The sequence below is a fragment of the Burkholderia semiarida genome, from assembly GCF_029268935.1.
Lineage (GTDB): Bacteria > Pseudomonadota > Gammaproteobacteria > Burkholderiales > Burkholderiaceae > Burkholderia > Burkholderia semiarida.
Genome location: NZ_JAHLCL010000005.1, coordinates 628716 through 669421, shown reverse-complemented (window position 1 = coordinate 669421; position 40706 = coordinate 628716). Strand labels below are relative to the sequence as shown.

General features: G+C 66.1%; 35 protein-coding genes and 2 riboswitches (1 of these 37 only partly in view). Of the genes, 17 read left to right on the top strand and 18 right to left on the bottom strand.

The genetic code is table 11. The features are described from left to right. Positions 1-206 precede the first annotated feature (206 nt). On the top strand, positions 207-6116 hold the full coding sequence (uvrA, locus tag KPB06_RS09785; RefSeq protein ID WP_275905504.1) for an excinuclease ABC subunit UvrA: 5910 nt from the start codon (positions 207-209) through the stop codon (positions 6114-6116). Between the two features lie 89 nt (positions 6117-6205). On the opposite strand, the gene KPB06_RS09780 is transcribed toward uvrA, so the two are convergent. The 11 genes from KPB06_RS09780 to KPB06_RS09730 all read right to left on the bottom strand — a co-directional run bounded on the left by KPB06_RS09780 (position 6206) and on the right by KPB06_RS09730 (position 12699). Then, positions 6206-7147: an amino acid ABC transporter substrate-binding protein gene (locus KPB06_RS09780; protein WP_059577419.1), complete on the bottom strand. Its 942-nt coding sequence runs from the start codon at positions 7145-7147 to the stop codon at positions 6206-6208. Between the two features lie 13 nt (positions 7148-7160). Next, the gene (locus tag KPB06_RS09775; protein WP_099318572.1) at positions 7161-8468 is read right to left on the bottom strand and encodes a dicarboxylate/amino acid:cation symporter; all 1308 of its coding nucleotides are present in this window, start codon (positions 8466-8468) and stop codon (positions 7161-7163) included. A 413-nt stretch (positions 8469-8881) separates the two neighbouring features. Further along, complete coding sequence (locus KPB06_RS09770) at positions 8882-9616, bottom strand: ABC transporter substrate-binding protein (protein WP_060967484.1); 735 nt, start codon at positions 9614-9616, stop codon at positions 8882-8884. A 267-nt stretch (positions 9617-9883) separates the two neighbouring features. Then, complete coding sequence (locus KPB06_RS09765) at positions 9884-10225, bottom strand: hypothetical protein (protein ID WP_104012688.1); 342 nt, start codon at positions 10223-10225, stop codon at positions 9884-9886. A gap of 46 nt (positions 10226-10271) precedes the next feature. Further along, positions 10272-10478, bottom strand: coding sequence for a hypothetical protein (locus KPB06_RS09760; protein WP_104012687.1), 207 nt, complete (start codon positions 10476-10478; stop codon positions 10272-10274). A 9-nt stretch (positions 10479-10487) separates the two neighbouring features. Further along, entirely contained in the window at positions 10488-10700 is a 213-nt protein-coding gene (rpsU, locus tag KPB06_RS09755; RefSeq protein WP_059577430.1) for a 30S ribosomal protein S21, read from the bottom strand. 33 nt (positions 10701-10733) lie between these two features. Beyond that, a complete protein-coding gene (locus tag KPB06_RS09750) occupies positions 10734-10943 on the bottom strand; it encodes a hypothetical protein (RefSeq protein WP_059577999.1) in 210 nt (69 codons plus the stop codon). Positions 10944-10991: 48 nt separating this feature from the next. Further along, on the bottom strand, positions 10992-11276 hold the full coding sequence (locus tag KPB06_RS09745; RefSeq protein ID WP_059578002.1) for a hypothetical protein: 285 nt from the start codon (positions 11274-11276) through the stop codon (positions 10992-10994). A gap of 269 nt (positions 11277-11545) precedes the next feature. Continuing rightward, on the bottom strand, positions 11546-11701 hold the full coding sequence (locus KPB06_RS09740; protein WP_167351634.1) for a hypothetical protein: 156 nt from the start codon (positions 11699-11701) through the stop codon (positions 11546-11548). A gap of 242 nt (positions 11702-11943) precedes the next feature. Next, positions 11944-12147: a cold-shock protein gene (locus KPB06_RS09735; RefSeq protein WP_059637809.1), complete on the bottom strand. Its 204-nt coding sequence runs from the start codon at positions 12145-12147 to the stop codon at positions 11944-11946. A gap of 267 nt (positions 12148-12414) precedes the next feature. Then, positions 12415-12699 (bottom strand): hypothetical protein, encoded by a 285-nt coding sequence (locus tag KPB06_RS09730; RefSeq protein ID WP_059637806.1) that lies wholly within the window; start codon positions 12697-12699, stop codon positions 12415-12417. Positions 12700-13040: 341 nt separating this feature from the next. On the opposite strand from KPB06_RS09730, the gene KPB06_RS09725 reads away from it, so the two are divergent. Genes KPB06_RS09725 through KPB06_RS09710 form a run of 4 tightly spaced genes read left to right on the top strand, consistent with a single transcriptional unit; the run spans position 13041 to position 16014 of the window. Then, the gene (locus KPB06_RS09725) at positions 13041-14003 is read left to right on the top strand and encodes a chromate resistance protein ChrB domain-containing protein (RefSeq protein ID WP_099318569.1); all 963 of its coding nucleotides are present in this window, start codon (positions 13041-13043) and stop codon (positions 14001-14003) included. 19 nt (positions 14004-14022) lie between these two features. Further along, entirely contained in the window at positions 14023-15195 is a 1173-nt protein-coding gene (locus tag KPB06_RS09720; RefSeq protein ID WP_275905506.1) for a chromate transporter, read from the top strand. A gap of 14 nt (positions 15196-15209) precedes the next feature. After that, positions 15210-15671 (top strand): chromate resistance protein ChrB domain-containing protein, encoded by a 462-nt coding sequence (locus tag KPB06_RS09715; protein ID WP_124657546.1) that lies wholly within the window; start codon positions 15210-15212, stop codon positions 15669-15671. Between the two features lie 55 nt (positions 15672-15726). Continuing rightward, positions 15727-16014, top strand: a complete 288-nt coding sequence (locus tag KPB06_RS09710) for a hypothetical protein (RefSeq protein WP_275905533.1) — start codon at positions 15727-15729, stop codon at positions 16012-16014. Here the strand turns inward: KPB06_RS09710 and KPB06_RS09705 are convergent. From KPB06_RS09705 to KPB06_RS09695, 3 genes are all read right to left on the bottom strand, one after another. Beyond that, positions 15987-17144 carry a DUF4382 domain-containing protein gene (locus tag KPB06_RS09705; protein ID WP_275905507.1) on the bottom strand — a complete coding sequence of 386 codons (1158 nt, stop codon included), beginning with the start codon at positions 17142-17144 and terminating at the stop codon, positions 15987-15989. The two genes, KPB06_RS09710 and KPB06_RS09705, sit on opposite strands and share 28 nt — an antisense overlap. 248 nt (positions 17145-17392) lie before the next feature. Beyond that, positions 17393-18289, bottom strand: coding sequence for an oxidoreductase (locus KPB06_RS09700; RefSeq protein ID WP_275905508.1), 897 nt, complete (start codon positions 18287-18289; stop codon positions 17393-17395). A gap of 5 nt (positions 18290-18294) precedes the next feature. After that, complete coding sequence (locus KPB06_RS09695; RefSeq protein ID WP_275905531.1) at positions 18295-19506, bottom strand: MFS transporter; 1212 nt, start codon at positions 19504-19506, stop codon at positions 18295-18297. A 138-nt stretch (positions 19507-19644) separates the two neighbouring features. On the opposite strand from KPB06_RS09695, the gene gcvA reads away from it, so the two are divergent. Further along, positions 19645-20577 carry a transcriptional regulator GcvA gene (gcvA, locus tag KPB06_RS09690; protein ID WP_059637796.1) on the top strand — a complete coding sequence of 311 codons (933 nt, stop codon included), beginning with the start codon at positions 19645-19647 and terminating at the stop codon, positions 20575-20577. A gap of 71 nt (positions 20578-20648) precedes the next feature. On the opposite strand, the gene KPB06_RS09685 is transcribed toward gcvA, so the two are convergent. Continuing rightward, positions 20649-21815 (bottom strand): porin, encoded by a 1167-nt coding sequence (locus KPB06_RS09685; RefSeq protein WP_059578008.1) that lies wholly within the window; start codon positions 21813-21815, stop codon positions 20649-20651. A 701-nt stretch (positions 21816-22516) separates the two neighbouring features. Further along, complete coding sequence (locus tag KPB06_RS09680; protein ID WP_099318565.1) at positions 22517-22981, bottom strand: GNAT family N-acetyltransferase; 465 nt, start codon at positions 22979-22981, stop codon at positions 22517-22519. Between the two features lie 149 nt (positions 22982-23130). Between KPB06_RS09680 and KPB06_RS09675 the strand changes: the two genes are divergently transcribed. The 6 genes from KPB06_RS09675 to KPB06_RS09650 all read left to right on the top strand — a co-directional run bounded on the left by KPB06_RS09675 (position 23131) and on the right by KPB06_RS09650 (position 29868). Next, positions 23131-23793: a GntR family transcriptional regulator gene (locus KPB06_RS09675; protein ID WP_059577463.1), complete on the top strand. Its 663-nt coding sequence runs from the start codon at positions 23131-23133 to the stop codon at positions 23791-23793. Further along, complete coding sequence (locus KPB06_RS09670) at positions 23777-25015, top strand: dicarboxylate/amino acid:cation symporter (RefSeq protein ID WP_059577466.1); 1239 nt, start codon at positions 23777-23779, stop codon at positions 25013-25015. Before KPB06_RS09675 ends, KPB06_RS09670 begins: the two co-directional genes overlap by 17 nt. A 174-nt stretch (positions 25016-25189) precedes the next feature. Further along, positions 25190-25591 carry a hypothetical protein gene (locus KPB06_RS09665; protein WP_060010662.1) on the top strand — a complete coding sequence of 134 codons (402 nt, stop codon included), beginning with the start codon at positions 25190-25192 and terminating at the stop codon, positions 25589-25591. A gap of 449 nt (positions 25592-26040) precedes the next feature. Further along, positions 26041-26535, top strand: a complete 495-nt coding sequence (locus KPB06_RS09660) for a GNAT family N-acetyltransferase (protein WP_275905509.1) — start codon at positions 26041-26043, stop codon at positions 26533-26535. Between the two features lie 76 nt (positions 26536-26611). Then, positions 26612-28015: a response regulator c-di-GMP phosphodiesterase, NosR family gene (gene nosR, locus KPB06_RS09655; RefSeq protein ID WP_275905510.1), complete on the top strand. Its 1404-nt coding sequence runs from the start codon at positions 26612-26614 to the stop codon at positions 28013-28015. 83 nt (positions 28016-28098) lie between these two features. Next, entirely contained in the window at positions 28099-29868 is a 1770-nt protein-coding gene (locus tag KPB06_RS09650) for a histidine kinase (protein ID WP_275905511.1), read from the top strand. 33 nt (positions 29869-29901) lie between these two features. Here the strand turns inward: KPB06_RS09650 and KPB06_RS09645 are convergent, their stop codons facing one another. Further along, on the bottom strand, positions 29902-31017 hold the full coding sequence (locus tag KPB06_RS09645) for an extracellular catalytic domain type 1 short-chain-length polyhydroxyalkanoate depolymerase (protein ID WP_060010650.1): 1116 nt from the start codon (positions 31015-31017) through the stop codon (positions 29902-29904). Between the two features lie 305 nt (positions 31018-31322). On the opposite strand from KPB06_RS09645, the gene KPB06_RS09640 reads away from it, so the two are divergent. Both KPB06_RS09640 and KPB06_RS09635 read left to right on the top strand, forming a co-directional pair. After that, the gene (locus KPB06_RS09640) at positions 31323-32444 is read left to right on the top strand and encodes a sensor histidine kinase (RefSeq protein WP_060010647.1); all 1122 of its coding nucleotides are present in this window, start codon (positions 31323-31325) and stop codon (positions 32442-32444) included. A 405-nt stretch (positions 32445-32849) separates the two neighbouring features. Beyond that, on the top strand, positions 32850-33590 hold the full coding sequence (locus KPB06_RS09635) for a TRADD-N-associated membrane domain-containing protein (RefSeq protein WP_060010644.1): 741 nt from the start codon (positions 32850-32852) through the stop codon (positions 33588-33590). A 270-nt stretch (positions 33591-33860) separates the two neighbouring features. Here KPB06_RS09635 and KPB06_RS09630 read toward each other — a convergent pair whose 3' ends face one another. Then, positions 33861-34883, bottom strand: coding sequence for an ABC transporter substrate-binding protein (locus KPB06_RS09630; RefSeq protein ID WP_060967145.1), 1023 nt, complete (start codon positions 34881-34883; stop codon positions 33861-33863). Positions 34884-35023: 140 nt separating this feature from the next. Next, a riboswitch (guanidine-I (ykkC/yxkD leader) is annotated at positions 35024-35145 on the bottom strand. Positions 35146-35577: 432 nt separating this feature from the next. Continuing rightward, positions 35578-35709, top strand: a riboswitch (guanidine-I (ykkC/yxkD leader). A gap of 58 nt (positions 35710-35767) precedes the next feature. On the opposite strand from KPB06_RS09630, the gene KPB06_RS09625 reads away from it, so the two are divergent. The 3 genes from KPB06_RS09625 to uca form a co-directional block, all read left to right on the top strand. Next, positions 35768-36523, top strand: a complete 756-nt coding sequence (locus KPB06_RS09625; RefSeq protein WP_089466215.1) for an urea amidolyase associated protein UAAP1 — start codon at positions 35768-35770, stop codon at positions 36521-36523. 11 nt (positions 36524-36534) lie between these two features. Next, positions 36535-37191: an urea amidolyase associated protein UAAP2 gene (locus KPB06_RS09620; RefSeq protein ID WP_089466214.1), complete on the top strand. Its 657-nt coding sequence runs from the start codon at positions 36535-36537 to the stop codon at positions 37189-37191. A gap of 79 nt (positions 37192-37270) precedes the next feature. Further along, positions 37271-40706 carry the 5' portion of an urea carboxylase gene (uca, locus tag KPB06_RS09615; protein WP_275905512.1) on the top strand. The gene runs 185 nt beyond the window's last position, so 3436 of the gene's 3621 nt are visible here — the first part of the coding sequence; it begins with the start codon at positions 37271-37273; its stop codon lies off the right edge, out of view.

Genomic DNA, 40706 nt, shown 5'->3' with positions numbered 1-40706 from the left:
CGAGTGGGCTACTGCTGGCAGAACAGCAGGTCTTGTCCGGTTGCTATTGGCAAGACAGTTGTGATAGCGACTTTCAGGTCGCACCTGTATGAATGTACAGTATAGTATCCGTCGAACTCGACCGGCGCGGGCATCGCCCGTGCGACATCCGCCGCGGCGCGGCGGCACAGTGAATTCCGGCTAACTCATCCAGACGGGCAGGCAAATTGTCATCCAGCAATCTGATCCGCATTCGCGGAGCACGTCAGCACAACCTCAAGAATCTCGATCTCGACCTGCGCACCGGCGAAATGACGGTCGTCACCGGCCCGTCCGGCTCCGGCAAGTCGAGTCTCGTGTTCGACACGCTGTACGCGGAAGGCCAGCGGCGCTACGTCGAGACCTTCAGTGCCTACGCGCGGCAGTTCCTCGACCGGATGGATCGCCCGCAGGTCGAGCGCGTCGACGGCGTGCCGCCCGCGATCGCGATCGACCAGACCAACCCGGTCCGCAGTTCGCGCTCGACCGTCGGCACGATGACCGAGCTGAACGACCACCTGAAGCTGCTGTACGCGCGCGCGGCCGAGCTGTTCGACCGCAAGACCGCGCGGCAGGTACGGCACGACACGCCGGAGACGATCTACGCGGAGCTCGTCGCGCGCACGCAGGCCGACGATCCGCGCGTGGTCGTCACGTTCCCGGTCGAATTGCCGGAAGCGGTGTCCGACGAGGAAATCGCGCAGTGGCTGTCGGCGAGCGGCTACACGCGCGTGCAGGCGCAGCGCGAAGTCGCGTCGCCCACCGGGCCGCGCAAGATGCTCGACGTGGTGGCCGACCGCTTCCGCGTGCAGCAGGCCGACAAGGTGCGGGTGGTCGAGGCGATCGAGGCATCGCTGAAGCGCGGCGGCGGCCGCGTGAACGTGTACGTGCTGGCGGCGGACGCGGAAAACGCGACGGCCGAGCCGCAGGTGTGGCGCTTCTCCACCGGGCTCCACGATCCCGATAGCGACCTGCGTTACGCGGAGCCGCAAGCGGCGCTGTTCTCGTTCAACTCGGCATACGGCGCGTGCGAAACCTGCCGCGGCTTCGGTCGCGTGATCGGCGTCGATCTCGGGCTCGTGATTCCCGATGCGCGCAAGACGCTGCGCGGCGGCGCGATCAAGCCGATGCAGACGCCCGCGTGGAAAGAGTGCCAGGACGACCTCATGCGCTACGCGGCGAAGGCCGGCATCCGGCGCGACGTGCCGTGGTCCGAGCTGACGGACGCCGAGCGCGACTGGGTCGTCAACGGTTCGCCGGACTGGAACGGCAAGTGGCAGAGCCAGTGGTACGGCGTGAAGCGCTTCTTCGGCTACCTCGAATCGAAAGCGTACAAGATGCACATCCGCGTGCTGCTGTCGAAATACCGCAGCTATACGCCGTGCGACGTGTGCGGTGGCGCGCGCCTGAAGACGGAATCGCTGCAATGGCGGCTCGGCTCGAAGGAGAATGCCGACGCCGTGCTCGCGCCGGCCGACCGCTTCATGCCGCGCGGCGTCGAATGGAGCCGCGCGCAGCTCGAAGCGCTGCCCGGCCTGACGGTGCACGATCTGATGCTGCTGCCGATCGAGCGCATCCGGCGCTTCTTCGACGAAATCGTGCTGCCGAGCGCGCTGCTCGACGACGCATTGAAGCTGCTGCTCGCCGAAGTGCGCACGCGCCTGAAATACCTGTGCGACGTCGGACTCGGCTACCTGACGCTCGACCGGCAGAGCCGCACGCTGTCGGGCGGCGAGGTGCAGCGGATCAATCTGACCACCGCGCTCGGCACGTCGCTCACGAAAACCCTGTTCGTGCTCGACGAGCCGAGCATCGGGCTGCATCCGCGCGATCTCACGCGGATCGTCGAGGCGATGCAGCGGTTGCGCGACGCGGGCAACACGCTGGTCGTCGTCGAGCACGATCCGTCGGTGATGCTCGCGGCCGATCGATTGATCGACATGGGGCCGGGCCCGGGCGAGCGCGGCGGCACGATCGTGTACGACGGCACGCCGTCCGACATCCGTTCCGCGCACACGCTGACGGGCGAGTATCTCGGTGGCCGCAAGCAGGTCGCGCATGCGTCGAACTGGGCGCGCCGCGCGGTCGACGCGAACACGCCGCGCATCGTGCTCGAAGGCGCGACCGAGCACAACCTGCGCGACGTCACGGTCGAAATTCCGCTGCAGCGGCTCGTGTGCGTGACGGGTGTGTCCGGCTCCGGCAAATCCACGCTGCTGCAGGACGTGCTGTATCCGGCGATGGCGCGGCACCACGGCAAGGCGACCGAATCGCCGGGTGCGTACCGCAGCCTGACGGGCGCCGACCAGGTCGGCGACGTCGTGTTCGTCGACCAGTCGCCGATCGGCAAGACCACGCGCTCGAACCCGGCGAGCTACGTCGGCGCGTTCGACGAAATCCGCAAGCTGTTCGCGAAGGCGCCGCTCGCGTTGCAGCGCGGCTACGGCGCGGGCACGTTCAGCTTCAACTCGGGCGACGGCCGTTGCCCGACCTGCGGCGGCTCGGGTTTCGAGCACATCGAGATGCAGTTCCTGAGCGACGTCTACCTGCGCTGCCCGGATTGCGACGGCAGCCGCTACCGTGCCGAAATCCTCGAAGTGCGAATCGAGCGCGACGGCCGCGCGCTGAACATCGCCGACGTGCTCGACCTGACCGTCAGCGAAGCGGCCGCGTTCTTCGCGACCGATGCCGAGGTGCTGCGCGTGCTGCAGCCGATCGTCGACGTCGGCCTGGAATACGTGAAGCTCGGCCAGCCGGTGCCGACGCTGTCGGGCGGCGAGGCGCAGCGCCTGAAGCTCGCCGGCTTCCTCGCCGAGTCGGCGGCGGCGGCGGGCGGGCGGCGGGTCGCGACGGAAGAGGCGCGCATCGCACGCGCGAAACTGTTCATGTTCGACGAGCCGACCACCGGGCTGCACTTCGACGACATCGCAAAACTGATGCAGGCATTCGGCAAGCTGCTCGCGGCCGGCCATTCGCTGATCGTGATCGAGCACAACCTCGACGTGATCCGCGCGGCCGACTGGCTGATCGATCTCGGCCCGGAAGGCGGCGACGGCGGCGGCCTCGTGCTGTGCGCGGGCACGCCGGACGACGTGAAGGCCTGCGCCGAATCGCATACCGGCGTGGCGCTGCTGCAGTACGACCGCGCGATGGATGTCGGCGCGGTGCATACCGGCGCGGTGCATGCCGACGAAGGCAAGCCGTTGCAGGCCGTGCTGAACGCGGCGCGCGCGCGCCGGGCGATCGAAGGCGAGGACGTCGTGCGCATCGTCAATGCGCGCGAGCACAACCTGAAGGCGCTCGACGTCGACATCCCGCACGGCAAGTTCAACGTGATCACCGGCGTGTCGGGTTCCGGCAAGTCGACGCTCGCGTTCGACATCCTGTTCCACGAGGGCCAGCGTCGCTACCTCGAATCGCTGAACGCGTATGCGCGCTCGATCGTGCAGCCGGCCGGCCGCCCCGAGGTCGATGCCGTGTACGGCATTCCGCCGACCGTCGCGATCGAGCAGCGGCTGTCGCGCGGCGGGCGCAAGAGCACGGTCGCGACCACGTCCGAGGTGTGGCATTTCCTGCGGCTGCTGTACGTGAAGCTCGGGCTGCAACACTGCATCCATGACGGCACGCCGGTCACGTCGCAATCCGTCGAATCGATCGCCGCGCAACTGCTGCGCGACCATCGCGGCGAACACGTCGGGTTGCTCGCGCCGCTCGTCGTCAATCGCAAGGGCGTGTATACGGATCTCGCGAAGTGGGCGAAGGCGCGCGGCAGCACGCATCTGCGCGTCGACGGCGAGTTCGTCACGGTCGACCCGTGGCCGAAGCTCGACCGCTTCCGCGAGCACACGATCGAATTGCCGGTGGCCGATATCGTCGTGTCGCCGGACAACGAAGCCGAGTTGCGGCGCAGGCTCGACGAGACGCTCGAGCTCGGCAAGGGCGTGATGCACCTGCTCGCGCCGCTCGACGGGCTGCACGATGCGATGCGCAACGATCGTTCGACCGCCCGGGTCGGCGCGGTCAAGGTGCTGTCGGTCAAGCGTGCGTGCCCGGTATGCGGCACGAGCTATCCGGAGCTCGACCCGCGGATGTTCTCGTACAACAGCAAGCACGGCTGGTGCACGACCTGCGTCGGCACCGGCGTCACGCTCACGCGCGAACAGCGCGCCGCATACGACGACACGGTGCTCGCCGGCGACGATCGCGGCCGCGAGCAAACCTTGCCGTCGGACGAGCAGGAACCGGAAGGCGTCGGCAACGAACCGTGCCCCGATTGCCACGGCACGCGGCTGAACCCGTCCGCGCGCGCGGTCACGTTCGACGCGCATCCGATCGTCGAGGTCGCGCAATGGACGGTATCGGACACGCGCCGCTGGATCGACGCGCTGGAACTCACCGGGCGCGATGCGCAGATCGCGCGCGACATCGTCAGCGAGATCGGCAGCCGCCTCGCGTTTCTCGAGGAAGTCGGGCTCGGCTACTTGAGCCTCGATCGTGCGGCGCCGAGCCTGTCGGGCGGCGAAGCGCAGCGCATCCGGCTCGCCGCGCAGCTCGGCAGCAACCTGCAGGGCGTCTGCTACGTGCTCGACGAGCCGACGATCGGCCTGCATCCGCGCGACAACCAGATCCTGCTCGACGCATTGCGCAAGCTCGGCGACAAGGGCAATACGCTGGTCGTCGTCGAGCATGACGAGGACACGATCCGCCGCGCGGATCACATCATCGACATCGGCCCGGGCGCGGGCAAGCGCGGCGGCACGCTGGTCGCCGAGGGCGCGGTCGCCGATCTGGCCGCGCAGCCGGATTCGGTCACGGGCCGATTGCTCGCGCAGCCGATGACGCACCCGCTGCAGCCGCGCCGCGGCGTGAGCCTGCCGGGCAAGAAGGGCGGCGAGGCCGTGCCGGAAGCCTGGCTGACCGTGCATGGCGCGACGCTGCACAACCTGCGCGACGTCACGGTCGGCATTCCGCTCGCGCGGCTCGTCGCAGTGACGGGCGTCAGCGGCTCGGGCAAGTCGACGCTCGCGCGCGACGTGCTGATGACGAACCTGCTGGACGCGGTCGGCCGCTCGGTGCTGTCGTCGCCGGCCACGCGGCGTGCGCGCAAGGCGGCGCAACAGGACGCACCGGCCACGAACCGCCGTTCGAGCGTGCTCGCGCGCAGCGCACCGCGGCCGTCGCTGAACGTCACGCATGCATGGCAGGGCTGCGAGTTGCTGAGCGGCTGGGAGCAGATCGATCGCGTGCTCGAGGTCGACCAGACGCCGATCGGCAAGACGCCGCGCTCGTGCCCGGCCACTTATATCGGCGTGTGGGACACGATCCGCAAGCTGTTCGCCGATACGCTCGAAGCGCGCGCACGCGGCTATACGGCGTCGCGTTTCTCGTTCAACACCGGCGACGGGCGCTGCCCGGCCTGCGAAGGGCAAGGCGTGCGCACGATCGGCATGAGCTTCCTGCCCGACGTGAAGGTGCCGTGCGACGTGTGCCACGGGCAGCGCTTCAATCCGGAAACGCTCGCCGTCACGTGGCGCGGCCGGAACATCGGCGACGTGTTGACGATGGAGATCGACGAGGCGGTCGAATTCTTCGCGCCGATCTCGAACATCGCGCATCCGCTGCAGTTGATGAAGGACGTCGGGCTCGGCTACCTGACGCTCGGCCAGCCGTCGCCGACGCTGTCCGGCGGCGAGGCGCAGCGCATCAAGCTCGTCACCGAGCTGACGAAGGTGCGCGACGACATCACGCGGCGCGGCCAGAAGGCGCCGCACACGCTGTACGTGCTCGACGAGCCGACGGTCGGCCTGCACATGGCCGACGTCGCGAAGCTGATTCGCGTGCTGCACCGGCTCGTCGATGCGGGGCATAGCGTCGTCGTGATCGAGCACGATCTCGACGTGATCGCGGAAGCCGACTGGATCATCGATCTCGGGCCGGAAGGCGGCGTGGGCGGCGGCACGATCGTCGCGGCGGCACCGCCGGAAGCGCTCGCGAAGGTGAGTGCGAGCCATACGGGGCGGGCATTGAAGCCCGTACTGGCGCGAACGGCATCGCCCGACGGCGAAACCGAGCGGCAAGGCGAAGCGCGCGTCGGTTAGACGCGGTGCTTGTCGCAAGCGGCCCCGGTGTCAGGCGAGATACCGGGGCCGCTTGCCCATGCGCCCATGCGATCGGCCTGCCGCCGCGCTCATTCGCCCTTGATGCCGATCGTCTCGATGATGGTTTCCAGTTGCGGGCTCATCGGCAGGTTGAGACTCAGGCCCGACGGAAGCGGGCGCAGGAACCAGCGCTTGTACTGGCGTGCGATCTCGCCGTCGGCGGCCAGTTCCACGAAGGTGTTCTTCACGACCTGCGCGAGCTGCGGATCGTCCTTGCGGAACATGATGCCGTACGGGTCGTACGACAGGTAATCGCCCACCACGTCGTACTGGCCGCCCTTGCCCGCATTCTCGGCAATCAGGCCGTACAGCAGCACGTCGTCCGTCGCGAACGCGTCGGCGCCGCCGTTCGCGACGAGCGCGAAGCCTTGCGCATGGTCCGGTACCACCTGCAGCTGGATCCCGAGCCTGAACCGCTGGTCCAGGTCGCGCAACGCTTTCTCGTTGGTCGTGCCGGCCGTCACCGCGACTTTCTTGCCCGCGAGATCGCGGAACGAGCGGATCGGCGCGCCGCGCTTCACCATCACCTTCGTGCCGGCCACGAAGATGATCGGCGAGAACGCCACGCGCTTCTGGCGCTCGAGGTTGCTCGTCGTGGAGCCGCATTCGAGATCGACCTGGCCGTTGACCACCGCGTCGATGCGGTTGTCCGACGTGACGGGCACCCAGCGGATCGTCAGGCTCTTGTTGACCGCATCCTCGATCGACGACACGAGCGCCTTGCACAGCTCGATCGAATAGCCGATCGGCTGGCGGCGCGCATTCAGGTACGAGAACGGTATCGACGCGTCGCGATAGCCGAGCGCGATCGTGCCGGTGCCGCGCACCTTCGCGAGCGTACCGGTCAGTTGCGCCGGCGCGAACGGCTCGACGCGCGGCGGCGGGGAGGGCAGATCGTCCGCGCGCGCGGACGCGCTGGCGGCGAGCAGGCTCGCGAGCGCGAGCGCAAGCCGGAATCGCTGCATCTTCATCGGCGGGCCTCCGTCAGACTTCCGTCGGATGTGCGATCGTCGCTTCCTGTTCCGCTTCGATGCGCGCCGCGTTGGCCTCGGCTTCCGCCTCCGACATCAGTTGTCCTTCCCATTTCGCGACTACCGCGCTCGCGATCGAGTTGCCGACCGCGTTCGTGGCCGAGCGGCCCATGTCGAGGAACGTGTCGACGCCGAGGATCAGCAGTAGCCCGGCTTCCGGCAGCCCGAACTGGTGCAGCGTCGCGGCGATCACGACGAGCGACGCGCGCGGCACGCCGGCCATTCCCTTCGACGTGAGCATCAGCACGAGCAGCATCGTGATCTGCGTGCCGAGCGACAGATGGACGTTGTACGCCTGCGCGATGAACAGCGACGCGAACGTGCAGTACATCATCGAGCCGTCGAGGTTGAACGAATAACCCATCGGCATCACGAAGCTCGAGATCTTGCGCTTCACGCCGAAGCGGTCGAGCGCATCGAGGATCTTCGGATACGCGGCTTCGGAGCTCGCCGTCGCGAACGACAGCATGAACGCTTCCTTGATCAGCACCAGCAGCTTGAACACGCGCGGGCCGAGAAACAGCAACCCGGCGCAGACGAGCAATGCCCAGAGCAGGAACAGGCTCAGATAGAAATCGCCCATGAACACCGCGAACTTCAGCAGCACCGACAGCCCGTTCACCGCGACGGTCGCGGCCATCGCGGCCAATACGGCGAGCGGCGCGAGCTTCATCACGTAGCCGGTGATTTTCAGCATCACGTGCGACAGTTGATCGATCGCGGCCACGAGGATCTTGCCGCGTTCGCCGAGCGCGGCGAGCGCCACGCCGAAGAACATCGAGAACACGACGATCTGCAGGATTTCGTTGTTCGCCATCGCCTCGGCGATCGACTTCGGCACCATGTGGCCGACGAAATCCTTCAACGTGAACTTGGAGGTCGCGAGGTTCGCCGATGCGCCGATGTCCGGCAGCGGCAGGCCGAGGTTGTCGCCGGGCCGCAGCAGGTTCGCCATCAGCAGCCCGAGCAGCAGCGAGACCAGCGACGCGGTGATGAACCAGCCGAACGCTTTCGCGAACACGCGCCCGACCGAGGCCGCGTCGCCCATGTGCGCGATGCCGACGACCAGCGTCGAGAACACCAGCGGCCCGATCACCATCTTGATCAGCCGCAGGAACACGTCGGAGACGAGCGAGATGTAGCCGGCGATTTCGGTCGCGGCCTTTTTGTCGGGAAAGCTCGTGAAGACCATGTAGCCGATTGCGATGCCTGCCAGCATCGCGATCAGGATCCAGACGGCTGCAGCATTCTTTTTTCGCATCGAGAGCCTCCCATGCACCGGTTTCGCAATCGGGGATGGAAGGACGATACAGGACCAGAATGACGATGAACAGTGCAACCGGGTCCGGGTTTGCGCTAGCGCGGGGACGAGGCCGATCGGGCTCGGCGATTGCGCCGGTGGCGCTTCGTGCCCGAAGCCGGCGCGATCCGCAACGGGTTGGTGCGGAGCAGCACATTGCCCCATTCGGCGGTCGCGGGGTCGCGACGTCCGGCGCCGCTTCGCCATTTGCGCGTGTCCTGTGCCCGGCGATGCTGCGTTGCCGCGATTCCGTACGCGTCATGCGCGCGAGGACCGAGCCGGCGCGTGCTGAAATCGCATGCCCGAGCCGCGAGCCGGACGGCCTCGGCGGTCAACGGGTGGGCGCGTTCGGCATGTCGCTGCGCGGCTGTCGATCAGCCAGCCGGCGCGACCGATGCGCCCGTGATGCCGTGCCGGCGCAGCGAATCGGCGACGAAGCCCGACGCCTTCATCTCCTCGACGAACGCGTTCAGCACCGCGGCCGCCGCGTCACCGCGGCTCTTCGGCACGCCCATCGCCTGCCGGATCACCATGAAGCGCTCGTCGAGCAGGCGCAGGCCCGGCGTTTTCGCGGCGTCGGCTTCGAGCTGCTGCTTCACGCCGGCCGCCACTTCCAGCTTTTGCTCGACGAACGTCGACACGACCGCTTGCGACGTCGGCGCGCGCACGATCCGCGCGGCTTTCAGTTCGCGGGTGAGGAACAGGTCGTATGCGCTCCCGTTGCCGACGGCCACGCGGTTGTGCGGCTGGTCGACGTCCGCATGGGTGCGGATCGGCGACGCGTCGGGCACGAGATAGAAACCTTCGATCAGCACGTACGGTGCGGTGAACGCAACGGTTTCGCCGCGCAGCGGATCGATCGCGAAGAAGCCGAAATCGGCGCGCTCGTCGGTCAGCGCCTGCACCGATTTGCCGGCGGCGTCGAACACCACGAGTTCCAGATCGGCCGACAGGCGCTCGGCGAATGCACGGGCGAGGTCGATCGAGACGCCGAACGGTTCGCCCGTTGCCGGGTCGCGGTTCGCGAGGATCGGGTTGCCGAGGTTGATCGATGCGCGGAGCTTGCCGGTGGGGGTGAAGGCGGAGACGACAGCAGGAGCGATGGGCATGAGCAGACTCGCGGGAGGCTTGGGGTCGGTCGGGTGACGGGTGCGCGACAGCGCGTCGATGCCGAGCTTATCATCGGGACGCCCGATGTAGCACGCCGCGGGCGTGGCCGCGTCGAAACGCCGAGCCGGCACGCGACTTTTTTAATCGGTCGCGCCCCGATATGTCGGCACGAACGCGAACCGCGTTCGCATGTCACTGACGCATCGACCCCTGCCTGTCGGTCGCCGTTGCCGGATTGCATGTCGTCCCGTCAACGGGGATCAAGGTCAGACATGCTCGCGAAGGTAACGGATGCACGCCATGCGGAGGCCCGCCCGATCCGTCGAGGCGTCCGGAGAAGCGGGCGCCGGCGCCGGTTCGGCATGCGCGAGCGATTGCGCGAGTGCGGCGCTGTCGGCCGGGCCGGCCGATTTCGCGATCTGAAGCGAAGCGTGGCCTATCCAGACGCGATCGCGCCACTCGCATTTCGCACGATGGATGACCAGCCACGCCTGCAGCGATTCGGCGAGTTGGAACGGCGAAAGCCACGCGCGCGTCTGCCTGCGGGTGACGAGTTGCATGACAACGAGGAAGTAGAGCAGATCGACGTACTGGGTCCGGCCGCGCATGGTCCTTTTTGGGGTTGTCGGTGCTGGCGAGTGCGCCGGTGTCGGATTACTGCCGAACGGCGAGCGCCTTCTCGATCGCGGCAATCAGCTTGAACGCATCGCTACGCCCGATCAGAAGCCCGCGGCTGGTGTACTCGCACCCGAATGCGTAGAAGCTCGGCAGCAGTGTCACCATGTCGTTCTGCTGATCGAAGTCGACTTCGCATTTCGTCAGCGGGAAGAACGGAGGCGCCTCGGCCGGCATGTCGTACACGATGTCCTCCTAGTACATTTTTCGGGGCGGCAACATGCGCTTGGCCCGCAGGCGCTGCCTGGCAACGGCGCTGGCCTTCTTGCGCTTGCGCTCCGTCGTGGGCTTCTCGTAGCCGGTGCGGGCGCGCAATTCGCGAATCAGCCCGGTTTTCTCGATGCCGCGCCGGAATCGCCGCAGCGCGACATCGATCGGTTCGTTGAGCTTCAGCGTAATTGTCGTCATGTAGATCCTGTCGGGAAAGGCTGGAACGGAAAGCTAGCCGAGCCGCGTCATGACGGCGCTGGCTATCTCGTCGGATTCGAATTCCGAATATCCTGCTCCGATCGAGAGCGCACGTACCGCCATGAACATGTGCAGCTCGGGTTGGTGGCACATCGCTGAATCGGCGATTCTGGCGGGAACGACGGTGTCGATCCGGGTGACTTCATGCCGTTCGATCAAGCCGAGCAGTTCGTCGATGATCATTTCGTCCTCCAAAATACCGAAAAATTGCGTTGTGCCGACGAGCGCGCGTCAGCGCGCGCTGGAAAAGAAGCCCTGTTTGTCCCGATTGTCGTCGATGATGTTCTCGGCAAAGCGCACCGACGCACGACGTGCGTCGCCGGCATTGTCGAATGGGGAGATGTCGTGCAATCGGAAGGTCTGGCTCTGCGTCAGCGTATCGGTGGTGCCGCGCAGGCAAATCTTGACGGCCGCGTCGAACCCGGCGTCGTAGTTGTGCGGGCAGCCATGCGGCGCGGCCACGTGAGGGTAAATCAGCGGATAAATCTCGAATCCACGATAGACGTGCATGCTCATGACGAACTCCTGGCGTTCGGCCACGGCGAGTCGCATGGGCGAACACGTTCGGCCAGTATTCCCATTGCAGGGCGGGCCGGTGGGTGAAGGGGACAACGTTGCAGCGCGAAGGAGGGGCGATGCAGCAAGCGGGCGGGTGGAGGGGCGAACGTCGGAGGGCGGCCGATCGTTCGGATGAGTCCATCATACGCGCATCCTTCGTCGAACGTCCAATTTATTCCGGATTGGCGCACGCACTTCGTCGAGGACGTCGCCCGGTTTCAGGCGGGTTATTGTGGAGCAGGCGGGCGTTTCTTCGCGGGCGATTTCGTGACCGCGGGCGGTTTGGGCGGCACCCAGTTCAATGCGGTGCCCAGCTTCGGCAAAGTGATGGCCTGGCTGGCACGCGGAGGCGCCTTGTTGCGGCGAGGCTGGTTTCGGGTCATGCGGGTTCTCCTGCTGCACCGCTTGCGCGGTTCGGTAAGCATGACGTGCGCCGCTCTCTCGCGCGCGGTCGGCCGTGCGGCGCGGCGAGTGAGGGTCGGGTGTCGGCATACGCACGGGCCGACGGCCGGATGCGAAGCGGATGAGCGTGCCTGCGTCGAGTCGCGTTGACTGCGACGGAGGGCGCAGCACGTGAAGCGGCAGCGATGTGCCGCTTCGCGAACAGGGGCTGACGGTTCAGCGATTACAGCGGGGTGATGTTCGACGCCTGCAGCCCTTTGGGGCCCGTCTTCGTTTCGAAGCTGACCTTCTGGCCTTCCGCGAGGGTCTTGAAGCCATCGCCGCGGATCTCCGAGAAGTGGGCGAACAGATCGTCGCTGCCGTTGTCGGGGGTGATGAAGCCGAAGCCCTTGCTGTCGTTGAACCACTTGACGGTACCGGTATCCATGTTGGATCTCCTGAAAATGAACGAGCGCATATGCCTCGTATGGACGAGGAAAAGGAATCAAGGAGGGAGAGGACAACGAATACCGCAGGCTGCGGTCGATGATGAGCAGCAATCGCGCTTCTTGAATACTTCCGCGGCCGACAGTACGCGTCGGCACGAAACGTGTCAAGCGCTATCGGCAGGGGCGGAACGCGTGACGCCTGGGTCGCGATCGGTCCCTTGCCGGCACGCCTGTCGCCCGTGCGATACGTCGTCCCGGCGACGACGTCAGAGGGTCGTCAGCAAATGCAACTGACGTTCGGTCTCGTTTCCCGCGACCAACGAAAAGAACCCGGTCTCGCGACGCTCGACTATCGTGAGCCCCTCGCTGTCGGAGAAGACGTTCCAGGCGATGCCGTCGACATGTGCGATCGCTCCACGCGTTCGCGCGAATGCCAGCAAGAGCCGACTCGCCTGGCGGCGGAGCACCTGACGATCCGAATTCAGCACATAAGGGGGGCAGCCCGCACGCAGGACGAGATAGTGAGGAATGACGCTGGGATCAATTTTCATGGGGCGGTTTCATGTGCGGGCCTGCGTTTGCCGTTCAGTTGCAGTCTGCGCGGTGTCGGGGAAAAGCGTTCGGTCGCTCGACGGCAGCCTGCCGTGGCGTGCTTTCAGTTTATGCGCAGAACCGCCCGATTCGCAGGATATCGTCACGATGTGCCGCGGCGTCGACCGCATATCGGGCCCGCATCGGGTTGCGCGGCCGGCGACGAGGCGGCCCGGGCGCGGTTGACGGTCGTTGTTTTTACCTTCCTGTTCCACGCGTCGAGCATGGCTGCGTGCCGTCGAAATGGTGTAGCGATATCTACCGAATTGCAGTGTTCGTGACGGCCACTTATGCTGCCGTCATGAATGCCGTCCCGACTTCCTGGCTCCTGTTGATCGTCAGTCTGCCGACCTCCGGCGCGACTGCCCGCATGCGCATCTGGCGTACCGTCAAGGCGCTCGGCTGTGGTGCACTGCGGGACGGCGCCTATCTGTTGCCTGCGCATGCCGAGCAGGCGGCGCAACTGCGTGAGCTCGCCGACGAGGCGCGCAACGGCGAAGGGCAGGCGTGGTTGCTGGATGTCCGGGCGGACGATCCTGCCGACGAAGACGCGTACCAGTCGCTGTTCGATCGCGCGGGCGATTACGCAGGCTGGCTCGCCGAGCTTTCGGCGGCCCGCAGCACGCTGCCCGATCTGGCGGTCGCCGAGCTCAACCGCCTGCAACGCCGCCATGCTCGCAACTACGAGGCGATTCGAAGCATCGATTTCTTTCCCGGCGAAACTTCGCTGCGCGCGCAGGCGCAATGGCGGGATTTCACCGCCGCGGTCGAAGCGTTGCGCTCGCCCGGCGAGCCGCATGCCGCGCAGCGCGGCATTCCGCGTCGCGACCGTGCGCAGTATCAGGGCAGGTTGTGGGCGACGCGCCGTCACCTGTGGGTCGATCGCGTCGCCAGCGCGTGGCTGATTCAGCGTTTCATCGATCCTCATGCCCGCTTCGTGTGGCTGGACAACCTCGCCGATTGCCCGGCCGACGCGCTCGGCTTCGACTTCGACGGCGCGCCGTTCACGCATGTGGGCGATCGCGTGTCGTTCGAGGTGCTGGTCGCCAGCTTCGGGCTGGGCGACAACGACGGACTCGCCCGGCTGGGCGCCATGGTGCATGCGCTGGATGTGGGCGGCGCCACCGTGCCGGAAGCCGGCGGATTCGAGGCCATTCTCGCCGGCGCCCGAAAGCGCGTCGCCGACGATGACGCATTGCTGACGGAGATCGGCACCGTACTCGATTCGTTGTACGTGCATTTCCGCGGCAACCGCCAACCCTGACCATGCTGCTCGCGCCAACATGAATACACACCGGGACCGCCCGGCCTATACGCTGTGGCAAATGATCGGGTACTTCGCGCGGCTCGGCGCGACGGGGTTCGGCGGGCCGGTCGCGCTCGCGGGCTACATGCATCGGGATCTCGTGGATACGCGCCGATGGATCGCGGACGCGGACTACAAGGAAGGCCTGGCGCTCGCGCAACTCGCCCCCGGCCCGCTCGCCGCGCAACTGGCGATCTATCTCGGCTACGTGCATTACCGCATCGTCGGCGCCACGATGGTCGGGATCGCGTTCGTGCTGCCGTCGTTTGTGATGGTGGTGCTGCTCGGCTACGCGTACACGCGATTCGGCGGCCTGACGTGGATGCAGTCGGTGTTCTACGGCGTCGGCGCGGCGGTGATCGGCATCATCGCGATCAGCGCGCGCAAGCTGACCGCGAAAAGCATCGGCCGCGACACGCTGCTGTGGGCGATCTATCTCGCGCTGGTGGCCGTGACGGTGATCACCGAATCGGAAGTGGCGTGGCTGTTTCTCGCGGCGGGTGTGCTCGTCTGGCTCACGCGCGCGCCGCCCCGGTGGTTACGCCAGCGGCGCGTCGATGCGGTCGTGGCGTGGCCCGTTTCCGCCACGGGCGCATGGCTCGGTATCGTCGACTGGCCGCAGCTCGTGCAACTGGCCGTCTTCTTCGCGAAGGCCGGCGCGTTCGTGTTCGGCTCGGGGCTCGCGATCGTGCCGTTCCTTTATGGGGGCGTGGTCACCGAGCACCATTGGCTCAGCGAGAAGCAGTTCGTCGACGCCGTGGCGGTCGCGATGATCACGCCGGGCCCGGTCGTCATCACGGTCGGCTTCATCGGCTATCTGGTGGCGGGGTTGCCCGGCGCGTGCGTGGCGGCGGCGGGTACGTTCCTGCCGTGCTATCTGTTCACGGTATTGCCGGCCCCGTACTTCAAGAAATACGGCAGGCTGCCGGCGATCCTGGCGTTCGTCGACGGCGTGACGGCCGCGGCCGTCGGCGCGATCACGGGGTCGGTGATCGTGCTGGCCCGACGCTCGATCGTCGACGTGCCGACCGCATTGGTGGCGCTCGCGACGATCGTGCTGCTGGTCAGGTTCAAGAAGCTGTCGGAGCCGATGGTCGTCGGCGGAGCCGCCGTGATGGGCCTGATCGTGTATCCGCTGTTGCATCGCTGACCGTGGAGGCCGCCATGCAATGGATTACTCGCCAACGTCCGAAAATCGACCGGATAGCGTGTCCCTGGCTCATTGCCCGTTTTATCGACGAGACGCCCGAATTTCTCTATGTTGCGCCGGGCGATGTGCTGCGCATCGCCGGCGAGACCGGCGCGATCCCGTACGACATTCCCGGCGTGGAATTGACGCACGTCGGCGAGCAATGCAGCTTCGACGCGTTTCTCGACAAGTACGGTCTGGCCGACGATCAGGCGTTGCAGCACATGGCCTGCATCATCCGCGGCGCGGATACGTCGCGGCTCGACCTGACGCCGCAGTCGGGCGGGCTTCATGCGATTTCGCTCGGACTGTCGGACATGTTTCCCGACGATCACGCGATGCTGGAACACGGTCTCGTCATGTACGACGCGCTGTATGCGTGGTGCGGGCATTGTCAGGCCGAAGGCCATGCGTGGCCGCCGAAGATGGCGGAGTGACGCGGCGGGGAACGGGGATTCGCCGAGCCGTCGGGCATGGGCGCCGGCTGGCTCGATGGATGAAAAAAAGCCCGCGGCTGCCGCGGGCTTTACATCAACAATTGCCTTTCTTGGCCTGTCCCGGCGGACAGAATCCATTCCCCGGCCCGCCTTGCGGCGCGACCACGACCGGTGCGCCAGGAACATAGGCGACGCACCCGCCGAGCGCGCCCACCATGCTCGCCGCTACGAGCAACGCGATCATCCCTTTTTTCACTTCGTTCTCCCGTTGGAAGGAAAGGGCCGTTCGGCCCTTTCGATGATGCCGTCAGCGCGTCAGAAGCTGAAGTTGACGTTGGACTGACTGGTCGTTGCGTTGACGTTTGCCGATTGGGTCGCCCCCGATGCCGCGTCGGCCTCGATCGTGTATTGGCCTGCGGCGGCCGGCGCCGCGGCCAGCGCGACCGGCAGCGAACCCGAGTAGGTGCCGACGATCGGCGCGGCAGTGGGCACGGACAGCGAATAGGCGCCGGTGTCCATGTTCGCGTTGATCGACGTGATCTCGTACGCGTTCGCATCGATCGTCTGCAGCGCGCGCACGAAGGCGTTCGCGCTGGTCGTGACCGTACCGCTGACGGTGCTCATCGTCGACGCAGGCAGCGTGATCGGTGCGGTCGACGCCGACACCGCCGTGGTCGTGTTCACCACCACCGGCACCGAGCGGACGATACCCGACGCGAAGTTGTTCTTCACGATCACGACGTCGTAGTTGCCCTGCGTCGAGCTCTGGATCAGCGGCGACAGCACGAACTTCCCGGAACTGTCGGCCACCGTGCCGCGAACGACCTTGCCGCCCTGTTCGGCATAGACGGTCGAGCCGGCTTCGGCCGATGCGACGTAACCGGCGATCGCGCCGCTCACGACGGTCGGGATCGCGGTGACGACCGGCTTCAGCGCATACGAGCCGTTGCCGCGCTGGACGATCGACTTGCACGCATTGAAGTCGAGCACGAGATCGACGAGCGTGTTGGGCTGGACCGTGAACGGCTGGATGATCTTGTAGCCGCTTTGCGTCGCGCTCGGCGTGGCGAGCGCCTGTTCCGAGCCGCCGGTCGGGACGACCGAGTTCGCGAGGTTGTTGCCTTGATTCTGCGCGAGCACCAGCCGGACTTGCTGATACTGGCCGGCGGGCAGCGCGGTCTGGCCCAGATCGGCGAGCACGCCGTTGGTCAGCGACAGCAGGTCGATCTTCTGCGGCGTCGCGAGGGAAACGGTCGACCAGCCGGCATCGTTGTCGGAGGCATTCGCGTTGGCGTTGACGCGGACCTGCGAGACGGTGACGTACACATGGTCGAAGCCGCAGGAAGGCGCGTCCGTCATCGCGACGTGCAGCGTACCGGTTTGCGTGCCGCCGCCGTCGTCGCCGCCGCCGCAACCAGCGAGTACGAACGGCACGAAGGCGGCGCACAGGGCGCTCTTGATGATGGTGTTCATATGTCACCCCCAGATGGGATCGTTATTGTGGGTGACGGAAGAATAGCCGGACGGCAACTCACTATCTGGGCATCTTTGAAACGAACGGTAACTTTTTGTTCGGCCGGTCAATTTTTACCGGAATTGACCTCGCATCGGCGCGCGCCGGGCGGGTGGCGACGGCGATTGATTCGTACGGAGCGGCAGCAAGCATCTTTTGTCAGACGTTAGCGCTGCCTTTGGCGCAGAGTATTTGTGGCGGTCCGGCATCAGCCCGGCCCGTCGCTCGCGGCCGCGAGCAGCGGCACGACCAGATCGCTGATCGGCGTCGGAATGCCGTGCGTTCGTCCGTATCGCTGCACGACGCCATTGCGGCAGTCCCATTCGAGCGGGCGGTTGCCCTGCCGGTCGGCCAGAATGGACGTTCCCAAATCGGGCGGAAAGCCGTGGAATCCATCGATGATCTCCTGCGGCACTTCATCGCCCAGCTTCGCGCCCTCCGCACGCGCGACCGCGAGACATTCCCGCAGGTAGGCGAGCGACAGTTCGGTGATGTCGCTTCGCGAGAACATGCCGGCGCGGCGACCGGTCAGCACCATGAGCCCCGCCACCGCGTTCTGCAAAAGCTTTCGCCACGCGAGCGAGACGAAATCCTCCGCCACCTCGGGCGAGCAGCGCGTGCCGCGCAACGCCGAGGCCACCACGTTGCCGGCCGGCGTATCGGGCAGGGTGAGCCGGGGCCTGCCGCGCAGCCACACCGACTCGCCCGATTCGCGTTGCGCGGGAAACCAGACGACCGATGGCACGACCGCGGCGCCGGCCGCATACGGTGCGAACGCGGCCTGTTGCTCGACGCCGTTTTGCAGCACGCAGACGACGGTATTCGCGTCGCATAGCGCGGAGACCCACGGCGCCGCGCTCGCTATCTGCGTCGACTTGACCGCAATGAACACGAGATCGAACCGGCCCTCGACCGCTTGCGGATCGGTCAGCACGGGCCCGGGCACGACGATTTCGCCGCCGTCGAAGCGCAACTTCAATTGCGCGTGCGCCGAGCGGCCGCAGATCACCGGCGTGCGGCCGGCTTCATGAAGGGCCGCGGCGACGGTCGTTCCGATTGCGCCCGGACCGACGAGGGCGACGGTCGGGTAGTCAGGTTTCGTCATGGTGTTCATCCTGTCGAGTCGTCCGCCAGATGCGGGCGCAGCGCGAGGGCGAGCGGAAAAATCGCGAGGGCCGTCAACGCGGTCGCATAGGTGGCGCCGTGCACGCCGATCCAGTCGCCCAGGAAGCCGTAGAGCACGGGCGACAGCGCGCCCGACGCGATCGTCCCGGTATAGAAGATCGCGAACGCGCGCTCGGTGCGTTCGGGCGCGGACATCTCCGGCACGGTCCCGTACAGCACCGACGAAGTGCCGTTGAGCATCATACCCAGAATGGGCAGCAGCACCATGGTCGGCGCCAACGGGAGATACATCACCGCGATGATGCACGCCGCTGTCCCGCCCTCCGTGAGCAGCACCGTCCTGACCATGCCCATGCGCGCGCCGAGCCAGCCGCACATGAATTTGCCGGCCGCGCCGCCGATGAAAACGAGCGCAAGGGCCGTGCCCAGCAGTTGCGGCGAGACGCCCTTGGCCTTGAGCAGGAACGGCAGAAAGGTAAGCAGTCCCATGCGTACGGCCGTATCGAGCACGCCGATCGAAAACAGCGCGGAGAATCCGCTTCGCCCGGTGCCGCTGCGTTGAGTGGACGCCTGGCCTTTGACCGTCATGTTGGCGGCGGCGCGTGGCACGGCCGGAAACCAGAGCGCGATGACGGCGGCCACGACACCGCCCAATCCGGCGACGATCCATAGCGCATGACGCCACGGCATCATCGTCACGAGCAGCGAAATGGCGGCCGGCAGCGCGGATTTCCCCAGATCGCCGGAAAAGTTGTAGATGCTCAGCGGGCCTCTCGCGTCGCGCCCATAGACGCGAGAGACGGCGCCCGACGCGATCGGATGCTGCGTGCTGGAGCCGCCGCCCGAAATCGCGAGCGCGACGCCCAAGCCGAGCAGGCCGCCCGACATGCCCGCGATCGCATAGCCGAGCGCGGCGAGCAGCGTGCCGATTGCGAGGGTCGAGCGGCTGCCCAGGCGTTGCGCGAGGCGCCCGGCCGACAATTGCAGCGTCGCCATCGTGCCGGCATAGACGCCGCGCAGGATGGCGAGGGCCGCGAAGTCGAGCCCGAATTCCGACTGCCACACGGGAAGCAGCGCGTAGATCATGTCCGTATAGCCGTCGTGCATGGCATGCGCAATGCACGATAGCCACAGCACGCGCCGTCGGGGTGGCGCAGTCTCCTGCATCACGGGAGGGGAAAAAACCGGCAGGCGCATCGTCATTCGCTCCGTGCGAGCGGGGGAGGGGAGCCGCTTGTGGCATCGCTTTCACGCTCGATGCGTCGATTTTATGGCCGACGCGACAGCCATTTCAATTGAGCTAAAATCGCGTCAGTTGGGAGAAAAAGTCACGTCATGAACGAAAGCCGGGATGCCGCGAAGCCCCGGGGCGAGTTGCCCCCGCTCAATGCGCTGCGCGCCTTCGATGCGGTCGCGCGGCACGGCAGCTTCGCGGCTGCCGCGGCGGAACTGCACGTGACCCACTGGGCCGTGGGCAAGCAGATCAGGTTGCTGGAGGACTGGTTCGGGCTGCCGCTGTTCGACCGTCGTCCGCGCGGCGTCGTGCTGACCGACGAAGGGGCCGCGTTGCTGAACGACGTCAGCCACGCGTTCGAGCGCCTCGGTACCGCGGTGGGGCGGCTGCGCCACAACCCGTTCACGCACCGGATATCAGGCGTCGTGCGGGTGAACGTGCCGATGAGCTTCGCGCTTTGCTGGCTGCTGCCGCGGCTCGCCGATTTTCATTCGCGGTACCCCGACATCGACGTGAGGGTGTCGACGACGTCGCGCAAGCTGCGCTATGTCGCCGACGCGTTCGATATCGGTGTCCGCTCCGGTCCCGAGCAGGGCGCGGGCGTCGTGTCGCGCTCGTTGATGCCTGATTTGCGCGTGCCGGCCTGCAATCCCGCCTTGCTGCGGCAGCACCCGATCCAGAGCGTGGCCGACCTGCGCCATCACGTCCTGCTGCATTCGGCCACGACACGCTCCGCGTGGTCGCACTGGTTGAAGGAAGCGGGCGCTTCCGATCTGCGAGCCGCACGCCATGTCGAATTCGATCACGTGAATCTTCAGTTGGGCGCGGCCATCGAGGGGCTCGGCGTGGCGCTGGCCTCGCTGCCGCTGATCGGCCGCGATCTCGCCGAGGGGCGCCTCGTGTGTCCCATCGCGGCGCCGGTATGGCGTGCCGACGACTACATGCTGGTGACGAACGCCGATCGCGCCGACGATGCCGCCGTGTCCGCGTTCGAGGAATGGATGGAGCGCATGGCGAGTCAGGAGGGCGGCTAGGTCCGCCGGTCAGGCCGGGCGGCACGACGCCGGGGTCGTGCCGCCACTGCGCCGGTGTTGCCGGTCGGCGATCAGAAGCCGTGGAACATGCCGATGTTGACCTGAACCTGGTTGCCGCCCGACGAGGTGTTGCCGAAGTCGGCGGCCGAGGCCTGCGCGCCCTTCGCATGCACGTAGGCGCCCATCGCGTACAGCGCGGTACTCTTCGACAGCGAGTACGTTGCCCCCAGCGACACCTGGTTGATCGAGGCCATCGTGCGACCTTCGGCGGCTTGCGCGGGCGTGGCCGCGGAACCGTAGACATACGTGTAGCCGGTCGCGAGCGACAGCGCCGGCGTGACCCGGTACTGCAGCAGCGCGCCGAGCACGTTGAAGTGGATCGACGGCTGGCCATCGTTGCCCTTGTACTGGGCGTTCGAGTAGCGCAGGCCAGCCGTGTACGGCCCCACCTCGTATTGCGCGGCCACTTGCGCGATGCCCGCGCTCTTGAACGCATTGCCACCGTTGTAGCCCGAACTCGGATAGCCCAGCGCGCCGCCGAAACTCGGTTGTGCCGTTGCGTTCAGCCAGCCGTTCTCGCCCTGGTTGACCGCACGAAAGTAGCCGCCGGCGACCGTCAGGCCGCCTTGCGCGTAGGTCGCGGCCGCCGACCACGACTGACCCGAGCCCGTTGCGCCGGCCACGCCGCCGAACGAGTACGCGGCTTCGGCCTGGAAGCCGTGGATGATCGGCGAAATGTACTTCACCGCGTTGTTCTGGTTCGTCGTGTTGTCGTTGTTGTCGACGTCGCCCGGGGTCGAGAAGGTCGACGCCGAAATGGCGTCGCCCGTCAGGACCTGGACCATTTCCGTCACGGCGTCGAGCTGGCGCCCCAAGCGCAAGGCGCCGTACTGATTGGACGCGAGGCCCACGTAAGCCTGGCGGTTGAACAGCGAACGCGTGTTACCGATGGGCCCCTGGCCGCCTATGCCGCCCGTCCCAATACTGAAACCGTTCTCGATCTTGAATACCGCCTGGAGGCCGCCGCCGAGATCCTCCTGCCCCCTGAGGCCCCACTTGTTCGAACCGGCGGCACCGCCATCGAGGCCGTACCTGCTGTGGCCATTGATGTTCGACGTGTAGCCGATACCGGCATCGAGCATGCCATACAGGGTGACCGACGACTGTGCCATTGCTGCCGACGATGCTGCGAAGGCGGCAACGGCGATAACGCTGATGTTGATCTTCTTGTTTTTCATCTGCATTTCACTGTGAGGAGAAGTTTCGGGACGGATTGAAACGGCTTGTGTCGCATTCGAATGCAGATGACGACGCACGGCCTGTGCGTCGTTCCGGTCGCGCCGGCCGGCGTCGTATATTCGCTCGGTCCGATCGGCATGCCACATTCGACCATTTCGTTATCCTTACAATTTGATGCGGGGAACGCGACGCTGCTCGACCTATCCTGCACCCCCGATCAGAACGATCGCGGCGCCCCAACCTGAACGAAAGCGACTTCCTTGCTTTCGTTGCCGCTCCAGCTATCCTGTGTCGTCGCGCTTTGCAGGCGGAAAGACCATATCAGGAACATAAATTCCCGTCAAAATTAGTTTGATATAAGTTAATCTCGTTTGATAACGTCGCGCCTTACGGAGTTTCCCTGATAGGAACCGGGGTCCACGGAGGTGTATCGAGGTGCGCGCCGTCGCGCCGCCGAATGTCGACAACGGCAAGCGAAGGCGGAGAACGGAGGTGAACGCGATATTCGGTTGCGGGCCGCCACGACGATCAGCCATCAGGAAGGAAAGTACCGGTCGCCAGGGTCATTCTGGATAACCGTTCCATTTTCTCCGCGATTGCAATAATCGAAATGGAGAAGGCGATCGTTGAATATCTGTCCGGGCCGGCCGGCGCCGGACACTGACGCCGACCGAGATCGAACGTCAGCCGCGGACGAAACTCAGCGCTCGATCCGGCGCTGCATTAGATAAAATTTCATGTCGTCGCGCCCGCGCATTGAAATCGGAATCGGATCGCGATCGAAGCCGAGGATTTCATAGAACCGATATGCCGATTCGCGCGCCGTGCACCAGAGCAGAATGCCGCGTTGTTCGCGCACATGGCGAATGGACAGATTGACCAGCAGGCGTCCGAATCCCAGGCCGCGTACCGACGGATGGACGGCCATGCCGCGCAGGCGCCACGCGTCGGCGTCCGAAATGCCGGCGTGTCCTTCCTTGCAAACCGATGCGACGGCGACGATGGCGTCGTGGTCGCGAACGGCAAAGTGCATGGTAGTGGGGGCGAGGTCGCCATGCAGGGCGCTTCCCTCCTCGTCTCCCGCCATCAGGATTGCGGCTCTGAGGGGATAGGTTTCTTCCGCACGGACGGCACAGATGGTAAAGCGCACATCTTGTGAAATCATATAATTATCGGCTCTCTTCGTGACGCGGATTTTCTTCCGTTTCTCTTTCGGTATACCCACTCGCAAAATTAGCAGTTGCCGTGCGTTATGAGTAAGGGTAATTTCCTATCCGCGACTTCTTTTCAATCATACGCTAACTGCGATCACAGATGACGTCGAAAGTCTCGACAGATGCAGAGCTCGCCTACGACGAGATCCGATCGAGGATCTTTGACGGCCGGCTTGCGCCTGGACAGAAAGTATCTCATCGAGGCCTGTCGGATGAACTGGGTTTCGGCCAAATGCCGGTGCGCAGCGCATTGCATTTGCTCGAGTCCGAAGGGCTGGTCGTCGTCATCGAAAAGAGCGGCACCTATGTCGCTTCGCCGACCACGAGCGATCTCCGCGAAATTTTTGAAATGCGGCTGGCGCTGGAGAGTACCGCGGCGTTTCTTGCAGCGAGGTCGGGCGCAACGGCAGGGCTGCGCGAGGCCGCGGTAAAAATGCAGGAACTGGTTGAGCGGGACGTCTCGGACATCATGCTCGAGCAACGTATCGGCTGGGTGTTTCATCAAGAGTTGTTCGCTGCCGCACGGAACGTCCGGATCTCGTCGGCGTATGGTCTGTTGCGGGCCCAGACCCTGGCCCTGAACGAACTCCCGCGCGGCGACGCCGAAACCGTTCGGCGCGGCACGATCGAGCACCTGCACATCTTTCACGCAATCGAAGCGAACGACGGCGAGCTTGCGCGTCAGCATATGTGGAATCACATCGTCGACGGTACGCCGGCACGGATCAAACTGTTAAAGGCACGGCATGAACACGAAAAATAAAGGGCTTTCCCTCCCGATGCAGATGCTTGGCGGACTCGTCCTGGGCGCCGCGTGCGGCGTGTTTGCGCCGGGCTTTGCCGCGAAGCTCGGCTTTCTGAGCGCGATGTTCGGCCACGCGATCAAGATGGTCGTCATGCCGCTGATCTTCCTGTCGGTCACGGTCGGGGTCTTTCGGGCCGGCAGACTTCGCGAGCGGCTCGGAAAGGTCGCCCTGTCCAGTATCGGCTTCTTCGTATTGATGACGGGCCTGGCCGCGTCGCTCGGCCTGCTGCTCAACCTTGCATTTCGACCGGGCCTCGGTGCGAGCATGACGCAATCCGGATCGATGCCCGCGGCGCTCGCGTCGAGCATCGACTGGACGAAATTTCTCGTCGATCTGATTCCCGCAAACATCGTCGCTGCGCTCGCGGCGGGAAATTCGCTGCCGGTGCTCGTCTTCGGCGTCATTTTCGGTGCGGCATTGGCGGCGGCCCCCGAGCGCGCCGAGCCTGCGATCGCCGTGTTCGAGGCGCTGCTGTCGGGACTGTTCAAGATGGTCCAGTGGGTGATCGCATGGTCGCCGCTCGCGATCTTCGCCGCGATCGCGCAGTTGTTGTCAGCCAAGGGCTTTGCGGGCGCGCACTCGCTTATCGAGCTTCTGGGCGTCGCCTATCTCGGCATGGCGATTCTCGCGGTTGTACTCACGGCCGTCATTCGCGTCGCCGGTCAGTCGCCTCTGGCCGTGCTCAGGAAGGTGAAGGAACCGCTGATCCTCGGCTTCACGACGCGCTCTTCCGAAATTACCTATCCGCTGCATCTGAAGAAACTCGTTGAACTGGGCGTTCCGTACGGCGTGGCGTCGACGATCTTGCCTCTCGCCTATATTTTCAACCGCGACGGCGCGGTGCTCTACACGGCTCTTGCGGTCGGCTATCTGGCCGACGCCTATCACCTTGCGTGGTCCTGGCCGCTCGCGATCACGATTCTGATCTTGACGATCATCACCATCGACGGCGCAGCCAACGTGCCGTCCGGGGCGATCGTCGCCATCACCATCGTTCTGACGTCGATCGGGTTGCCGGCCGATGCGGTGCTGCTGCTCCTGGGCGTCGACGCGTTTTTCGACATGGGGAGAACCGCCCTCAACGTCTACGGGAGCACGGCGGCAGCCGCTGTTGCGGTGAGACTTTCCGGTTCCGACAGTATCGCCGCCGAACCCGTCACGGGTCAGGCGAGCGTGTAGGCGCTTCGGAAGCGACGGACGCCGCGCGTGGCGATGTTGAGCCCCGCCGATTACCAGGCGCTGGCGCACGTCCGTTCGAGCATTCAGGCAGGGCGAAGGGAACAGGTTGGATGGACGTGCGTTCCGATCAAGCTTCAGTGGGTGGAACGACGTATTTTTTGCCGGAGAAACAGGATGATTGGTTCAGAGTCCGCTGATTTTTTCATGCTGCGCCTGGGTACGCCGCATCCGTCGTGGATGTTCACCGATGACAGCAACATGCTTGGCATCGGCGATTGCGACGGGGTGATGAGCGCCATGTTCGAGCTGGATCGCAACCAGGTCGCACGGATCAGAAAACTGGGCCGATCGGTGGAGAGGATTCGGTGCACGTGCGAGCGCGCTGGCCGGGAGCTGCACTTTTATCTCCATGGCAGGCAGGTATCCCAAGGCGTATGGGTCGGGGTCGCGTCGGCCGATCCCGACTATCTTCCGACCGACGAGATGATCGCCACATGGGAAGTACCGACGCCCGACGATGCGTTCAGGTTCGCGGGCGTGAGCGCAAACCGGGACGCATCGGTTAGCCCGGCCTGAACTGCGATCACAGATTATTGCGCGGGTTCGAGCGGGCAACGCTCCGACCGGCCTGATCGATCTCTTGACCTGCCCGCCCGTCACACCGCGCGCGCCGTTCAATGCATGTGGTTCTGGCACACACCAACCTCGGATCGCCAGGACCTTTTTGCTGGCCGGTTCACCGGCCAGCGCTTTTTATTCCATTGAGCCGATTGCATCGGTTCGTTTGCTTCGCGCTCACCGACCAGAGGGTGACGTGCCGCGCCGAAGCCCGCGTCGAACGAAGACGCCCAGGCTCGGTTGGCCTCGTTCGTCGGTGAAGCGCGAGATATCGGCGAAGGATTTCCGGCCACGCGAGCGCGACGCATCGAGGCGCCCGGGCGACGTCGTGCGTCCTCGATGCCCCGGTGGCGCGGTGGCGCCAGACCGGGCGCTTGCTTCTCCGTGCATCCCGCCAGCCAAAGACAATGTCCCTGACCTTCGTCCCCGTCACGCACGCCGACGCCGACACGCTCGTCGCGATCCGCATCGCCGCGATGCGCGACAGCCTCGAGCGCATCGGCCGTTTCGATCCGCAGCGTGCGCGCGACCGGTTTCTCGCGTCGTTCGACCCCGCGCAATGCCGTTTCATCGAAGCCGGCCATTTGCGTGCGGGCTTCTACACGCTTCGCCCGATGGCGGACCACTGGTTGCTCGACCACCTGTACATCCTGCCCGCGCATCAGCGCAAGGGCATCGGCGCCGCCGTGCTGCGCCGGATCCTCGCCGAAGCCGACGAACACCGGATGCCCGTTCGCGTCGGCGCATTGCGCGGCAGCGACTCGAACCGCTTCTACGAACGGCACGGTTTCGTGCGAACCGCCGAAGCGCAATGGGACATCTACTACCGGCGCGGACCGGGCACGGCGGCGACGTCGCGTTCGCGCGATGCATGCCGGTTGAAATCGACGCGCACGTATTAGCGTTTCCCCCGATGTGGAAAACGCGGAGCCGGCCGATGTTGCAGAGAGGGCGTAAATAATTGATCCGAGGCCGATTATGACGACATCTGCAACAAACGGCGTGAATGCCGTGTCGCCCGAAACGTCCGACACCGCGGCGCCATCCGGCGAAGCGGCGTCGATCCTGCTGGTCGACGACGAACCGAACGTGTTGTCCGCGCTCAGGCGCGTATTCCGGCCCACCGGCTACGACATCGTGACCGCCGACAGCGGCGAGGCCGCGCTCGACATCCTCGCGTCGACCGACATCGACCTGATCGTGTCCGACATGCGGATGCCGCACATGAGCGGCGCGGAATTCCTGGCGCGCGCGCGGGCGCTGTACCCGGACACGATGCGCATTTTGCTGACCGGCTATGCGGAGATCGCGTCGGTCGTGCAGGCCGTCAACGAAGGCGGCGTCTATCGCTACCTGAACAAGCCGTGGGACGATCACGACCTGCTGCTGACCATTGAGCAGGCGCTGGAGCAGCGCCGTCTGCGTCGCGAAGCGGCGCGGCTGGCGGCGCTGACGGAGGCGCAGAACGAAGCGCTGCGCCGATTCAATACGGACCTCGAAACGCAGGTTCGCGCGCGCACCGAGGAGCTCGGCCAAACGGTGATGTTCCTCGAAGCGGCGCAAGGCGACCTGAAAAGCAGCTTCACGGCGATGGTTCAGGTGTGCGCGAGCATGATCGAGCTGCGCTGCGGGGCCGCGAGCGGGCATGCGATGCGCGTCGGCGAGATCGCGCGGCGGCTCGCGCTGGCCGCCGGAATGAGCGAACTGCACGCGCAGGACGTCTATTTCGCGGGGCTGTTGCACGGCATCGGCAAGCTGTCGCTGCCGGACGAATTGCTGCACAAGCCGCTCGCGAAGATGACCACGGACGAGCACCGCGTGTTCCAGGAGCATCCGTTGCGGGCGCAGATGGTGCTGACGCCGGTCGCCCAGTTGCACAAGGTCGCGTCGATCGTGCTGCACCAGTACGAGCGCTTCAACGGCCGCGGCACGCCGGACGGGCTGGTCGGCGACGCGATCCCGATCGGGTCGCGGATCGTCGCGATCGCGCGCGATTTCGAAGGCCTGCGCCACGGCGAAATCGGCGCACCGCATTCGATCGAGCAGGCGATCGACGTGTTGCGCTCGCAGGCGAGCGTGCGGTACGACCCGCAACTGGTTGCCGACTTCATCGAGTTGATGCGGGATCCGGCGAGTCTCGGCATTGCGGCGTCCGTCGCGGAAATCCGGTCGGCTCAACTGCGCGAAGGGATGGAGCTCGCCGACGATTTGCGCACGCATCGCGGCGTGTTGTTGATGACGAAGGGAAGCGTGATGTCCGCGCACCAGATCGAGCTTGTGCGCCGCTTCGAGACGCGGGAGGGCACGCCGTTCGACATTCTCGTGCTGGCGCGTCCGGCCGGCCAGACGCACGCTCCCAACGCAGGCGCGCCGCCGGCCTGACATCGAACGTCGGCCTGACGGCCGCGGGGCGCGCGACCGCCCGCGCCGCGGCGATGCATTCAACCCGTTCCGGGCGTCCGATCATGCATGGCATCTACAATCTTCCGCTCGTCCTGCTGTCGCTCGCGATCGCGACGCTGGCCTCCTATACGACGCTCGATCTCGCCGCGTTCATTTCGCTGCTCGACAATCCGAAGCTCAAGCGCGCATGGCTCGGCGGCGGGGCCGCGGCGATGGGCACCGGAATCTGGTCGATGCATTTCGTCGGCATGCTCGCGTTTTCGCTGCCGGTGCCGCTCGGCTACGCATGGCAGGAAACCGGCGCCTCGCTGGCGATCGCGGTGCTCGTGTCGTACTTCGCGCTGAACGTCGTCACGCGCGCGCGGCTGGGCTGGCGGCGGCTGTGCGCGGGCGGCGTGCTGATGGGCGGCGGGATCGCCGGCATGCACTACACGGGGATGGCCGCGATGCACATGCAGCCCGGCATTCGCTACGACGCCGCGCTGTTCGCCGCGTCGATCGGAATCGCGGTGATCGCGTCGACGGCCGCGCTGTGGATCGCGCAGGCGTTGCGCATGCGGCAGGCGCATTACGCGACCGCGCAACGCATCGGCGCGGCCGTCATCATGGGCGTCGCGATTACCGGCATGCACTACACGGCGATGGCGGCCGCGCACTTCGCGCCGGATGCGCGGTGCGGCGCCGCGAACGGCGTCGACGCGCCGTGGCTCGCGACGACCGTCGCGTTGTTTACGATGGCGACGCTGGTCGTCACGCTGCTGGTGTGCCGTTTCGATGCGCGCACAACTTTCCTGCGCGGGATGACCGATACGCTCGAACGGCTCGTGCGGTTGCGAACCGGCGAACTCGAACGCGCGCTGCACAGCTACGAGCAGACGACGCAGATGCTGCAACGCACGCGCGAGAACATGGCGACCGAGATCGACGAACGCAAGGCCGCGCACGCGCTGCTCGAACAGGAGAAGGACGAACAGCGGCGCCTGCTGCATGCGCTCGAGGAAACGCACGAACAGTTGCTGCAATCGGAGAAGCTCGCGTCGATCGGTCAGCTCGCGGCCGGTGTCGCACACGAGATCAACAATCCGATCGGCTTCGTCAGCGCGAACCTCAACACGTTGAAGACGTGGGTGCGCAGCCTGCTCGACGTCGTCGCCGCGCATGAAGCCGCGCTGCCGCAACTCGATCCGGCCACCCGCGACGCGCTGACGGCCGTGCACCGTGCCGCGGATCTCGACTACGTCCGCGGCGAGATCGTGCCGCTGATCGACGAGTCGATCGACGGCGCATTGCGCGTGCGTCGCATCGTGCAGGACTTGCGCGATTTCTCGCGCCCGGCCAGCGACGAATGGAGCGTGGTCGATCTGCATGCGGGCCTCGAGAGCACGCTCAACGTCGTCCACAACGAGCTGAAGTACAAGGCCGACATCGTGCGCGATTACGGCGATCTCCCGCACGTCGAATGCCTGCCGTCGCAGTTGAACCAGGTTTTCATGAACCTGCTGGTCAACGCGGCGCAGGCGATTGCCGAGCGCGGCGTGATCACGATCCGCACGTCGAGCGACGGCGATCAGGTGTCGATCGAGATCAGCGATACCGGTGCGGGCATGACGCCCGACGTCGTCCGGCGGATCTTCGATCCGTTCTTCACCACGAAGCCGGTCGGGCAGGGCACGGGGCTCGGGTTGTCGGTCTCGCACGGCATCGTCGAGCGTCACCGCGGCACCATCGAGGTGACGAGCGAGCCGGGGCGCGGCACGACCTTCCGGATACGGTTGCCGGTTCGGCGCGCCGGCGACCGCGCGGGCGCGGCCGCGCTGGAGCAGCGGGCGTGACGACGTGATGGCCGGCGGCGCGGGTGTCGTGCGTCACGCCAGTCGTTTGCGGCGCTGACGACGGAAGAATTGCCAGAACATCGCCGTCGCGTCCGGCCCCTTGGCGGAATGGAACGGCTCGCCGGGATCTCCGCCGCTCCAGGCATGCGGCAGCCCGCGCACGATGCACACCCGGACGATCAACCGTCCACCCTTCAGATAATCGATAAAGTCCGCATCGCCCTGCGCGTAGCTGCGTTGCTCGCCGACGCGGATCGCACCATGTTCGTCGACGAGCCGGTTGAGCCGCGCGAACGCGATGCCGAGCTGCGTTGCGTTCCGGTCGGTCACGACCGTATCGAGCGCGCCGTGCACGACGAGCGCCGGCATGCCGGGATAGGAGGCGACGTCGGCGCACACGTCGAGCGCGTGGATCGGATCGTCGCGGATGCCGCGACGCATCAGGCTCATCGCGGCCATCGTCGACGACGGCGGCGCGATGGCCGGGCCGGAATGCAGTCCGACGGCCGCGAAGCGGTCGGGATACCGTAGCGCCAGCGCCGCGGCGAGCCCGGCGCCGGCGGACAGGCCGGCCACGTAGATTCGGTCGCGATCGAAGCCGTGGCGTTTCACGATCGCGTCGACGAGCGATGCGACGGCCGCGGCTTCGGACTGCGTCGCGTCGCCGTGCCAGTGCCAGCAGCGATGAGCATGGGCCGTCTTGGCCTGCTCGGGAAACAGCACGGCGAAACCGGACCGCTCGGCGAGACGGCAGATGCGCGTGCCCGCGGCGAACGATTCGGCCGTCTGCTTGCAGCCGTGCAGCATGACGACGGCCGGCATGTCCACTGTGCTGGCAGGTGCCGCGGGGAGGTACAGCGCATACGCAAGATGATTCACGAGCCGGCCGGCGCTCGGGCCGGCGGAATGAAACGAGCGGAGCCAGGTGCCGGCCGGCCGGGCCGACGGAGCGCGGACGGCGGGCACGATGCCCGTCCGTTTGGCGGCAGGGGCGGCGACGGTCGGCTTGCCGGTTCGTTGAACGACCTTCCTGGCGGCCTTTTTTGCGGCCGGCCGCGGCTTGCCGGCCCGTTTCTTCGGACGCGCGCCGGCCGCAGCGGAAAACAGTTCAAGATGCCGCAACCAGATGCTGGATTTTTTCCTGGGCATGTGCAATCTCGTAGCGGCGGCCGGATCCGCCGCAGGGTGAAAGTCGAATGGGGGCGGGGAGCAAGGTTCGTGCTGCGCCGCCCTGCAAAACGGGGTTGACGCGTGTCCGTTATCGGCGATGCCGGGTTGATCGAAGTACGCCGCTGGTGCGACTCGACTGGTACGCACGTTGCAGTGGGCTTCCCCTTTCCCGTCCCGGCTGGCGATTCCCCGTGGAGGCGAAGATCGAATCGCCCGCCGGGCTTCACGTGATATCGTGCGGTTCGACAGCAGCATCCACCGTTCATTCCATTGTGAGGGGCGACATGCGCCTAGCTGACTTCATCATACGAAACATGGAGCCGATACTGGTCCAGTGGGAGGCGTTTGCCGCCACGCTGTTACCGGCTGCGCGGCACATGAACTCGCATGGGCTGCGCGATCACGCGCGCGAGATCCTGACCGCCGTAGCCCAGGACATCGCCGTTCCGCAAACGCGGGAGGCACAACACGAAAAATCCTTGGGGCGCGCGGCCGAGCCGGCGAATGCCGCGGAGACGGCCGCGCAGACGCATGCCGTGCTGCGTGCGCGGCGCGGCTTCAACATCAACCAGTTGGTGGCCGAGTATCGCGCACTGCGCGCCAGCGTGCTGCGCTTGTGGATCGACGCATGTCAGCCGAGCCCGCCTCATCTGGACGACATGATTCGCTTCAATGAGGCGATCGATCAGGCGGTGGCGGAATCGGTCGCCTTTTTTACCGAACAGGTCGAGCAGTCGCGTAACTTGCTGCTGGGTATGCTGGGCCACGACATGCGCACGCCGTTGCAGACGATTCAGGTCACGGCGTCGTATCTCTCCGCACTCAATGCGGGCGAGGAAGTGTCCGAGGCTGCCGGCCGGTTGATCAGGAGCGGCGGTCGCATGCAGGGCCTTCTCGACGATCTTTGCGATTTCAACCGGACGCAGCTCGGACTCGGCATCAACGTCGTTCCTCGCCATGTCGATCTCGCACACGTGCTCGCCAATGTGGTGGACGAACTGCGGGCGGGGCACCCTGATCGCGATATCGACGTCGATATACGTGGCGACCTCCGCGGCGATTGGGACGATCAGCGAATGCAGCAGTTGCTGAGCAATCTGGTGGGCAATGCCGTGAAGTACGGAACGCCCGGGACGCCGGTGCGGGTGACGGCCGCGGCGAACGATTCGGAAGTGTTCGTCGAGGTCGGCAATCGCGGGCCGGTGATCGATCGGCTCACGCTGGACCGTATCTTCGATCCGCTGCAGCGTGGCGAGGACCGTCCGGACAGGAAGCGTGACGATGGCGGCCTGGGGCTCGGTTTGTTCATCGCCAACGAAATCGCGAAGGCGCATCGCGGCTGGATCGATGCGCGGTCCGACCGGACGGAAACGGTATTCACGGTGCGGTTGCCGAGAGGCGGGTGAAGTGGGGGAGCTGGGGAGACGCGGCTTCAGGCGGCTCGCCATCCAGCTTGCGGCCGGCGGTGGCGACAGGCCGTCACCGGCCAGTTTCAGACGCTCGTTGTTGGGCGAGCCTAGACTTTCAAGCGGCTGGTCCTCCTCAACAAGGGGCCGCTCCGCCTGAGCGGCTGGAGAGGGACAGCAAATCACCGTCCAGGTTGCATATCCGGTTCGCCTCGGTTCAGGAGCGAAACCTATTTCAAATGTAGTCCCAAGGGCTCCGCAGCTAAGCGCGTTATCGTCGGTTCGTTGAAATGACTCCAAGGCGGATCTTGGGAGATATGCCAGCCAAAGACGATTACTCTCCTCAGAAAAAGCGAAAATTCGGGCAAAATTCAAGCTTCCGAAACTGAGCGATGGCACCTTTCCATGTTCGATCCATATATGTCTGTTATCGCTTCGTTGCTGAAAGCTTGGCAACGGGGGGGAGCAAAGTCGCGTGCAGCGATGACGTTGGCAGTGCTCTTGGGTTTTGCTGCAGGAGTCATCGGCGCGCTCGGGCAAGACTCGACTATCGATCCAAAAGTTGCCACACCTATCGCGGTAGGCGCCGCCATTGTCGCGTTCATAACTCTTCTTGTGGTGTTAGCGTACGAGAGCGTTGCGGAACAGCTGGCCCGTGAGCAGCAGATTGAAAGCGTCGAGGAGCGGATTAGAGAGCATCCCGAGAAACCCCAGTTCGCTTGGGATTTAGCCCGCACAAAGCTCGAAAACTATCTGGATCGGAACTTGGCCCAAGTACGTTCGATCTATTGGCTGACACTTTTGGTTACGTTATGCGGTTTTGGCTTTGTGATGTATGGTCTGTTTCAAGCGTCGAAGTATCCCGACAAACTCCCGGTTTCCGTCATCGCATCTGCATCCGGAGTCTTGATTAGCTTTATCGGTGGTTCCTTCCTGCTTATCTATCGCTCGATACTGGCTCAGTCCAAAGAATATGTAACTGTGCTTGAGCGCATTAACGCCGTAGGGATGGCCGTACAGGTGATCGCCAGTATTCCGGATGCCAACGGGGACCTCAAGCACGGTACCACCGCGGAACTGGCGAAGCAGCTGTTGGGACTTTACGCGACCCGACGAAACGATGCAGAAGGCGAAGAAAGAAAATAGCGATTATTGACGTCGCGCCGTCGCCTACGGCCGTTCGTTAGCAGAGAGCGGCCATTGACGTGGCTCCACGTTCAACGGCGGCTAAGGGTCGCAAACAGCCATTCGCCTCTCGCCGCAACGGTCATTCAGCGTCGCCGCCATTCAGCCGGACACACGGCGACAAGCCAGGCAGCCAGACAATTAGCACTCCAGTCCGCAACCTGCGACCACCGGCATAGCCCACCGGCGCGTCGCACCGCGTCGCCGCGCGCGCCGGCAAGCCTCCCGCCATCAATGCGCGTCGATGAACCGCGAATCGATATACGCGTCGACGTCCTGCGACTGCTTGTACACCGCATTACGCACATTGAACGCATTCGCGTTGCGCGTCGAGCCGTAGATCGAATCGAGCCCGTCGCCCTTGCGGAACGCACGCTTCGCGGCCGCCTCGTCGAGCAGATGCGTGCCCTTCAGCAGCGGAAGGTATTGCGCCGGCGCGAGCCCGACGCGCGCCGACATGATCTTGACCGCATCGGCTTGCGTCTTCGGATCGTTGATGTACGCGACGCAGCGATACCAGACCTTGACCACCTTTGCCCAGTCGGCCCGGCGCGCGGCGAGGCTCGCCGGCGCGACGGTGATCGCATCGTAGATCAGCCCCGGCGCGTCCGCCGACGTGAAGATCGCCCGCGCGCCCGGCGCGCGCTTCAACGCCTCGCCGGCATTCGGTTGCCATGCGGCCACCGCCGCGATGTCGGCCGACGACCCGAGCACCTGCGGCAGCTCGTTGGTTTTCGCATTCACGAGCGTGACGTCGCTGTCCTTGAGCCCGTGCTTCTGCAGCGCGGTTTCGAGCAGAAGATGGTCGACCAGGCCGAGCTCGACGCCGATCTTCTTCCCCTTCAGCGCCTCGACGGTGCGCAGCGGCGGCTTCGCGACGATCATGTCGTTGCCGGCCGAATAGTCGGTCAGCAGGATCATCACGTTCTTCGCGCCGGACGCGCCCGTCACGAGCGCATCGCCGTTGGTCGCCGCGACCGCGTCCAGCTTGCCCGCGGAAAACGCGTCGAGCGACGCCGAATAATCGAACCATTCGAAATCGACGTCGACGCCGGCCTCCTTGAACCAGCCCTTGTCGAGCGCGACCTGGAACGCGACCCAGCCGGGCCAGTCGCTGTAGCCGATCTTCAGCGGTGCGGCAGCCTGTGCGGCGGGCGCCGCCCATAGCGCGGCAGCCGCGGCGGCGGCGCCCAGTGCGTGACGGATGAAACGGAAGGACGACAGGCGGCGGAACGCCGAGGCGGGACGGGTCATCGTTGTTCTCCAGGAGACCGGGATCGGGATCGTCGATACGGACCGTGCGCGAGCACACGTTCCGGCTGCGTGACCGGTTCCTGCGGATGTGCAACGAACGGGGCGGCCACGGAGAGGCGCGACGGCCGTTGCCATCGCCAATCTCCCGGGCTTTTGTCCCGCCGTGTAGCACGCGTGCACCCGCTCTTGCGATCGGATGAACCCGCGCCGGGCTGCTCTCGGACCAGACGTTCGATGAACCGGAACCCTAGCATCCCTAAGATGCGACGCCGCCGCACCTCTCGGCGTCATGCCGAGCGAGAAGCGTGCCAACGGCGCGGGGCAACGCGATTCAACGGCGGCGCATGGTGCGCTGAAGTTCGATGAAGCGGGCGGCGAACAGCGCGTGCAGTACGCGCCGGAGCAGGTCGAGCTTGTTCATGAAGGATCGGGGATGAGGTGGCGGTGCATGGATTCAGCAATGCCCATGCCATTGCGGATCGGCCGGTGTGCGAGCGCGCGACGCGCACTGCGCCGGTGCGCGGTTGCGTGTGCATGGTGCGCCGCGCGCCCGCCGCGAGGGCAAGCGAACGCGTCCGCCATTCGCATGCCGTGCGGCATCGCGCCGCCGGGCCGTGTCGTGCGGCGATCGGGCGACGGCTGGCACGCAACTCGCTTGTTCGATGCCCGAGAGGTGCGAAGCAATTTGCATCATCTTCAGGATCGCTAGGGTTCCGGTCGCGCGGCGTGCGCCGCGCGATGCCTGGTCCGAGAGCAATCCGGTCTTGCCTTCGCCTCGATACGAGGAAACGGCGAGGCTCCACGGAGGGATAAAAGCCCGGGAGGTCGCGATGTCGTTCGGTCGCCCTCTCACGCCTTTTGTCCAACCGACCCACGGAGCCGCCATGTCGCCGAGCCCCCAAGCCGTCCTCGCCCCACCGTCGCACGTCGCGTGGGAAACGCTGATTCCCGCCGGAACACACTGGTCCGGCATTCTGCGGCGCGGTCTCGCGCTGCGCATCGTCGATGTCGACGGCGGCGCGAACCTGTCCGCCGTCTTTCATCGTCAGGAAGATTTGCTCGAGCGCTACAACATGGCCGACACGCTGAAGGCGCAGCACACCGCGCATCTCACGCGCGGCCATGCGCTGTACACGGACATGGGGCGCGTGATCGCGTCGATCACCGCCGATACGCTCGGCTGGCACGATCCGCTCGGCGGCGTCGGCGATGCGCGGCTGTTCGCGCACAAGTACGGCACGTCGTCGTATCAGGCCAATCGCAACGCGATGATCCGCAACGGCCGCGACAGCCTCGTGCTCGAGCTCGCGAAATACGGGCTATCGGCACGCGACCTCGCCGCGAACGTCAACTTCTTCAGCAAGCTGAGCACGTACGACGACGGCGCGCTCGAATTCGTCGCCGGACATTCGCCGCCCGGCAGCGCGTTCGACCTGCGCTTCGAGATGAATACGCTCGCGGCGTTCTCGACCGCGCCGCATCCGCTCGACCCGCGTCCGGACTACGCGCCGAAAGCGGTGAAGCTGATCGCGTACCGCGCGTATCCGGCCGACGGCGCGGCGCCCGACGACGACCCGTGCCGGCGCGCGTGCGCGGAGAACACGCGCGGCTTCGCCAACACCGACCGTCTGTTCGCGTAAGGAGCGAGAGCATGCCGATCATCGAAAGCCGTCTCGACCCGCGCGACGCGATCCACGACATCACGCTGAACGCGGGCGACCCGTGGCTGCACGACCTGAAGTGCGGGCAGACCTTGCGCATTCTCGACCTGGAAGGCAACCAGGCCGTCGACACGCTGTTCTACCGCACCGACGCTCCCGAGGAACGCTACAGCGCGCAGGACACGATCCGCGCGCAGCGAAACCTGTACCTGAGCGCGGGCAGCGTGCTCGTGTCGAGCCATGGCAATCCGATGGCGACGATCGTCGCCGACACGTGCGGCCGTCACGACACGCTCGGCGGCGCATGCGCGGCCGAGAGCAACACGGTGCGCTATGCGCTCGACAAGCGCTACATGCACAACTGCCGCGACAGCTTCCTCAACGCGATCGCGCACTGCACGTGCGGCGCCGGGGCGCGGCTCACGAAGCGCGATCTCGTGGGCAACGTCAACTTCTTCATGAACGTGCCCGTCACGCCGCTCGGCGGGCTCACGTTCGAGGACGGCATCTCCGCGCCGGGCAAATACGTCGAGATGCGCGCGGAGATGGACGTCACGGTGCTGATCTCGAACTGCCCGCAACTGAACAATCCGTGCAACGGCTACAACCCGACGCCCGTGCGCCTCATCGTGTGGGAGGCGCAATGACCTGCCCCCACGCTCACTATTGTTCGCTGCCCCCCAAGGGGGCGGTTGCCTTCCTTGGGGCGGCCCGGCGGGAGGCAACATGAGATTCGCCAAAGTCCTCGTCGCGAATCGCGGCGAAATTGCCTGCCGCGTGATCCGCACGCTGAAGCGTCTCGGCGTCGCATCGGTCGCGATCTATTCGGATGCCGATCGCGACGCGCGCCACGTGGCGCTCGCCGACGAAGCCGTGCGGGTCGGGCCCGCGCCGGCGGCCGACAGCTATCTGAACGTCGCGGCCATCCTCGCCGCCGCGCGCGAGACCGGCGCGCAGGCCGTGCACCCCGGTTACGGCTTCCTGTCCGAGCACGCGGGCTTTGCCGACGCGTGCGAAGCGGCGGGCCTGCGCTTCATCGGGCCGCGCGGCGATCACATGCGCGCGTTCGGCCTCAAGCACACCGCGCGCGAACTCGCGGCCGCGCACGGCGTCGCGCTGCTGCCCGGCACCGGCCTGCTCGACGACGTCACGACGGCGCTCGCCGAAGCCGACGCGATCGGCTATCCGGTGATGCTCAAGAGCACCGCGGGCGGCGGCGGCATCGGCATGTCGCTGTGTCGCGATGCTGCGCAGCTCGGCGCGGCTTTCGAATCCGTCGTGCGGCTCGGCGCCGCGAATTTCGCACATGCGGGCGTCTATCTCGAGAAGTTCGTCGAACACGCGCGGCACATCGAAGCGCAGATCTTCGGCGACGGCCGCGGCGGCGCGATCGCGCTCGGCGAACGCGATTGCTCGGTGCAGCGCCGCAACCAGAAGGTGATCGAGGAAACGCCCGCGCCCGACCTGACCGACGCCGAGCGCGACGCGCTGCACGCGAGCGCGGTGCGGCTCGCGCGCGCGGTGGGCTACGCGTCGGCCGGCACGGTCGAATTCGTGTTCGACGCGTCCGCGCGGCGGTTCTATTTCCTCGAGGTGAACACGCGGCTGCAAGTCGAACATTGCGTGACCGAGGAAGTGACGGGCGTCGATCTCGTGGAATGGATGATCCTGCAGGCCGAAGGCGACCTGCCGCCGCTCGACACGCTTGCCGTCGCGCCGCGCGGCGCGAGCATCCAGGTGCGGCTCTATGCGGAGGATCCGAACAAGCAGTTCCAGCCGAGCGCCGGGCTGCTTACGCACGTGTCGTTTCCGGAGAACGTGCGGGTCGACGGCTGGATCGAGGCAGGCACGGAGATCAGCGCGCATTACGATCCGTTGCTCGCGAAGCTGATCGTGCGCGGCGACACGCGGCGCGATGCGCTGGCGGCGCTGCGTGCCGCACTCGACCGTACCGAGCTGTACGGGATCGAGACCAATCTCGACTACCTGCGCGCCGTCGTCGGCTCCGACACGTTCGCGCGCGGTGCGCCGACCACTGCCTTCCTGTCGCGCTTCGCGTTTGCGCCGCACACGATCGACGTGCTCGACGGCGGCGTGCAGACCACTGTGCAGCAGGCGCCCGGGCGGGTCGGCTACTGGAGCGTCGGCGTGCCGCCGTCGGGGCCGATGGACGATCGCGCGTTCGATCTCGCGAACGCGCTACTCGGCAACGCGCGCGACGCGGCCGGGCTGGAATTCACGATGGTCGGCGCGACGCTGCGCTTCAATACCGCGACGCTGTTCGTGCTCGGCGGTGCGCCGCTCGCGGCCACGCTCGACGGCGAAGCGGTGTCGTTCTGGCAGGTCGTGCGCGCACGGGCGGGTGCCGTGCTCAAGCTGGGCGGCGTGACGGGCGCGGGCGTGCGCGCGTGTCTCGCCGTCAAGGGTGGGCTGCAGGTACCCGACTATCTCGGCAGCAAGGCGACCTTCACGCTCGGCCAGTTCGGCGGCCATGCCGGCCGCGCGCTGCGCAAGGGCGACGTGCTGCATCTGCACGCGGACGCCGGGCGCGGCGACGCCGGCGCGACGCTGGCCGCGGCCGACGTTCCCGAGCTGACCCATGCATGGACGCTCGGCGTGCTCGACGGTCCGCATGGCGCGCCGGATTTCTTCACGCCGGACGACGTCGCGATGCTCTACGGCACGCAGTGGACCGTCCATTACAACTCCAGCCGCACCGGCGTGCGGCTGATCGGCCCGAAGCCGCAATGGGCGCGTGCGGACGGCGGCGAGGCGGGGCTGCATCCGTCGAACATCCACGACAACGCGTATGCGATCGGTGCCGTCGATTTCACCGGCGACATGCCGGTGATTCTCGGCCCGGACGGCCCGAGCCTCGGCGGCTTCGTGTGTCCGGTGACGGTCGTGCGCGACGAGCTGTGGAAGCTCGGGCAGTTGCGGCCGGGCGACACCGTGCGGTTCGTGCGCGCGGGCGTGTCGGCCGGGATATCGGCCGGGAAGCCGGCTGCCGCGATCGTGGATGCGACGCGTGACGTGGCAACGGCTGCATCCGGCGCATCCGACGATTGCGTGCTGCACCGCGACCCGTCCGCGGGCGGCGGCATCGGCGTCGTCTACCGGCGCTCGGGCGATCGCAACGTGCTCGTCGAATACGGGCCGCTCATGCTCGACCTGAACCTGCGCTTTCGCGTGCACGCGCTGATGGGCTGGCTCGACGCGCACCGGTTGCCCGGCATGCTCGACCTGACGCCGGGCATCCGCTCGCTGCAGGTGCAGTTCGACGCGCGGACGCTGCCGCTCGATGCGCTGCTCGCGCATCTGCAGGCGGCCGAGCGCGAGTTGGCCGACGTGGCCGACATGCGCGTGCCGAACCGCATCGTCCATCTGCCGCTTTCATGGGACGACCCGTCGACACGCGTCGCGATCGAACGCTACATGCAGTCGGTGCGGCCCGATGCGCCGTGGTGCCCGAGCAATATCGAGTTCATCCGGCGCATCAACGGCCTCGCGAGCATCGACGACGTGAAGCGCATCGTGTTCGACGCGCGCTATCTGGTGATGGGGCTCGGCGACGTCTACCTCGGTGCGCCCGTCGCGACGCCGATCGATCCGCGGCACCGGCTCGTGACGACGAAATACAACCCCGCGCGCACCTGGACGCCGGAGAACGCGGTCGGCATCGGCGGCGCGTATCTGTGCGTGTACGGGATGGAAGGGCCGGGCGGCTATCAGTTCGTCGGCCGCACCGTGCAGATGTGGAACCGCCACCGCACCACGCGGGAATTCGAAGCCGGCAAGCCGTGGCTGCTGCGCTTCTTCGACGAGATCCGCTTCTACGAAGTCAGCGAAACCGAGCTGAGTGCGCTGCGTGCGGATTTCATCGCGGGCCGCGCGACGCTGAAGATCGAGGAATCGGTGTTCGATCTGCGCGCCTACAACCGCTTCCTGAACGACGAGGCGGATTCGATCGCCGCGTTCAAGGCGACGCAGCAGGCCGCGTTCGACGCGGAGCGCGAGCGGTGGCGCGCGGCCGGCCATGCGGAATACGTCGGCGACGCGGAGCACGGCGACCCGCAAGCGGACCGGGTGGCGGCCGCGCTCGACGACACGCAGCGGGCGATCGCCGCGGACGTGTCGGGCAGCGTGTGGAAAGTGCTGGTGG

What these genes read in the sequence shown, in the direction of transcription:
- KPB06_RS09645 (WP_060010650.1), bottom strand. Translation starts at nt 31,017, where the DNA reads ATGCCCAGGAAAAAATCCAGCATCTGGTTGCGGCATCTTGAACTGTTT.
- KPB06_RS09725 (WP_099318569.1), top strand. Translation starts at nt 13,041, where the DNA reads ATGAATGCCGTCCCGACTTCCTGGCTCCTGTTGATCGTCAGTCTGCCG.
- KPB06_RS09730 (WP_059637806.1), bottom strand. Translation starts at nt 12,699, where the DNA reads ATGAAAATTGATCCCAGCGTCATTCCTCACTATCTCGTCCTGCGTGCG.
- KPB06_RS09670 (WP_059577466.1), top strand. Translation starts at nt 23,777, where the DNA reads ATGAACACGAAAAATAAAGGGCTTTCCCTCCCGATGCAGATGCTTGGC.
- KPB06_RS09630 (WP_060967145.1), bottom strand. Translation starts at nt 34,883, where the DNA reads ATGACCCGTCCCGCCTCGGCGTTCCGCCGCCTGTCGTCCTTCCGTTTC.
- KPB06_RS09745 (WP_059578002.1), bottom strand. Translation starts at nt 11,276, where the DNA reads ATGAGCATGCACGTCTATCGTGGATTCGAGATTTATCCGCTGATTTAC.
- KPB06_RS09770 (WP_060967484.1), bottom strand. Translation starts at nt 9,616, where the DNA reads ATGCCCATCGCTCCTGCTGTCGTCTCCGCCTTCACCCCCACCGGCAAG.
- KPB06_RS09680 (WP_099318565.1), bottom strand. Translation starts at nt 22,981, where the DNA reads ATGATTTCACAAGATGTGCGCTTTACCATCTGTGCCGTCCGTGCGGAA.
- KPB06_RS09660 (WP_275905509.1), top strand. Translation starts at nt 26,041, where the DNA reads ATGTCCCTGACCTTCGTCCCCGTCACGCACGCCGACGCCGACACGCTC.
- KPB06_RS09695 (WP_275905531.1), bottom strand. Translation starts at nt 19,506, where the DNA reads ATGCGCCTGCCGGTTTTTTCCCCTCCCGTGATGCAGGAGACTGCGCCA.
- KPB06_RS09740 (WP_167351634.1), bottom strand. Translation starts at nt 11,701, where the DNA reads ATGACCCGAAACCAGCCTCGCCGCAACAAGGCGCCTCCGCGTGCCAGC.
- KPB06_RS09635 (WP_060010644.1), top strand. Translation starts at nt 32,850, where the DNA reads ATGTTCGATCCATATATGTCTGTTATCGCTTCGTTGCTGAAAGCTTGG.
- KPB06_RS09620 (WP_089466214.1), top strand. Translation starts at nt 36,535, where the DNA reads ATGCCGATCATCGAAAGCCGTCTCGACCCGCGCGACGCGATCCACGAC.
- KPB06_RS09780 (WP_059577419.1), bottom strand. Translation starts at nt 7,147, where the DNA reads ATGAAGATGCAGCGATTCCGGCTTGCGCTCGCGCTCGCGAGCCTGCTC.
- KPB06_RS09625 (WP_089466215.1), top strand. Translation starts at nt 35,768, where the DNA reads ATGTCGCCGAGCCCCCAAGCCGTCCTCGCCCCACCGTCGCACGTCGCG.
- KPB06_RS09700 (WP_275905508.1), bottom strand. Translation starts at nt 18,289, where the DNA reads ATGACGAAACCTGACTACCCGACCGTCGCCCTCGTCGGTCCGGGCGCA.
- KPB06_RS09765 (WP_104012688.1), bottom strand. Translation starts at nt 10,225, where the DNA reads ATGCGCGGCCGGACCCAGTACGTCGATCTGCTCTACTTCCTCGTTGTC.
- nosR (WP_275905510.1), top strand. Translation starts at nt 26,612, where the DNA reads ATGACGACATCTGCAACAAACGGCGTGAATGCCGTGTCGCCCGAAACG.
- KPB06_RS09775 (WP_099318572.1), bottom strand. Translation starts at nt 8,468, where the DNA reads ATGCGAAAAAAGAATGCTGCAGCCGTCTGGATCCTGATCGCGATGCTG.
- KPB06_RS09640 (WP_060010647.1), top strand. Translation starts at nt 31,323, where the DNA reads ATGCGCCTAGCTGACTTCATCATACGAAACATGGAGCCGATACTGGTC.
- gcvA (WP_059637796.1), top strand. Translation starts at nt 19,645, where the DNA reads ATGAACGAAAGCCGGGATGCCGCGAAGCCCCGGGGCGAGTTGCCCCCG.
- KPB06_RS09650 (WP_275905511.1), top strand. Translation starts at nt 28,099, where the DNA reads ATGCATGGCATCTACAATCTTCCGCTCGTCCTGCTGTCGCTCGCGATC.
- KPB06_RS09705 (WP_275905507.1), bottom strand. Translation starts at nt 17,144, where the DNA reads ATGAACACCATCATCAAGAGCGCCCTGTGCGCCGCCTTCGTGCCGTTC.
- KPB06_RS09665 (WP_060010662.1), top strand. Translation starts at nt 25,190, where the DNA reads ATGATTGGTTCAGAGTCCGCTGATTTTTTCATGCTGCGCCTGGGTACG.
- KPB06_RS09750 (WP_059577999.1), bottom strand. Translation starts at nt 10,943, where the DNA reads ATGATCATCGACGAACTGCTCGGCTTGATCGAACGGCATGAAGTCACC.
- KPB06_RS09685 (WP_059578008.1), bottom strand. Translation starts at nt 21,815, where the DNA reads ATGAAAAACAAGAAGATCAACATCAGCGTTATCGCCGTTGCCGCCTTC.
- KPB06_RS09675 (WP_059577463.1), top strand. Translation starts at nt 23,131, where the DNA reads ATGACGTCGAAAGTCTCGACAGATGCAGAGCTCGCCTACGACGAGATC.
- KPB06_RS09710 (WP_275905533.1), top strand. Translation starts at nt 15,727, where the DNA reads ATGGATGAAAAAAAGCCCGCGGCTGCCGCGGGCTTTACATCAACAATT.
- KPB06_RS09715 (WP_124657546.1), top strand. Translation starts at nt 15,210, where the DNA reads ATGCAATGGATTACTCGCCAACGTCCGAAAATCGACCGGATAGCGTGT.
- KPB06_RS09735 (WP_059637809.1), bottom strand. Translation starts at nt 12,147, where the DNA reads ATGGATACCGGTACCGTCAAGTGGTTCAACGACAGCAAGGGCTTCGGC.
- KPB06_RS09720 (WP_275905506.1), top strand. Translation starts at nt 14,023, where the DNA reads ATGAATACACACCGGGACCGCCCGGCCTATACGCTGTGGCAAATGATC.
- rpsU (WP_059577430.1), bottom strand. Translation starts at nt 10,700, where the DNA reads ATGACGACAATTACGCTGAAGCTCAACGAACCGATCGATGTCGCGCTG.